Source organism: Aeromicrobium sp. 9AM (genome assembly GCF_902506105.1).
Classification (GTDB): domain Bacteria; phylum Actinomycetota; class Actinomycetes; order Propionibacteriales; family Nocardioidaceae; genus Aeromicrobium.
Genome location: NZ_LR733304.1, coordinates 1,986,414 through 2,040,029 on the forward strand (window position 1 = coordinate 1,986,414; position 53,616 = coordinate 2,040,029).

Genomic DNA, 53,616 nt, shown 5'->3' on the forward strand with positions numbered 1-53,616 from the left:
CTGGATCGTGCGATCGCGGCACCGATTCCGACGAGGACGATCGCCGGCACGCTCAAGGTGTAGAGCGCGACGTACGTCATCTCCTTGCGGCCGATCTTCTTGCCGAGGAGCTCTGGGGTACGCCCGACCATCAGCCCGGCGATGAACACCGTCAGGATCGCCATGACGAGGATGCCGTAGATACCGGCGCCGACCCCGCCCGGCGAGACCTCGCCGAGCATCATGTTGACCAGGACCGTGCCTCCACCGACCGGTGTGAAGGAGTCGTGTGACGCGTTGACCGCGCCGGTCGAGGTGCCGGTGGTGAACACTGCGAACATCGACGAGAGCCAGGTGCCGAACTGGGTCTCCTTGCCCTCCATGGCTCCGCCGGCGAGCCTCGCCGCCTGCGAGTGCGCGCCGACCTCTGCCCATGTCGTCAGGGCGACGGCCGCTCCGATCAGGAACGTCATCGCGCCGAGGATCGACAGGCCCTGCTTCCGGCTGCCGACCATCGTGCCCAGCGTGCGGGTCAGGCTGATGGGGATGACCAGGATGAAGAACATCTCGAGCAGGTTGCTGAACGGTGTGGGGTTCTCGAACGGGTGCGCGGAGTTGGCGTTGAAGAAGCCACCACCATTGGTGCCCAGCTCCTTGATCGACTCCTGACTGGCTGCCGGACCACCGGGGATCACCTGGGTCCCGCCCGAGATCGCGTGCACCGTGTGATCGCCGAAGTTCTGGATCGCCCCTTGCGAGATCAGCAGGATCGCGCCGACGAAGGCGACCGGCAGCAGGATGCGCAGGGTTCCGCGGACGAGGTCGACCCAGAAGTTGCCGAGCTCGCCACTGCGTGAGCGCACGAACCCGCGGATCAGGGCGACCGCAACGGCGATGCCCACCGCCGCAGACAGGAAATTCTGCACCGCGAGCCCACCGGCCTGGGCGGCGAAGCCCAGCGTCGACTCACCGCCGTACGACTGCCAGTTGGTGTTCGTGACGAACGAGATCGAGGTGTTGAGCCCCATCTCCCACGGCATGCCGGGCAATCCGCGATCGAACGGCAGGAGGCTCTGCCCGACGAGGATCAGGTAGAGCGCGATGATGCTGACCAGCGAGAACCCGAGGACGCTGAGCGTGTATGAGCGCGCGGTCTGCTCCGAGTCCGGGTTCACCCCGATCAGGCGATAGAGGCGCTTCTCGATCCGCCAGTGCGACGAGGTCGTGAAGACGCGCGCCATGTAGTCGCCGACCGGGGCGTACACAGCAGCGAGCAGGGCGACGAGGAGGCCGAGCATGAGCAGGCCGGAGACGGTGTCGTTCATGCGCGGCTCAGAACTTGTCGGGCAGGATCAGGGCGGCGACGAGATAGGCCAGCAGGCCGATCACGATCACCAGCAGGACTGCGGAATCGAAGGTCATGACCTCATCGCACACCCGGAATCGGCGTGATCGGCCCGCCTTGACGCGGCGCTAGCGGACCTTGACGGGATCTTGACGCCCGGTGGCACGATGAGGGCATGTACCGCAGTGACCAATGAACCGAGCGAAGCGAGGTCAAAGCGCCCGGGCGAAGCCCGGCAGCGACGAAGTCGCTGAGCGGCGAGGAACGAGCCGCGCGCTGCACCCCAACTCCGACGAGCTGTTCATGGTGCTCGACGGCGAGCTGACGATCGAGCTGCGTGACGGCAATGTCGTGCTCGGTCCTCGCGACGTCTACGTCATACCCAAGGGCATCGAGCACCGTCCGGTCGCGGAGGTCGAGACGTCGATCATGATGGGGCGCACGGCTCGCTGCGCTCGCCGCCCCAGCGACTTCGTCGCTGCCGGGCTACGCCCGGGCGCCTGACCTCGCTCCGCTCGGCTGTACGGGGGTGTGACCCCCGCCCTAGCCGCTGACCTCGGCCGATGGACATACTGAGAGAAGTTTTGTCCTCACCAGGAAAGAAGTGAACCGCGTGCGAAATCCCCGAGCCTTCCTTCGTCCTCTGGCCGTCGGCGCACCCACCCCGGTCGCGGACATCCCGTTCCGCCCGAGCCGGATGATCCACTTCTTCGACCCGAGCAACGCGAAGATGCAGGCCAAGGTCCCGGAGATCGCCACCAAGGTCGACATCATCCTGGGCAACCTCGAGGACGCCATCAAGACCGAGAACAAGGAAGCTGCCAGGCAGGGCCTGGTCGACATCGCCAAGCAGACCGACTTCGGCCAGACACAGCTCTGGACCCGCATCAACAGCCTCGACTCGCCGTGGGCACTGGACGACCTGATCACGCTCGTGACCGAGATCGGCGACAAGCTCGACGTCGTCATGGTGCCCAAGGTCGAGGGCGCCCAGGACATCCACTACGTCGACCGACTGCTCGCGCAGCTGGAGGCACGTGCCGGGCTGACCAAGCCGATCCTGGTGCACGCGATTCTCGAGACCGCCGAGGGCATGACCAACGTCGAGGAGATCGCCGGCGCCAGCCCGCGCATGCAGGGCATCTCCCTCGGCCCGGCCGACCTCGCCGCGAGCCGCCGCATGAAGACGACCCGCGTCGGCGGTGGGCACCCCGGCTACCTCGTGCGCGAGGATCCGACCGGCGACGACCTCTACGCGGGCCGCACGACGTACCAGCAGGACCTCTGGCACTACACGATCGCGCGCATGGTCGACGCCTGCGCGGCCAACGACATCCTGCCGTTCTACGGCCCGTTCGGTGACATCAAGGACGTCGTCGCGTGCGAGGACCAGTTCCGCAACGCATTCCTGCTCGGCTGCGTCGGAGCCTGGAGCCTGCACCCGGTGCAGATCGACATCGCCCGCAAGGTCTTCTCCCCCGACCCGGCCGACGTGGCACACGCCAAGGAGGTCGTCGAGGCGATGGGCGACGGCTCCGGCGCCGTGATGATCAACGGCAAGATGGAGGATGACGCGTCCTGCAAGCAGTGCCAGGTCATGCTCGATCTCGCCAAGGCCCTGGCTGAGCGCGATCCCGAGCTCGCCGCCGCCTACGACCTCTAGGAGCACGTATGTCTGACAGTCTGCTGCGGCCGCGCCGCTCGGTCCTCTACATGCCCGGCGCCAACGAGCGCGCCCTCGAGAAGGCGAAGGGCATCGACGCCGACGCGTTGATCCTCGATCTCGAGGACGCCGTCTCCCCGGATGCCAAGCCCGAGGCACGGGAACGCGTGTGCGCGGCCGTGACGTCCGGCGAGTACGGCCACCGCGAGCTCGCGATCCGCGTCAACGGCCTCGGCACCGAGTGGCATGCCGCCGACATCGCGGCCGCCGCCAAGGCCGGCCCCGATGCCGTGCTCGTCCCCAAGGTCAACTCGGCGGCCGAGGTCCTGCAGCTCGTCGCCGAGCTCGAGGACGCCGGCGCACCTGACACCACCGCGCTGTGGGCGATGGTCGAGACGCCGATTGCCCTCCTCCAGGCGGCCGAGATCGCCGCCGCCCACGACCGGTTGACGGTCATCGTGATGGGCACGAACGACGTGGTCAACGAGACGTACGGCCTGCACGTGCCGGGCCGCAATCCCGTCGTGCTGACGTCGCTCTCGATCGCGCTGCTCGCGGCCCGCGCCGCCGGCAAGGTCATCCTGGACGGCGTCTACAACGACGTGAAGAACCTCGAGGGCTTCGACGCCGAGGCACGTCAGGGTCGCGAGATGGGGTTCGACGGCAAGACGCTGATCCACCCAAGCCAGGTCGAGCCGGCGAACGCGGTCTTCGGTCCGTCGGACGAGGAGATCGAGCACGCCGAGGCCATGATCTCGACGTTCGAGGAGGCCAAGGCCGCAGGTCAGGGGGTCGTGACCTTCAACGGCCGCATGGTGGAGGAGCTGCACGTTCGTGATGCACGCCGCATCCTGGCGCAGCACAAGGCCCTCCTGACGCGGTAGGTTCCGTGTCGATGACCAATTTCACCGGCGACCAGAACTTCGCCATGCAGCAGCGCGAGGCCATCTCGGCCGCCTGCTATGCGCTGGCACTGGCTGAAGGGTTCGACGCCGTGACCTTGGAGGCTGTTGCCGACCGAGCCGGCCTGCCGATGGAGGCCGTCCTGGACCACTTCGACGATGTCGATGAACTCGTCGAGTACGTCATCGTCGACGAGATCGGTCAGGTCATGGCCGAGGCGGCCGTCCTGTTCAGCTCCGGCACGTCGGCGCCGGACGTCATCGTCGAGGTCTTCGCCTACACCTACCGGCGGCTCGCCGACACGCTGACGTTCAGGGAGCTGCTCGGCCCCGCACGGGATCGCCTCATGGCACACCTGCGCGGCGACCGGCCCGAGACCCTGATCCTGGCGCTCAACTTCGCCTCGGAGGAGCTGCGGACACTGGGCGAGCGCACCGGCATGCCGTTGCACGACAACGACGCCGGCGCGGAGTTCTACGTCCGGCTCCTGCTATCGCTCCTCGTGAGCCCGCAGCTCGGCCCGGACCTCTCCGAGGACGGGGTCGTCGAGGCACTCGTACGCCGGTGGCTCCTGCCGGGCATGTTCGACAGCTAGGAAACAGACGAGCGGCGAGCGGGGATCGCTCCCCACTCGCCGCCGGTTCATCTGGTGTCTCGCTCAGCGCAAGCTGCGCAAGCGGATCTCGTTCTGGATCGCGATGTTCTGCTTCTGCACCCTGCGACGCTGTCGCACGGTCTCCAGGAGCACAGCACGGTCGATCTCGGACATCTCGTCCCAGGCGCGCTTGCGACCCTGACGGGGGTTGAGGATTCCCACGGCCTTCACCCCCTCTCCATCAGTTCCTGTCGTCGGACGGGGATCGGTCGGGTTCTGTGCGGGCATGAGTCGTGTATCTGGCTTCGTGGTCATAGCGCGCCTCCTTTCTTGAAGGTTGGATGTGTGGATTAGATGTTCGGACAAAAGAAAAACCGCCTCAGATCGAAGATCCGAAGCGGCAGAAGCGCCAAACACATGTGGGCTACTTCAGGTGCACTGCTCCGGAGGTGTGACCGGCAAAAGACGCGACGGCATCGCGCCACATCGGGGCGAGAGTCGTGCTGCTGAGCTTCTTCATGAGGTCCACCTCCTTCGTCAGTCGGCGCTCCATACGGAGCAGTCAGAGAAACGTATCGTATCTTTGGACAGCTTGTAAACATCCGGCGTGTCGCGGCCGCCGAAGACCCGTGCGTGACGGAGCTCGACGACCGCGACACCTGCGGGAACGGGCTGCTACTTGAGCTTCAGCGCCCGCGAGATGGTGAAGAACATGTCGGTCTGGTCCGTCAGCCCGACGAAGTTCGCCGCCTGGGGTCCATACGCCGCGACGCGCAGCTGCGTACCCGTGTGCTGCTGCGAGCCACCCGCCGGCGAGGTGCCGTAGTTGAGCGTCATCGGGCTGCCCTCGTTGGTCAGCAGGTTCGCCGTGAGGCCCGGCGAGGTGCTGCCGGCTTCGATGATCTGGCTCGTGTGGGCGTGATCGGCCGTGACGATGACCGTCGTGTGCTTGTCCTTCTTGGCGTAGTCGAGCGCAACCTTGACGGCCTCGTCGAGGTCGACCGTCTCACCGATCTGGCCACATGCGTCAGCTGCGTGGTCCTGCTTGTCGATGCTGGCGCCTTCGACCTGGAGGAAGAAGCCCTTCTTGTTGCCCTTGTCGAGCAGCTGGATCGACTTCTTGGTCATCGCCGCGAGCGAGGGCTGGGTGGCCGGACGCGCCGCGTTGTCCTTGCAGCGCTCCGCCGGCTTCTTGCTGCCGTCGATCGTCGCCGCAGGTCCGGTCCAGCGGACCGGGAGGTTGCCCGGCCCGAACAGTCCGAGCACCGGCTTCTTCTGGTTGGCCTTCGTGATCTTGTTGAGCGAGGCCAGGTCCGTCGGCAGTTGGTAGCCGCGACGCTCAGCCTGGTCGAGCAGCGTGAGGTTCTTCCACTTCCCGGCGGTCGCCTTCTCGTTGAACGTCGCCGAGCCGCCGCCGAGTGTCACGTCCGGGCGCGTCTTGAGCAGCTGCTCGCTGATCGAACCCGGTCCGCCGTTCTCGAGTGCGGCCTCGGGGCACGTCGCGGTCGTCTTGACCGGGCCGTAGCAGGAGCGGGCCGAGATGTGCGAGACCTGCACGGCTGGAGTCGCGTCCTGGATCTCCGAGGTCGTCACGTCACCCGTCTTGAGACCGCGCTTCTTGGCCAGCTCGAGGAGGGTCGGCTGCGCCTTGCCGCGGATGTCGACCGACACCGCGTTGTCGTACGTCTTGGTGCCGGTCGCCCAGGCGCTGCCGGTAGCCGCGGAGTCCGGGACGTAGTCGACCTTGCCATCCTTGGTCAGCGAGAACGTCGTGTACTGGCCGGTCAGCGGCAGCGCGTCGATGCCGGGGAACCGGCCGTCGGCGCCGTACTGGTAGTTGCGCGCCGAGGTGATTTCGGAGTCACCCATGCCGTCGCCGATGAGCAGGATGACGTTGTCAGCCCGGCCGCTGTCGATGTTGGCCTTGATGGTCTTGCTCTGGTCGCCCGAGAGGCGGGTCGCTCCGCCGTGGGCCGAGAGGTCGTGCCCTGCCCCGATGGCGCCGGCGGTGGTCGCTCCGACGATGGCGGCAGCCGCCGCGATGCCGACGACCGTGCGCCGGCTTGTCCTGCTGGTGTGTGAGTTCATGGCCGCAGCACATCGGTGCCGGGTGAACCTTGGGAGAACTCAGCGATACGCGAGTCTGAAGATTGCCTGAGGAGCCGGGTCCGGTGGTTGAGGTGCGTAGGCCGCCCGCGGCCGGAGCCTCGAAACCACCCTTCGGTTGCGCTAGGTGGTGGTCTCACGGAGTTTCGTCATCTGACGCCTTCGGCGTGATCGCGCCCCCTACTCGCAGAGCTCGTGGGGGACCCCCAACCTGACTTCGGCGCTCGCTCGCAGAGCTCGCTCGACCTCAGTCAAATTCGAGGCGTTCGTCGATCTCGTCCCTGGTGTAGCCGCTGGCGTACAGCAGGTCGGCGGCCAACGAACGTACCTGCGCCGCGATCGACGCGCTGTTCATCGTCATCGCGTCGGGCAGCGCTGCTGATGCCATACGTGCGGCGTCGACCAGTCCCTGCCGGGCCTCGTCGAAGTCGTCGTGCTCCGACAGGTCGTCCGCGAAGATGCCGATCGCGCGGGCGAGGGCGTCGATCGCGAGGTCCATGTCGGGCGGGACCCGCTCACCGTGGCGGAGCAGGGCCGACGTCTTGCGGGCCAGCACCCGGGCGTCCCTGATGGCGTTGTCGAGGTCGCGCACCGTGGCGACGTACGTCTGGACGTGATCGCGCTGCTTCCACCGCATCGGCGACATGCGGGCGATCTCGCTGACGTTGGCCGCCGTCGAGGTCATCGTCTCGACCTGCGGCTGCATCGCCCGCGCCTCAGCGAGGGCGACATCGGCGAGCGACGCGTCGACCGTGCGCAGCGCTTGGGCCGTGCGGCTCAGGATGCCGGCCAGCCGTTTGAGGAATCCCTGCACCTCACGGTCGATGTCGCGGACCGGGTTGCGCGGGACCAGCAGCACCATGGCGAGGCCCACCGCACCGCCGACCAGTGCGTCGAGAAACCGGGTGACCGCGGGGTTGCCCGAGCCCGCGACCGGGATGACGGCTGCGAGCAGGACCGAGGACGTCGCGGCCTGGGTCAACGCCAAGCCCTTGAGCCCGACGAGCGTTCCGGCGATGACCGTCAGCGTGACGACCAGGGCCATCTGCCACGTCCCTCGACCGATGCCGAGGATCAGCAGCTCGCCGACCAGCACCCCGAGCGAGACCCCGGCGACCAGCTCGTACGACGTGCGGCCGCGCAGGCCGGCGCCTGCGATCAGCACGATGATGCACGCGATGGGGGCGAAGAACGCCTGCCGGTGGTCGAGGACGTGGGTCGCGATGAAGTAGGCGATCGCGGTGCCGAGGCTCAGACGCACGAGCGTGCGCCAGCGCCGCCGCAGGACGTAGAGCCGGTCCTTCACGGTGTCCGCCGGCCGGAGCAGGCGGAGGCGACGCAACGGGATGTCGCGGGCCGGGCTCACGAGTCAGGTCCGACGCATGGACGTGCGCGGCATGGTCAGCGGACGAGCCGGCGGATGACGATGATCCCGGCGACCACCGCGACCGCGCCGCCCAGGAGCGGGACGATCGTCCCGAGCTTGGGCGAGCCGGTCTCGTCGACGAATCGTGAGCGCAGGTTGTAGAGGCTGCGGCGGGCGACGTTGCGCGGGTTGGTGCGGTCGATCAACGCGTCGACGGTGTCCGCCAGCCGCTCCCGGATCTCATCGATCTCGTCGACCATCTCGTCGGGTTTCGCCTTCGCCACGTCGTGCCTCGCTCACCTGGGTCTGCGGAGGGTGCAGGCCACTCACCTGCACACGTACGTCAGGATAGTGCCCATGACGACCCGCCTGCAGCCCGGAGACACCGCACCCGACTTCACGCTGACGAACGACGCCGGCGAGAGCGTCACGCTGTCGGACCTCAAGGACCGCAAGGTCATCGTCTACTTCTACCCCGCGGCGATGACGCCCGGCTGCACCAAGCAGGCCTGCGACTTCAGCGACTCGATCGATCGTCTGCAGGCCGAGGGCTACACCGTGCTCGGCATCTCGCCGGACAAGCCCGAGAAGCTCGCCAAGTTCCGTGAGCGCGACGGTCTGACGATCACGCTGCTGTCGGATCCGTCCAAGGACGTCCTGGAGGCATGGGGCGCGTTCGGCGAGAAGAAGCTCTACGGCAAGGTCGTCGAGGGCGTCATCCGCTCGACGTTCGTCGTCGACGACGGGAAGATCGCCCTCGCCCAGTACAACGTCAAGGCCACGGGTCACGTGGCGAAGCTCAGGAAGGACCTCGGCCTCGGGGCCTGACGTACGTGGTCACGTCCTGCGGAGCCGGCAGGTCATGAGCACCGCCGATGAGCGACGTCTACCCACGTGTCGAACCCGGGCCCACTAGGATCGACCCCGGGCCGGCGTGGTGGAACTGGTAGACACGCAGGATTTAGGATCCTGTGCCTTCGGGCGTGCAGGTTCAAGTCCTGTCGCCGGCACTCACGGATTTGAAGCGTTCGGCAGGTTTCGACCCCCAGGAATCTGCGTAACGCATCAAACATGCGAACAATGAGCCCGGTCTACCGGGCGCCGATGCGGTCGCGGCGCGACGACGTCGACGCAGGCGCCGCAGTCGTACGGGCGCTGGCGATCGGCGTGTGCGGCATCGGCGAGGCCGACGACGTACGCGCTGAGCGCCGGCTCGAGCGATTCGCGTCGGCACCCGTCGGGTCGTTCGTCTGGACCCGGGACGCCACCGGCGCCGTGCATGTCGGACGGCTGACCGGAGAGCTGCGCTACAACGCCGCCGGCGCGGACGTGGACCTCGTGAACGTACGTGACACGGACTGGGTCACCCGGCCCGTCGATGCGGCGCTGGTGCCGCCGGCCGTGGCGCAGACCTTCGCGCGCGGTGGCCGCAACTTCCAGCAGATCCATCCCGGCGACGTCGAGGCCCAGACAGAGGCGCTCTGGGCGCTGCTCCAGACCTGAGCCGCGAGGTCAGGGGGTGAGCTTCGGCAGGCCCTTCTTGATGTTGACCGCGAGCACCTTGCCGACGAGTCCGGCGATGCCGGGGATCGGCATGTCGAACCCGATCGTGTAGTCGAGCTGTGTGCCGCCGTCAGCGGTCGGGGTCAGCTTCTGCACGCCCCAATGACCCTTGAGCGGACCGCCCTTGCTGATCTTGTACTCGATCAGCTGGTGCGGCTCGGCCTTCGTCGTGGTCTCGTGGAAGGCCGGCAGGGGTCCGATCTTGAGCGATCGCGTCGACCCCGGGCCGTTGCGCGACGTGTCGCCGTCGCACACACGCACGATCTTGGCGCCGAACAGTGGACCGAGGTTCTCGTGCTCGGACAGCTTCTCGAACACTGTCGCGGGATCGGACGTATACGTGTGCGTGACGTGGACGCGCTGCGGGGAGGCCATGAGGGGTGAGTCTAGGCTGAATGCCCATGGAACGGCACTGCATCCTCTCGGGTCGCGCATGAGCCGTTCGGAGCTCCAGCAGCCGGTCAGTGCCGGGGTCATCGCGATGGTCGTCGGCTACACCAGCTCGTTCGCCGTCGTCCTCACGGGTCTCGCCGCGGTCGGCGCGGATCGGCACGAGGCCGCATCGGGCCTGCTAGCACTGTGCCTGACCCAGGCGGTCGGAGTCATCTGGCTCAGCCGGCGCCACCGCATCCCGATCGTCCTGGCCTGGTCGACGCCCGGCGCGGCCCTGCTCGCCGGCATGAGCGCGGTGGACGGGGGCTGGCCGGCCGCAGTCGGTGCATTCATGCTCGCCGGTGCGGCGTACGCACTGACGGGGTTCTGGCCGGTGCTCGGACGGCTGGTCGCCCGGATCCCCACGCCGATCGCGCAGGCCATGCTCGCCGGCGTCGTTCTCGACCTCTGCACCAAGCCGGTCAAGAGCCTGGTCGACAACCCCGCCGCGATCGTCCCGATCGTGCTGGTCTGGCTGATCGGCGTACGCCTCGCGCCGCGCTGGGCCGTGCCCGCAGCATTCGTCGCAGCGGGCATCGTGATCGGCATCGACATGATCCGCCGCGGCGAGGGCATCGCCTCGTCCGCCCTGCTCCCCGAGGTCTCACTGACCTGGCCCGCGCTGAGCTGGGAGGCGGTCGTGGGCATCGCCCTGCCGCTCTACATCGTCACGATGGCCTCGCAGAACGTGCCCGGCGTCGCGATCATGAAGTCGCTCGGCTACCAGGTGCCGTGGCGCGACACGATCGTCACCACTGGTGTCGCGACGCTCGCCGGCGCACCCGCCGGCGCCCACTCGGTGAACCTCGCGGCCATCAGCGCTGCCCTCGCCGCCGGACCTGACGCCGGACCGGACAAGAGCCGGCGGTGGATCGCGTCGCAGTCCGCCGGCGTCACGTACGTCGTGCTGGGCGCTTCGTCCGCGGCGCTCGCCGCGCTCGTGGCGGTGGCGCCTGCCGGCGTCATTGCGACCGTCGCCGGCCTGGCCCTCCTCGGCACCCTGGCCGACTCGCTCGAGGGTTCGATGTCACAGCGCAAGGGCCGCGAGGCGGCCGTCGCGACCTTCCTCGTCGCCGCGTCGGGCATCACGGCGTACGGCATCGGGTCGGCGGCGTGGGCCATCGTGGCCGGTCTCGTGGTGCACGCCGTGCTCGACTGGACCCCGAAGAGGCGTGGTTGAGATGTTCCGCATCCTGTTCTTCGAGCCTCGCATCGCGGGCAACACCGGCGCCGCGATCAGGCTGGCCGCCGTGACCGGCGCAGAGCTGCACCTGGTCGAGCCGCTGGGCTTCGACCTCGAGGAGTCCAAGCTGCGGCGCGCCGGCCTGGACTATCACGACCTCGCGGTCATGTCGGTGCATGCCGACCTCGACGCCGCCCTCGAAGCCCTGGCACCCGCCCGCGTCTACGCGTTCACGGCCGGAGGCGACGAGCTCTACACCGACGTGGCGTACGAGCCCGGTGACGTCCTGATGTTCGGCCCCGAGCCGACCGGGCTGCCTGCTGAGGTGCTCGCCGACCCACGGGTCACCGCCCGCGTACGCCTGCCGATGCTGCCGGGCCGGCGCTCGATGAACCTCGCCAACACCGCCTCGGTTGCCGTGTTCGAGGCCTGGCGGCAGCAAGGTTTCAGGCTTCCCGAATAGTCCGCCGAGTCAGGTCTTCATCAGCTGTTCGGATGCCGTTTGATGACTTTTGGGTTGACTTCGGCCATTTGGTCCAGTCGGACAACAAATCCGACCTACAGTTGCGCTCAACAACAGCAGAGAAAGCGCGCGCATGACCATTCCCAGGGTGACCACTCGACGGTCTCTCGTTCTCGCCGTCCTGGCCGCCCTGCTGATCGCCCCGTTCATCGCCTGGCAGGGCGCGACCGGTGACGAGCGAGTCCCGGTCTCTCGCCTTGCGCCCCACGGCATCGTCGTCGTCGGAGACTCCATCACCGCCCGCTACAACAACGAGCCGGGCAGCGCGGAGCAGGGCTGGTGGAGCATCACCGGCGACCACTTCCGCGCGACGGTCACCCGGTATGCCCAGTCGGGCTCCGGCTATCTCCGCCCCGGCCACGTGTGCACCGGCAACACCTTCATCGACCGGCCCGACGCATATGCCGGCGACGCACCCTCGCTCCTGATCGTCGAAGGCGGTCGCAACGACTGGTCCACCTGCCAGGACGGCCGCTACGTCACGGCGCCGGACGACGTCATCGCGCACGCCGTGGACCGCTACCTCGACACCCTGCAGACATTCCTGCCGAAGTCGACCCGCATCGTCGTGCTCGGCCCGCCGTGGGGCCCGCTCGACCCGGAGAACGGCCGCCGGGTGACCGCGATCATCGCCGCCCAGGCCAAGCTGCACGGCATCCAGTTCATCAGCACGCAAGGCGCACTCACGGCCGATCGCGTCGTCGACGGGGTGCACCCCAATCGCCAGGGCAGCCTGGCGATCGCCCGGCGCGTCATCGCCGGGCTCGAGAAGACAGCCTAGGTCAGCGCCTCGACCACAGCCGGAGCGATCGCCGTGAGCGCCTTGCCGCGGTGGCTGATGCGGTCCTTCTCGCCGGCCGGCAGCTCAGCGGTCGACACGTCGTAGCCGTCCGCCGCGAACAACGGGTCGTAGCCGAAGCCGCCCTCGCCGTGCTCGGCCCGGAGGATGCGTCCGGGCATCTCGCCCAGCTCGATCACCTCGGCGCCATCGGGCGTGCAGAGTGCCACGGCGCATCGGAACTGAGCCGTGCGCCGCTCGTCGGGCACGTCCGACAGCTGGCTCAGCAGCAGCGCGTTGTTGGCGGCATCTCCCCCGGCGTCCTTGGCCACGCCGGACCAGCGGGCCGACAGGACCCCCGGCATCCCGTTGAGGGCATCGACGCACAGTCCGGAGTCGTCGGCCAGCGACGGCAGCCCGGTGACGGCGAGACACGCCCGCGCCTTGATCAGGGCATTGCCCTCGAACGTCGGCTCGGTCTCGGCCGGTTCGTCGTACGGCGTGACGTCGGCGAGCCCGAGCACCCGGATGCCGGGCACGAGCGGCTCGAGGATGCGGCGCAGCTCGGCGAGCTTCTTGGCGTTGTTGGACGCCAGGACGATCTCAGCCACGCGCGAGGGCGTCGTTCTGGAGCTTGGTGAGGTCGGCGCAGCCCTTGGCCGCCAGCTCGAGCAGCGCGTCGAGCTCGGGCTTGTCGAACGGCGCACCCTCGGCGGTGCCCTGCACCTCGATGAACTTGCCGCCACCGGTCATCACGACGTTCATGTCGGTCTCGGCGCGGACGTCCTCGACGTAGGGCAGGTCGAGCATCGGAACGCCGTCGATGATGCCGACGCTGATCGCGGAGATCGACTCGACGAGCGGCTCCCCCGTCAGCGCGCCCTTGGAGCGGAGGTGCTCGACGGCGTCGGCCAGGGCGACGTAGGCGCCCGTGATCGCCGCCGTGCGGGTGCCACCGTCGGCCTGCAGCACGTCACAGTCGATCGTGATGGTGTTCTCGCCGAGCGCCTTGTAGTCGATCGCGGCACGCAGCGAGCGCCCGACGAGGCGGGAGATCTCGTGCGTACGTCCGCCGACGCGGCCCTTGACGGACTCGCGCGGCGACCGGTCGTGCGTCGCTTGCGGCAGCATCGCGTACTCAGCAGTGACCCAGCCGAGGCCCGAGCCCTTGCGCCAGCGCGGCACGCCTTCGCCGGCGCTCGCGGCACACAGCACCTTGGTCTTGCCGAACTCGATGAGGCACGAGCCCTGCGCGTGGTCGAGCCAGTTGCGGGTGATGGTCACGGGTCGGAGCTGATCGGCACTGCGGCCATCTTCGCGGGTCATGCCGCGAGCCTATCTAGGGCAGCTGACAGGTCGAGCCGGCGGTCACCAGCTCGTAGGGGCCGTCCCACGTCGTCTTGACGTCCGACTCGACCTCGGCGCGATCCGTCCACGCCGGGATGTGGGTCACGAGCAGCCGGCCGACGCCGGCCCGGGTCGCGTAGGCCCCGGCCTCGGCGCCCGTGAGGTGCAGGTTGGGCGGGTTGTCGCCGGACTCGACGAACGACGCCTCGCACAGGAACAGGTCGGCACCGCCGGCCAGGTCGACGAGCGCTTCCGTCGGACCGGTGTCGCCGGAGTAGACCAGCGAGTGATCCTCGGTCGCGACGCGGATGGCGTACGCCGGGATGGGGTGGTCGACGAGGACCGACGTGACGGTGAACGGGCCGAGCTGCACCGTGCCGCCGTCCTGCCAGTCGCGGAAGTCGAACTGCTCGGTCATGCCGACGGGCTCGTCGATGCCGTACGCAGAGGCGAGATGGTCACCCGTGCCCGCCGGCGCCAGCACCGGGATGCGATCGAGGGCCCCGTCGGGGTGGTACTTGCTGACGACGTAGAAGCCCGAAAGGTCGAAGCAGTGGTCGGCGTGCAGGTGCGAGAGCGCGATCGCGTCGATGTCGCGGAGGTCGCACTCGCGCTGGAGGTTGCCCAGCGCTCCGGACCCGAGGTCGATGACCAACCGGTAGGTACGTCCCTCGAACGGCGCCTCGACGAGGTAGCTGCTCGCGGGCGAGTCGGGTCCGGGGAACGATCCGGCGCAGCCGATCACGGTGAGCTTCATACCGTCGCACCGACCCAGGAGAACTGGCGCGCCGACTCGACCTCGGGGCCGAGGAACCGCCGGGCGAGCGTCGCGAACTCCTCGGGTCGTCCGGTCGTCAGGAACCCGTGCTCCGGCTCGGGCAGCGACAGGTCGCGCTCGAGGCCCTCGCGGACCAGCAGGGCGTACACGTCCTTGGCGGTCTCCTCGGCGCTCGACACGAGCGTGACGCCGTCGCCCATGACGTACGACAGGACGCCCGTCAGCAGCGGGTAGTGCGTGCAGCCGAGGACGAGCGTGTCGATCTCGAGGTCGACGAGGGGGCGCAGGTAGCCCTCGGCGGCGGCGAGCAGCTCGGGGCCGCTCGTCACGCCGGCTTCGACGAGGTCGACGAACGCCGGACATGCCTGCGTGTGCAGCGTGATGCCGGGATTGGCGGCGAATGCGTCGTCGTACGCCCGGGAGGTGGCGGTCGCCGTGGTGCAGATGACGCCGATGTGACCGTTGCGGGTGGCGCTGACGGCACGGCGGGTGGCCGGCACGATGACCTCGACAACGGGTACGTCATAGCGTTCGCGCGCATCGCGCAGGACTGCGGCGCTCGCGGAGTTGCAGGCGATGACGAGGGCCTTGACGCCCTGGGCCACCAGGTGGTCGAGGCACTCGAGGGCGTACTCACGGACCTCGGAGATGGGCTTGGGGCCGTAGGGCTGACGGGCGGTGTCGCCCAGGTAGAGCACCGGTTCGTGCGGCAGCTGGTCGAGAACGGCGCGGGCGACGGTCAGGCCGCCGAAGCCGGAGTCGAAGATGCCGATCGGTGCATTGCTCACAACGGAAAAGCCTACGGGGGTCGAGTGTTACGACAAAGTGAACAGGCCGCAGATCACACGTGACTCTCGCCTCCCCCGCTCAGCGGGCTAGAGCGGGAGCTTCGGCTGCGGTGGCGCGTGCGCGGGGTCGACGCCGTCAAAAAGCGACGAGACCGACTCGCCCGCATGGATGCGGGCGATGGCCTCGGCGAACAGGCCGGCCACCGAACGTACCTGCAGCTCGGGCCAGTCCGCCGGCGGCGGGACGGTGTCAGTGGTGACGACCTCGGTGATCGAGGGGTGGTCGCGAAGCCGCTCGACGGCCTTGCCGGTGAACAGGCCGTGGGTGCAGGCGACCGACGCCTGCGTGCAGCCTTCCTCCTCGAGCTTGTTCATCAGCTCGATGATCGACCCGCCGGTCGCGATCTCGTCGTCGAGCACGATCGCGGTCTTGCCGGCAACGTCACCCACGATGGCGTCGATGACGACCTTGTCGTCGGCCTGCCGCTGCTTGCTGCCGGCGGCGACCGGCACGCCGAGGAGGCGGGCGAACAGTGAGGCGGTCTTGGCGTTGCCGAGGTCGGGCGAGACCACGACAGTGTCGGTGAGGTCGCGGTTGCGGTAGTAGTCGGCGAGCTCGCCGATCGCCGTGAGGTGGTCGACCGGGACGCTGAAGAACCCGTGCACCTGCGGCGCGTGCAGCGTCATCGTGACGACCCGGTCGGCGCCGGCGGTGGTCAGCATGTCGGCGACGAGGCGGCCGCCGATCGAGATGCGCGAGGCGTCCTTCTTGTCCGAGCGGGCGTACGCGTAGTGCGGGATGACCGCGGTGACCGAGTCGGCGCTGGCACCGCGGGCCGCGTCGATCATCAGCAGCAGCTCCATCAGGTGGTCCTGCGTCGGCGGGACCAGCGGCTGGATGATGAAGACGTCCTTCTTGCGGCAGTTGGCGAGCAGCTGCACCTGGAGGCAGTCGTTGCTGAACCTGATCGTGTCGGACGCCGAGAGCGGCTGGCCGAGCTCGGAACAGATCTTCTCGGCGAGGGGTCGATGAGCGCTTCCGGAGAACACCACGATCTGGCTCACGGGACGAGGCTAACCGACGACATGCCGTCGCGGTACGTGTTGGGGCGGTTCAGGCCCAGAGCTGGCCGTCGAGCTTGTCCTCGGCCTCGTCGAGAGTGCCTTCGTACGCCCCGGTGGAGAGGTACTTCCAGCCGCCGTCGGCGACGACGAACGCGATGTCGGCGGTCTCGCCCGCCTTGACGCACTTGGTGGCCTGCGCGAGAGCCGCATGCAGGATCGCGCCGGTGGAGATGCCCGCGAAGATGCCTTCGGTCGCGATCAGCTCGCGCACCCGGCGTACGGCGTCACGCGGGCCGACGCTGAACCGCGAGTCGATCAGCGATGCGTCGTAGAGCTCGGGGACGAAGCCCTCGTCGAGGTTGCGCAGTCCGTAGACGAGCTCGCCGTAGCGCGGCTCGGCGGCGACGATCCGCACCTCCGGCTTGTGCTCGCGGAAGAAGCGCCCGACACCCATCAGAGTGCCGGTCGTGCCGAGGCCGCCGACGAAGTGCGTGATCTCGGGCAGGTCGGCGAGGATCTCCGGCGCCGTGCCTTCGTAGTGCGCATCGGCGTTGGCCGGGTTGCCGTACTGGTAGAGCATGACCCAGTCGGGATGCTCGGCGGCGAGACCCTTGGCGACGCGCACGGCCTCGTTGGAGCCCCCTGCAGCCGGCGACGGGATGATCCGGGCGCCCCACATCGACAGCAGCTGCGTACGCTCGATCGAGGTGTTCTCGGGCATGACGCAGATCAGCTGGTAGCCGCGCTGGCTGGCGACCATCGCCAGCGAGATGCCGGTGTTGCCGCTGGTCGGCTCGAGGATCGTGGCGCCGGGGGTCAGCCGGCCGTCCTTCTCGGCGCGCAGGATCATGCTCAGCGCCGCACGGTCCTTGATCGACCCGGTGGGGTTCTGGTCCTCGAGCTTGGCCCACAGACGTACGTCCGGGGTCGGCGAGAGATTGGGCAGTCCCACCAGCGGCGTGCCGCCGACGGAGTCGATCAGGGAGTCGAAGCGCACTCTGTAGGACCTAGAACCCGGAGACGGCGCCGCCGGCCACAGCCGGCAGGATCACCACGGTGTCGCCGTCGGCGACCGCGGTGTCGAGGCCACCCGTGAACCGGATGTCCTCGTCGTTGACGTAGATGTTGACGAACCGGCGGGCCTCACCGTTCTCGAGCAGGCGCTCCTTGATGCCGGGGTGCTCGACCTCGAGCTTGTCGATCAGCTCGGTGACGGTCGCTCCACTGCCCTCGACGGCACGCTCGCCGCCGGTGTAGGGGCGCAGGATCGTGGGGATGCGGACCTCGATGGCCATCAGTGTTCTGCCTTCTGTTGGGTTGCTGCGTCGGTGATTGCGTCGTCTGCATAACTGTCGACGACGCGAACTTCTTCCTCGGTGACCTCGCCGTCGACGATCCGGTAGGACCGGAAGTCGACGGGTCCGCCCTGATCGGCGCCATCGCGGGTCGACACCAGCACGTAGTGCGCCCCTGGCTCGCCGGCCAGGTTGATGTCGGTGCGCGACGGATAGGCCTCGGTCGACGTGTGCGAGTGGTAGACGACGACGGGCTCCTCGTCGCGGTCGTCCATCTCGCGGTAGAGCTTGAGCAGGTCGCCGGAGTCGAACTCGTAGAACGTCGGCGACATCGCGGCGTTGAGCATCGGGATGAAGCGTGCGGGCACATCGGAGCCGATCGGCCCGGCGACGACGCCACAGGCCTCGTCGGGGTGGTCGCGTCGCGCGTGCGCGATGATCGCGTCATGCGTGGCTCGGTCGATGGTCAGCACCACCCGAGTTTATCGGCCGCCACCCCGGCGTCTCAGCGACGGTCAACCGCTGAGACACCGGGGTCGACGGGGTCAGGCCACGTCGCGGCGGCGGTACGTCCACAGGGCCACGGCGAGGCAGACCACGACGTAGCAGGCCACCGTGATGAGCGCGCGGCCGTCGGCGACGTCGGAGTTGATCCCGGGAGGCGACTCGAGACCCGGCGGACGGGTCGGCATCACCGCAGACGCGAGTGATCCGGCATTGATCCCGGGCATCACGTCCCGCAGCGGACGCAGCGCCGTGAGCACCGAGCTCGCGACACCGGCGATCAGGTTCTCCACGCCGAGCACCCAGACGACACCGAGGCCGATCGGCAACGCGACGCCACGCAGCACGACGCCAAGGGCGCCGCCGAGACCTGCCCACATCAGCATGATCGCGACACCGGCGCCATACCCGCCGAGCAGGTCGAGCACCGACGGGAACGCGGTCGACTCGCCCTGGGACAGCGCGATCGCGGTCGAGCTCGCCGCGCCGAGGACGAACAGGACGAGCACGCCGACCGCGACCGACATCGCCAGGGCGACGGCCTGGCCGGCGAGCACCGCCGTACGCCCGGGGCGCTGCGTCAACACGGTCTTGACCGTGCCCCAGCCGTACTCGCTCCCGAGCACCAGCGCGCCGAACACGAGCGCGAGTGCGCCGGCGAACACCGGGAACCCGCCGAGGGTGCTGGCCACGATCTGGTCGGGCAGCGTGCTGGCGAGGATCGCGTCCTTCGACGCGCCCTCGATCGGCCCGGAGCCGTCGCCGGCGAAGGACAGGTACGGGATCAGGTAGCCGAACACCTGGCTCAGCAGGGCCGCGGCGGCGAGCAGAGTCCAGGCCGCGGGTCGGCGTACGAGCTTGAACAGCTCGGCGCGGGTGACGTTGAGGACATCAGGCATGACTGGATTCCTTGGCGGTGATCTCGAAGAACACGTCCTCGAGCTGACGGTCGATGCGGCGCACCTCGCGGACGTCGACGCCGGCGAGCACGAGGGCGCGGGTGACCTCGCCGGTGTGGCGCTCGTCGACGCGCAGCCGCACCTCGTCGTCGAGCGACCGGATGGACTGGACGTACGCGAGCTGGTCGAGCGTCGACCGGACGACGTCCGCAGGCGTGGCCCGGACGACGAGCTCGCTGTCGCCGCGCAGCTCGTCGACGGTGCTCTCGACGACCATGCGTCCGGCGTTGATGACCCCGACGCGATCGCAGATCTGCTGCACCTCGCCGAGCATGTGGCTCGACAGGATCACGGTGCGCCCCGAGTCGCCGAGGCGGCGGATCAGGGCTCGCATGTCGCGCATCCCGGCAGGGTCGAGGCCGTTCGTCGGCTCGTCGAGCACCACCAGGTCGGGGTCCTTGAGCAGGGCCGCCGCGACGCCGAGACGCTGCTTCATGCCGAGCGAGTACGTCGAGAACTTGTCGTCACCGCGCGAAGCGAGGTCGACGGTCTCGAGGGTCTCGTCGATCTTCGACGAGCCGCTCCCGGCATACCGGGCCATGACCTGGAGGTTCGCCCGGCCGGACAGGAACGGGTAGAACGCCGGTCCCTCGATCATCGAGCCGATCCGGGCGAGCACGCCGGCGTCTCCGGGCTGACGCCCGAGGACCATGAGGTCCCCGCTCGTCGGCCGGATGAGGCCCAGGAGCATACGCAGCGTCGTGGTCTTGCCCGCACCGTTGGGTCCGAGGAATCCGTAGACCTCGCCGCGCCGCACGCTAAGGCTGACCTGGTCCACGGCCGCGACCTCGCCGTACGTCTTGGTGAGCTCGCGGACCTCGACGACCGTCTCGGCGGTCACCGGTCCTTCTCCCTGAGCACGGCGAGGCGCTCGCGGTACTCAGACTCGTCGATCTCACCGGTGGCGTAGCGCTCGGCGAGCCTCGACTCCCCCGCGTACGAGCCGCGGTGCCAGCGGCGGCGACCGAAACGGCCGAACACCCCGAAGACGAGGACGAAGAACGCGATCCAGAACAACGGGAACAGCGGCCACCACGGGCCCGGACCGTCCCAGTTGTCGTTGGCGAGAAGCTGGGTGGACAACATGATGAAACTCCTTGAACGAGACTGAAGTGCTGACTCTTCGAGTCTCGTGAGAACCGGCCGCCGGCGAATCGGCCACGGGGAGTCACTTCGCGTACGCCCACCGGCGTACCTCGCTCCGGCTCAGGACCAGCCGGGGCGTACGAGGCCGGACTCGTACGCGATCACGACGAGCTGCGCGCGGTCGCGGGCGTGCAGCTTGATCATGGCGCGGCTGACGTGCGTCTTGGCCGTCGCAGGACTCATGAACAGGCGGCCGCCGATCTCGTCGTTGTTGAGCCCTTCCCCGACCAGCGCCACGACCTCGCGCTCGCGATCGGTCAGCGGCTCGAGCACCACGGCGCTGGCGGTGCCACGGCTCCGGTCGGCGAACTCGGAGATCAGCCGGCGCGTCACCCTCGGCGACAGCAGCGCGTCGCCGGCGGCCACCGCCCGGATGCCGGCCAGCAGGTCCGCGGGCTCGGTGCCCTTGACCAGGAAGCCGCTCGCACCGATCCGCACCGCCTCGAAGACGTACTCGTCGAGGTCGAACGTCGTCAGGATCACGACCCGTACGCCTTCGAGTGCCAGGTCAGCGGCGATCCTGCGCGTCGCCTCGAGCCCGTCGACGCCGGGCATGCGAATGTCCATCAGCACGACATCGGGCACGTGCCTGGTGATGACCTCCAGCGCCTCGCGGCCGTCGGAGGCCTCCGCAACGACCTCGATGTCGTCCTCGGCGTCGATCAGCGCCCGGAATCCCGCACGCAGCAGCGCCTGGTCGTCGACCAGTACGACACGGATCATGATCGCCCTTTCAGCGGCAGGGACGCGTGCACCCGGGTGCCGCCGGTACTCCCACGGCCGACCTCGAGCGTGCCGCCCAAGGTCTCGGCACGCTCCCGCATGCCGACGATGCCGGTGCCGCCTGCGTCTCCCGGTACGAACCCGTGCCCGTCGTCCTCGACCGTCACGGTCAGCTCCTCCGCGTCATACGCCAAAGCAATGTCGGCGTTCGTCGCTCCTGCATGGCGTACGACGTTGGTGATCGCTTCCTGCACGATGCGCAGGGCGGCCAGCTCGACCGACGACGGCAATGGCCGCACGTCGCCGCGCACGGTCTTGCGCACCTGCAGCCCGGCATGGCCGCTGCGCTCCACCAGGTCGTCAAGGGAGGCCAGCGTGCCGGTCGGCTTGCGGGGCGCCTCGTCGTCGACGTCACGGAGGATGCCGACCAGCGACCGGAGCTCGACGAGCGCCTCCTTGCTCGCGTCCTTGATCGCCTCGAGCGCGGTCTGCGCCTGCTCGGGCTTGCGGTCGACGATGTGCAGCGCGACGCCGGCCTGCACGTTGATGAGCGAGATGTGGTGCGCGACGACGTCATGCAGCTCGCGGGCGATCTGCAGGCGCTCCTCGTTGGCCTGCCGGCGCGACGCCTCGTCGCGCGCCTGCCGGGAGGCGGAGATGCGCTCGCGCCGGACCCGGACCACCTCGGCGACGGCCACCACGAGCAAGGACCAGGCAGCGACGCCGGACAGCCACGACCAGGACCACTCGCGGTCATACATCGGACGCTGGACCGCGATCACCGCGACCACGACGGTGCCGAGGCCGAGCCAGGCAGCGACGCGGTGACCGCGTACGACGGTCCCGATCGTGGCGATCGCGAGGCTCGCGAGCACCGGGCCGTACGCGTAGTCACGCAGGAGGTAGACCACGGTGATCGCGACGACGAACCACAGGACCTGACGCGGCCAGCGCCGCACGAGCAGCAGCGAGGGCGGGCCGAGCGCGGCGATGACGATGGCGAGCGCGTCCAGTGCGCGATGCCCGGTCTGGTTGCGGTTGGCGCCGACCGTGCCCGCGACCTGGAAGATCGTCAACGGCAGCAGCCCGAAGAGCGCGGGCCGGGGCGCGGCTCTCAGGACGACGGACATGCCCTCACGGTAGGCGAACCGGGCGGGCGAAACATCGCACCGGTGGAGCATTCCCGCGTACGCCCGCGGGAGTAGTCGACACGAAAAGAACGATCGTGCTATAACTGACTCATGACCAAGGGCGATGAGACGCGCAACGCGATCCTGACCGAGGCGACCGTTGTCGCCGCCAAGGTCGGGCTGACGGGCATGACGATCGGCCAGCTCGCTGCGCACACTGGCATGTCCAAGAGCGGCCTCTACGCCCACTTCGCCTCCAAGGAAGCCCTGCAGATCGAGATCCTGCGGCACACCCGCGAGCGCTTCGTCGACCAGGTCGTACGTCCTGCGCTGGGGACGCCGCGCGGCGTGGCCCGGCTGCGGGTGCTGTTCGACGCCTGGGTCACCTGGTCCGAGTCGATGGAGGAGGGCGGCTGCCTGTTCGTGGCTGCCAGCTCGGAGCTCGACGACCAGCCCGGCCCGGTCCGCGACGCCCTGGTCCGCGACGAGCGCGACTGGCTGGAGATGATCTCCACCGTCGCCGGCACCGCCGTCAGCGAGGGCGAGTTCCGCCAGGACCTCGACCTGGAGCAGTTCGCGTACGAGCTGCACGCACTGACCCTCGCACACCAGCACGCGTCGCGCCTGCTGCGCGACCCCAAGGCCCTCGATCGCGTGCATCGCGCGTTCGACTCGCTCATCACCCACGCCGGCCAGCCGGCCTGAACCAGCAAGGAATCGTCATGGCATCCTCAGCATCTCAAAAAAGCACGACCGTTCGTCCTTCGCAGCGGCTCATGCAGGCCGCCTTCCCGACGCTCGAGCACACGTTGCCGTCGCTCGGAGCCCGCTGGGCCGACCGGTTGTGGTTCACGCTGCCGGCCTCGCCGGTCACCGACCTCCCGCCCGGCGGCACGGCGTTCGAGGTCGACTCGCAGGGCCACACGGTTCGCGGCCACCGCTGGGGCGCCGGGCCGGTGATCTACCTCGTGCACGGCTGGGGCGGCAACGAGACCCAGCTGGCCAGGTTCGTGCCTCCCCTGGTCGCGGCCGGGTTCTCCGTCGTCACCCACGACGCGCCGAGCCACGGCACGTCCGACCCCGGAGCTGTCGCCGGGCAGGCCCACGCCGTGGAGATGGGCCGCGCCCTCGATGCCGTCGCGGCGGTCCACGGGCCCGCACACGCGGTCGTCGCGCACTCGATGGGCGGCCTCGCGACCGGGCTGACCCTGCGCTACGGCTGGCTCGGCACCGAGCGGCTGGCGCTCGTCGCACCGATGGTGCGCATCGGCGACCACCTTCCCGTGCTCGCGGCACAGCTGGGCTTTGGTCCCCGCATCCGCGCGCGGCTCGAGCGCCGGGCGCACCAGCGCGTCGGCCTGGCGGTCGATGAGGTCGACTTCGTACGCATCGCCGCCGAGATCGAACGGCCCGAGCTCCTCGTGATCCACGACCGCGAGGATCGCCTGGCGAAGCACAGCTCCGCCGTGCACCTCGTGGAGTCCTGGGACGGTGCGCGACTCACCACGACCAGCGGGCTCGGGCACCACCGGATCCTGCGCGACGACGCGGTCGTACGACAGGTCGTGGCGTTCGTGGTGGCCAGCGAGGCCGACGAGCTCGTGCGGAGCGCCTGAGGACCGCGGCTCAGTCGAGCGCGGCGATCAGGGTCTCCTGCACGTAGCCAAGCCAGTCGTAGATCTCGGACATCGCGGCGATCGCCTCGTCCTCGGACTGGGCGACCAGGTAGATGTCCTCGTCCTGCTCGATGCCCAGGCGCACGGCCAGCGACAGGCGTACGTCCGTCAGCGCGCGAAGCCAGGCCTGCACCTCGTCGTCGCCGAGCTCGATCTCGATCGGCTCCTCGGCCTCGGCATCTGGCGCCCCGAACACGAGCCCACCGTCGACCAGGGAACGGATCAGGATCTCGGCGTTCGTCACCTTGACCGACGTCAGCGAGCGCTCGGTGAAGCGCCGGAACTCACCGGCGCCCTCCTCGTCGTCGCGGTAGGCGTCGGGGAGCAGCCGCTTGAGCACCGGGTCCTCCGGGGGCAGCGACGGTCCGCCCATGCCGAGCTGGGCCGCCAGCGGGTCGGCCGTCGACTCGTCGGCGCCGTTGCGGTCACGCAGCAGCTCGATGACCTGGCCCGACAGGCTCGCGAGCAGGTGCGCCTCGCCCGCCTCGAAGGTCGCGGTGATCCCGCCACGACGGCGCTTCTTGAACGGCTTCAAGCGTCCTGCCTCTCGAGCGTGGCCCACAGACCGTACTCGTGCATCGCCTGCACGTGGCGCTCCATCTGCTCGCGGCTGCCACTCGACACCACGGCCTTGCCCTCGTGGTGCACGGCCAGCATCAGCTCGTGCGCCTTCTCCTCGGTGTAGCCGAAGTAGTTGCGGAAGACATACGCGACGTAGGACATGAGGTTGACCGGGTCGTTCCAGACGATCGTGACCCAGGGATCCTCGAGCTCGACGATCTCATCAACGTCGGGCTCCGCGATCTCAACGGGCGACGGTGTGGACATACGGCCATTGTGTCTCAGTCACCTGACGAGGCGAAACCGCGCCGCGTGCCGCCTGTCAGTCATACTCGGGCGATGGCACATGGCGAACGCTTCGACGTCACTCCGGCGCAGGCCGCCGCGGGCCGCCCCGTCGCCGATCGCGACCTGCCCATGCTCGCGGCTCAATGGCTGGCGGAGGGCTGGGACGGACCCGCGCTCCGGGACCTCGCTGGGTTGACGCACTACCAGCTAAACGATGCGGGCGGGCTGCTCGGACGTGCCCTCGTCGAGCTCGGCTTCCCGCAGGCCGAGTCGGACTTCCCGTGGGACGACGCACCCTGGCGTGGCTACTGGGGCACGATCTGGTGGTCCGTCAATCAGATCGACAAGAAACTCTCCCCGTACGCCGCCGCGCAACAGGTCGTCGAGATCGTGGGCGACGTGCCGGATCTCTGGGAGCCCGGGCACGGTGAGGTGCTGGTGCGCCTGCTCGAGCAGTGGCGCGACCATCCCGACGATCGCGTCGAGCTGGCCGATCGAATCCGCGGCGTGCTCGGAAGCCTCTCCGAGGATGACGTCCCACCGTTGATCTGAGCCGCGCCACTGTCTGACATCTACGCTGGACCCGTGAACGCGAATGCCAGCACGGCGCTGCTGACCGACCGCTACGAGCTCACGATGCTGCAGGCGACGCTGCGGGACGGCACGGCGCAACGCCGGTCCGTGTTCGAACTGTTCGCCAGGCGCCTGCCGGACGGCCGCCGCTACGGCGTGGTCGCCGGCGTGGGTCGCCTGCTCGACGCGCTCGAGGACTTCCGCTTTGCCCAGGCCGAGCTCGACTGGCTCCGCGAGGCGGACGTCGTCGACGCCGACACGGTCCAGTGGCTGACCGACTACCGGTTCACCGGCTCGGTGTGGGGATATCCCGACGGAGAGCTCTACTTCCCCCAGTCCCCCGTGCTGGTCGTCGAGGGCACGTTCGCGGAGTGCGTGATCCTCGAGACGGTGTTCCTGTCGATCCTCAACCACGACTCCGCGATCGCCTCGGCTGCGGCCCGGATGATCTCCGCCGCCGGCGACCGGCCCTGTATCGAGATGGGCTCGCGGCGTACGCATGAGGCATCCGCGGTCGCCGCGGCCCGATCGGCGTACATCGCGGGCTTTGCGGCGACGTCGAACCTCGAGGCCGGCCGGACGTACGGGATCCCGACGACCGGCACCAGTGCGCACTCCTTCACGCTCCTGCACGACACGGAGCGCGAGGCCTTCGAGGCGCAGGTCCGGGCGCTGGGACCGGGCACGACGCTGCTCGTCGACACGTACGACGTCCCCGACGCCATCAGGACCGCCGTCGACGTCGCCGGCCCGGGGCTGGGCGGCGTACGCCTCGACTCCGGCGACCTGGTGGCGCTGGCTGCCGAGGTCCGCAAGCAGCTGGACGACCTCGGCGCCACGTCGACCCGCATCACAGTCACGAGCGACCTCGACGAGTACGCCATCGCGGCGCTCGCGGCCGCGCCCGTCGATGGCTACGGCGTCGGAACCGCGCTCGTCACGGGCTCCGGGGCGCCCACGAGCGGATTCGTCTACAAGCTCGTGGCCCGCGCCGGTGACGACGACGAGATGGTGCCGGTGGCCAAGAAGAGCAAGGACAAGATCTCGGTCGGCGGCCGCAAGAACGCGCTGCGCCGCCGCGACGCCGGAGGCACGGCGCAGGCCGAGGTCATCGGCATCGACCTGGTCCCCACCGACGACGGTGACGACCGTACGTTGCTGCTCGAGCTGGTCCGCGACGGCGTACGGGTGCACGACGAGCCGCTCGACGCCGCCCGCGAACGCCTCCGCACCTCGCTGGCAGAGCTGCCCGCGACGGCGATGCAGCTCATGCGCGGCGAACCCGCGATCGACACCGTCTACGAGGAGGCACCATGACAAGCACGGCTTTGATCGTCGTCGACGTGCAGAACGACTTCTGCGAGGGCGGCTCGCTGGCCGTCGCGGGCGGCGCGAAGGTCGCTGCCGACGTCGCGGACCTGCTGGCCACCAAGGCGTACGCCACGGTCGTCGCGACCCGTGACCACCACATCGATCCGGGCTCCCACTTCTCGGACAACCCGGACTTCGTCGACTCGTGGCCGCGGCACTGTGTCGTCGGCACATCCGGCGAGGAGCTCCACCCACCGCTGGAGCCGGCGCTGTTCGACGAGATCTTCTACAAGGGCGAGTACGCCGCCGCCTACTCCGGCTTCGAGGGCGCCTCCGCGGACGGTGTGGGTCTCGCGGACTGGCTCCGTGGTGCCGGCGTCGATGCGGTCGACGTGTGCGGGATCGCGACCGACCACTGCGTACGCGCGACGGCTCTCGACGCGGCGCGCGAAGGATTCGCCGTGCGCGTGCTCGAACGGCTGACCGCGGCCGTGTCGCCGGGCAACCTACCCGACGTACATCGTGAGTGGTCCGCTGCGGGCGTGACCCTCAGCGAGGGCTGAAGGACTACGGGCGGGGCGGCACGACGACGGCCGCGACCGATCCGGCGACCAGGCCGGCAAGCGTCGGGGTCGCCAGAAAGCGCACCAGCAGGGACCACCGCGACGGAAGCGTGATGTCTGACATGCCTTCACGATCGCGGCCGGAATCGACGGGCAACCGACCCTCGGATGAACGCCGCAGGATCAGTCGGTGTCAGCTTGTCCCACGGCCTCGATAGCCTGAGGTGATGGGCCACGATCACCTCGACCTGCCGATCGACGCCGCGGCTCGCGAACAGCTCGCCGCCGACGGCCTCCGGATGGAGCTCGTCGACATCTCCGACAAGCCGGCATTCGCCGCCTGGGCGCGAGCCGAGTCGCGCGGGTTCCACAGCGAGCAGACCGCAGCCGCCATCGAGCAGCGACGCAGCTACTTCAACGACCGCCGCATCACCGGGGTCTACGACGACTCTCTTCCCGTGCCCGACGAGCCGGTCGCGACGACCATGGTCTGGCCGGCCGACCTCACGGTCCCCGGCGGCCGCGCCGTCCAGTCGTGGGCGATCAGCGATGTCACGGTGGCGGCCACCCATCGACGCCGCGGCGTCGCTCGCGCGCTCCTGGAGGCAGAGCTCCGCACGGCTCAGGCGCACGGAGCGCCGATCGCGACCCTGACCGTGTCCGAGTCGACGATCTACGGCCGCTTCGGCTTCGGGCCTGCGGCCCTGGCGCGCGACCTCACGATCGACACGCGGCGCGCACGGTGGACCGGCCCGAAGCCGGCCGGCCGGGTCCATTTCGTCACCGCCGACCAGCTCCTCGAGCCCGGCCTCGCGCTCGTCGAGAGCGTACGCCTGGCAACCCCCGGCCAGATCGCCTACGACGGCATCCTCTGGGACCGGCAGCTCGGCCTCATGGTCGACGACGAGGACGCCAAGAAGCGGCGCGTCGTCCGCTACGACGACGAAACCGGTCAGATGCAGGGGTTCGCGAGCTACAAGCTGACCGAGAACCCCGATGACTTCACCCTGCACCGCCTCGACCTGCTGCACCTTGTGACGGCGACCGACGACGCGTACGCCGCACTGTGGCGCTTCGTGCTGGAGATGGATCTCGTCTCCGAGGTCCGGGCGCACCTCAGGCCGGTCGACGAGCCGGTGCGCTGGATGGTCTCGGACTTCCGCGGCGTCAAGGTCGCCGAGCTCGACCACCTCTGGGTCCGCATCCTCGACCTCCCCGCTGCCCTCGAGGCGCGCACCTACGCAGCACCCGGGCGCCTGGTGCTCGGCGTCACCGATCCGTTCGGGGCAGCCGACGGGACGTGGGCCGTCGAGGTCGACGCCAGCGGCACCGCGGCCGTCACATCGACCGACGAACCCGCCGACGTGTCCCTGACCGTCGAAGAGCTCGCGGCGATCTATCTCGGCGGTGTCTCACCCCTCGTGCTGGCCGCAGCCGGACGCCTGAGCGGCGATGCGGCGACGCTCGACGCCGTGTTCCGCTCCCCCGTCGCGCCGTTCCTGAGCATCTGGTTCTGAGCATGCAGATTCGTGAGTTCGACGAGGCCGACTGGCCGCAGGTGTGGCCGATCGTCCGCGAGGTCATCCGTGCCGCCGACACCTACACGTACGAACCGACGTTGACGGCCGACGAGGCGTACGACGTGTGGGTCGAAGGTCCGCCGGGCCGCACGGTCGTCGCAGTCGATGGCGACACGATTCGCGCGACGGCCCACATGAGCGCCAACCGGCCGGGGCCGGGCTCGCACGTCGCGACGGCGAGCTTCATGGTCGCCGCCGACGGGCGTGGTCAGGGCATCGGCGGCGCACTCGTGCGCGACGCGCTCGACTGGGCACGTGCACAAGGGTTCGCCGGCATGCAGTTCAATGCCGTCGCGGCCTCCAACACCTCAGCGGTCGAGCTCTACGAGCGGCACGGCTTCACGATCGTCGGGACGGTGCCGGGAGCATTCGAGCACCCGACGCTGGGCCGGATCGGCCTCCACGTGATGTACGTCGAGCTCTAGAGCAACTCCTTCGCCAGCAGCTCCAGCGTCTGCTCGCGACCCGGTGCCGTACGTGGGTCGGTGCCGCGGCGGGCCGACGCCACGGGGTTGACCATGACCTCGTCGACGCCGAACGTGAACGCCAGCTCCTGGATCTGGTCCGCCGCCTGCTGGGGCGTGCCCACGACGGCGCGCGCCAGGCCGGAGCTGATCATCGCCTCGACCTGCGGCGGCAGCTCCGCGGCCTGGGCGTCCTCAACCAGGTCCAGCGCGGTCAGCGGCTGCCCGGTCCGCAGACGCGCCATCATCTGGAGGTTGGGCAGCATCAGCGCAGCCGCCTCGCGCTCGGTCTCGGCGACTGACGCGTTGACCGTCAGGAACGTGACCGGCTCAGGCGCCAGGTCGCTGGGCTGGAACTCCGAGCGGTAGACCTGCAGCGCCTCGGCCGTCCCCTGGCCGGAGAAGTGGTGCGCGAAGACGTACGGCAGGCCCTTGGCGGCCGCGAGGTGTGCTGAGTACATCGACGAGCCGAGCAGCCACATCCGCGGCTCGGTGGTCGCCGCCGGGGTGGCCTTGAGGACGTAGTTCTGCCGCGGCACGGCAACACGTACGCCCTCGGCTCCCATCAGTGCGACGACATCGTCGAGGTACTGCGGGAAGTTCTCGATGTCCGTGTCGTCGCGGCCCGCCGCGCCGCGCAGCGCCATCGAGGTGACCGGGTCGGAGCCGGGCGCGCGACCGATGCCCAGGTCGATGCGACCGGGGTTGGCCGCCTCGAGCAGCGCGAACTGCTCCGCCACGGCGAGCGGGGCATGGTTGGGCAGCATGACCCCGCCCGAGCCGAGCCGGATCGACGTGGTCTGCGCGCCGAGCATCGCGATCAGCACCGGCGGCGAGGTCGCGGCGACGGCCGGCATGTTGTGGTGCTCGGCGACCCAGTAGCGGGTGAAGCCGAGGCGATCGGCGACCTGCGCCAGCGACACGGTGGCGGCGAGGGCGTCACCGCTCGACTGGTCGGAACGTACGGGGACGAGATCGAGCACGGAAAGTCTCACGTCAGTGCCAACGCGGGAGCCGCGCCGATGCTTCCCGCCGGTCTCAGACGACAGACTCGTTCATGTCCGGCATCGTCGCGGGAAACGTGCCGAGTCGCTCCACCATGAACCCGCCGGGATAGCTCTTGATGCGCTTGAGGTCCTTGGCGTACCTGGGCTTGCGCCGTGGCGGCATGAACCGCTCGAGCCGGCCCCTCAGCCGCAGGCTGCCGTGCGCCATCGCGACGACGACGCGCGACGGCTTCTCGAACCCGAACGCGGCGAGCAGCGCATCGTCCATCAAGGCGCGACTGAACACCTCGACGGGCCTGGCCAGCAGGCGTGGATAGAACGAGACCAGCAGCTCGAGCGTCGCGTCGGCCACGGCTCGCGTCTTGGGATCGGGCGCGAAGTGCTCCGCCTCGTACGAGTCCATCAGCTCCTCAAAACCGGCGAAGTCACCCGGGACGTCCTTGATGCCCATCAGCGCGCCGAGCCGCTGGTAGTAGCGCACCCCGGCGACGACCTCGGCCTCGGTGGGGTTGCGCCAGCCGTAGTCGCGGATCCATCGGTGCGGCACCACGACGAACGTCGCCAGGACGTAGCGCAGGTCGTCGTTCGAGATGTCGTAGCTGCCGTGCATCTGGTTCATCCGGCGCACCGCAGCACGGCCGTTGTGAGACTCCATGCCGTCGGCGAGCACCGCCTCGAGCACCAACGCGGTGTCGTCGTGCCGCTTCTGGGTGCGCTCGACGAACTCGCCGGTGTCGAAGAGGAGACGCCCGATCGACGGCACGGCGTACGTCCGGAACAGCGCGAAGCTCAGCGCCTGCTGGTAGTCCCACGGAAACTCGTAGTAGGAGGCGATCCGGGCGATCTCCTCGTACTGCGTCTCCGGGTCGAGGCCGGCGATCTCGCGCTGCCAGTGGTCACGTCGCATGGCCTGACGTTACCGTGACACCAACACTGTCACAATGGCCTCACAGCGTGAGGGCGAGGAAGTCAACGATGTCGTCGAGCGCGCGTTTCGCGACCGGCACGACGCCGGGCAGGCTCATGAATCCGTGGATCGCGCCGTCGTACTCGACATAGCGGACCGGTACGCCGTCGGCAACCAGGGCATCGCGATAGCGGGCACCGTTGTCGAGCAGGGGGTCCAGCTCCGCGGTCAGGATGAACGTCTTCGGCAGGCCCGCGTGCGACGCCGCCCGGATCGGCGACGCGCGGAAGTCCTCGTCGCCGTACCGGTCTCCCATGTAGAGCCGCGCGAAGGCGCGCATGTTCCTCGACGTCAGCACCGGCGCGTCGGCGTGACGATCCTCCGAGGGCCATCTGTCATACATCTCGGTGCCGGGATAGATCAGCACCTGCGCGCGCAGCTCGGGACCGCCGGCGTCCCTGGCCAGAAGCGCCAGTACGGCGGCGAGGTTGCCCCCGCCGCTGTCGCCCATCACCGCGATGCGCTGCGGGTCGATGCCCAGCTCGTCGGCGTGGGACACGACCCATTCCAGCGTCGCCCGGCAGTCCTCGACGCCGGCCGGAAACGGCTGCTCGGGCGCCAGGGCGTACGTCGGGGAGATCACGACAGCGCGGTTGCGCACCGCGATCCGGCTGGCCATCCACTGCGACTGCTCGGGATTGCCCTGGACCCAGCCTCCGCCGTGGAAGTTGATGACGCACGGCAGCGGGGCGATCGCGTCGGGTGGCCGGTTGAGGAGCGCCCGCGACCCGTTGCCCACCGTGATCTCCTCGACCACGGCGCTCGCGTCGGCCCGCCCGAAGACGAACCGCCCGCCGAGAGTGCGCTGCAGCTTCGCCCGCTTCGCGCGATGCGCCGGGAGGTCGACCACGTCCTCGATGCCCTTCTCCGAGAGCTTGAGCAGGGCTGCGAACACCCGCGTGCGCAGGGCCATGGTCGAGGTCACGCCCGCGAGCGTAGCCGTACGCCGGTTCTGCAGCCCTCACCGCCGGCCAACCTCTAGGGTCGAGCCATGGATGACTCGTCGCCACTCCTGCCCGCGACCCCCGAGATCGTCTTCAGCGTGCTCCTCACGGCGATCATCCTTGCCGTCGGCGTTGCGAGCTATCGGCGCAGTCGGTGCCTCAGCGGTCACCCGGTCTGGAAGAGCATCATCATCGGTGCGGTCGCCGGGCTGTGCTGGGAGCTGTGGCTGGTCGTCTGGTACGTCAACCGCGAGCGCATCGCCACCCAGTGGCGTGACTACCGCCAGGCGCAGCAGCCCGCCCTCGCCGGCTGACCTAGCCGGAGGCCTTGAGCGCCCAGGCGCGAATCGCGTCGATGCGCTCCTGCAGCTGCGCGGCCGAGGCCTGCGCAGCGGGCGGCCCGCCGCACTGGGACCGGAGCCGGCTGTGCGTCACCCCGTGGGGGGCACCCGTGCGGTGGTGCCACGCGCCGACCAGCGCGTGGAGCTCGCGACGCAGCTCGCTGCGCTTCTCGAACGCCACGTCGGCCTCGGGTGCCGCGGTGTCCTTCGCCTTCGCCTTGGCGCGCTTCGCCCTCGACGTGCGCAGCAGCTCGGCCACCTGGTCGTGGTCGAGCAACCCCGGTATGCCGAGGAAGTCCAGCTCGCCGTCGTCGTCGGACAGGGCGTCGTAGCCGAACTCGCCACCGTCGTAGACGAGCCGGTCGAACGAGGCGTCGCTGCCCAGGGCGCGGTACTCCCCCAGCTGGTCCGATGCGCCTTGGTCCTCGTTGGCCTTGGCCAACAGCTCGGCCTCGGCCTGGAACAGGTCTTCGGCGTCCTTGACGGGGCGTCCGATGACGTGGTCGCGCTGGCTCTCGAGGTCCGAGGCGAGCTGCAGCAGACGCGGCACGCTCGGCACGAAGATCGACGCGGTCTCACCCTTGCGGCGCGCACGGACGAAGCGGCCGACCGCCTGCGCGAAGAACAACGGAGTCGAGGTCGTGGTGGCGTAGACGCCGACCGACAGGCGTGGGACATCGACGCCCTCGCTGACCATGCGGACGGCCACCATCCACGGCGTCATGCCGGCTGAGAACTCGGCGATGCGGGCGCTGGCGCCGGTCTCGTCCGACAGCACGACGGTCGGCGCAGCGCCGGAGATCTCGGTGAGCACGGCGGCATACTGGCGCGCGGTGTCCTGGTCGCTCGCGATGACCATGCCGCCGGCGTCGGGGACGTCGCGGCGCACCTCCATCAGGCGCGTGTGCGCGGCAGTCATCACCTCGGGGATCCACGAGCCGTTGGGGTCGAGCGCCGTGCGCAGGGCCTGGGCGGTGGCGGCGCGGTCGAGCGGCTCGCCGAGCCGGGCCGCGACCTCGTCGCCCGCACGCGTACGCCAGTGCATCTGGCCCGAGTAGGCCATGAACAGCACGGGTCGTACGACGCGGTCCTTGAGTGCCTGGGCATAGCCGTAGGAGTAGTCGGCGAGGCTCGTCATCGTGCCGTCGACCTGCGGGGCGTAGGTGACGAACGGGATCGGGTTGTCGTCGGAACGGAACGGCGTGCCGGTCAGTGCGAGCCGGCGGACCGCGGGCTCGCACGCCTCCTGCACCGCGTCGCCCCATGACAACGCGTCGGCCGCGTGGTGCACCTCGTCGAGGATCACGATCGTCGGTCGGTGCTCGATGCGGGCCCGGTACGCGTTGGGGTTCACGGCGAGCCCCGCGTACGTCACGGCGAAGCCCTGGAAGTCCGAGCCGAGCACGCCCTGCCCGGCAAGTGACGGATCGAGGGTGATGCCGATGCCGGAGGCGGCGAGCGCCCACTGCGTCTTGAGGTGGTCCGTCGGCGTGACGATGACGACGCGCTCGACGACGCCGCGGGCCAGCAGGTCGGCGGCGATCGTCAGGGCAAAGGTCGTCTTGCCGGCGCCCGGCGTGGCGACCGTGAGGAAGTCACGCGGCTGAGCGCGCTGGTAGAGCTCGAATGCCTCACGCTGCCAGACCCGGAGGTGCTGGCTACGCGTCACCCGAGGGGTCCCCCTTGTCGCCGTCTTCCATGCTCTCCCAGATGTCCTTGCACTCGGGGCACACCGGGAAACGCTCGGGATCGCGGCTGGGAACCCACACCTTGCCGCACAGCGCGACCACGGGATGACCCATGATCATCGCCTCGGTCAGCTCGTCCTTGGGCACGTAGTGCGAGAACTTCTCGTGGTCACCGTCTTCGGTGCGCATGTCGGTGCGCTCGTCGACAACCGTCTGAGTACCTCGCCCGAAGAAAGCCACGTCGCCAGTCTAACGAGTCCTCACGACACCTGGGTCAGTTGGCGGAGGGGTCGTCGGGGAATGTCGTCCAGAACCTGACGTCGTTGTCCTGGCGTCGCAGGACCTCACGCCAGAGCGTCTCGGGCTGCGGCGAGATGAGGTCGGAGTCGAACGCCTCGACGACGAGCCAGGCGCCTTCTTCGAGCTCGGCCTCGAGCTGGTCTGCGCCCCATCCGGCATACCCGGCGAACACGCGGATGCCGGCGAACTCGCCGTTGCCGGGCAGCGGTCCCTCGAGGTCGACCAGCCCGACGCGACCGGCCATCTGCCGCCAGCCGAGCGGCGGCGCGACATCGGCGATGACGCCGAGCGCGAGCGCTGAGTCCATCGCGACCGGTCCCCCGTCGAACAGGCACACGGGGGCGTTGACGAGTCCCGCCCAGTCGGGCAGCACGTCGTCGACCTCGGAGTCGAGCGGCCGGTTGAGGATCACGCCGAGTGCGCCGTCGGCGTCGTGATCGAGCACGAACACGACGCTGCGCATGAACGGACCGGACTCGATGGCCGGCGTCGCCACCAGGAGCCTCCCTCGCAACGTGTCCATGCCTCCATGATGCCCCCTGCCACCTCGGCGCGCCGGAAATGCCCGAGGCCTATGATTCGTGCATGCCTGAGGACGCCGTGGACGACGAGGAGTACACGGTCGACGAGCTCGCCTCGCGGGCCCAGATGACAGTGCGCAACGTACGCGCGTACGCCGGGCGAGGGCTGATCGATGCGCCACGGCTCGAAGGGCGTACGGGCTACTACAACCGCGAGCACCTGCAGCGGCTGCAGCTGATCCGTCAGCTGATCGAACGCGGGTTCACCCTCGCGGCGATCGAGAAGGCGATCCTCAACGCCCCGCACGCTGCCGGCCACACCCTCGACCTCATCGCGATCCTCGATCAGCCGGACTCCGCCGAGCCCGAGATCATGTCGCGCGACGATCTCGCGGCCCTGGCCGGAGTGCACCGCGACGACACCCTCATCGAGTCGCTCGTCGGGGTGGGCCTGGTCGAGAAGCTCGACGGCGACAAGGTGCGCCTGATCGAGCCGGCAGTCGTACGTTCGGGAGCCGCGGCGGTCAAGCTCGGGCTCGCCCCGGAGACGATCATCGCGCTGTTCCCCGTGCTGAAGTCGCACCTGCGGACGATCGCGGACACGTTCGTGCACGACGTCGTCGAGGAGCTGGTGCAGCCGTTCATCGACGCCGGCCTCCCGGAGGACGAGTGGCCCCGGGTCCTCAGCGTCGTGGAGAGCCTGCTGCCGATCGCGAGCCAGGTGACGCTGGGGATCTTCCGTTCGGAGTTCCGCGACGCGATCGACGTCGCGGTCGGCGAGCAGATCACCGGCCTGGGCTCGGCACGGTCGGCACAGAAATAACCCCGCCCGGCACCAGAGGGAGGGAGGTGCCAGGCGGGGTGGTCTGCGACCGGATATCTCTCAGGCGGCCTGGACGGCGCCGACCACGGACTCACGTGCGGAGTTCATGATGCGGCGACCGTAGGTCGTCAGGTCCGGGTGGCTCATCGGCACGCCGGCGGACGCGGCCAGGAACGACTGCTCCTTGGCGAACGCCTTGGCGAGCGCGGTCTCGTGGATGTGGTCGTCGAGCAGGGCGCGGGCACCGGGCATCTCTGCGGCGGTGTTGACCCATGCCGTGACGGCCATCAGCTCGGGGGACTCGACGCTCTCGGTGACGAGGCGGTCCAGCTGCCCACTGAGGCGCTGGAACCAGGCCATCTGAAGGTCGAACAGCAGCTCGGTCTCGTTCGCGAAGGCATCTCGGCCCTCGTCGACCGTGTCGAGCAGCTCGGTGAGTGTCAGGTCGCGGCGCCGGTCGGCGATCGCGAGCAGGTCACGGAGTGTTTCCTTGCGACGGTTGTAAGCATCCCAGGTCATGGTGTGCTCCTTTCTGTTCCGTCGGATCGAGAGTTCCATACTCTCGGTACGTACTCTCAGTATGTTTTAGTCTCGGTCGAAAGGCAAACCCTCGGTATGTGATTCGCCCCACGACGCGTTCCGCGCCGTAGACTGGTCGGTATGCCACACCACGCACGCGTGACGAAGAACGTCCTGCGTACCGCCCGCAAGACCACGCGACGCCAGGACTACTCCTCCAGCACCAAGCGCGCACTGCTCGACAGCGCGACGACGCTCTTCACCGACCATGGCTACGCCGGCACGTCGCTCGACGAGGTCGTGGCGGCGGCCCGCGTCACCAAGGGTGCGCTCTACCACCACTTCCCCAGCAAGCTCGCGCTGTTCGAGAGCGTGTTCTTCCGTGTGCAGGAAGCCACGACCAACGACGTCGAGAAGGCCATCAACGCCTCCAAGGATCCGTGGGAACGCGCCCAGATCGGCCTCGAGAAGTTCCTCGAGGTCTGCCGCGAGCCGCAGTTCCGCCGCATCTGCATGCAGGAGGGCCCCGTGGCGCTGGGCCACGAGCGTTGGGCCGAGGCCGAGCGCGCCTCGTCGTTCGGCATTGTGCAGCGCACGGTCGACGACCTGCTGGCCGACCTCGGTGGTGGTGGAGAGCTCAACGAGGCCTTCGGTGCGGTGTTCTACGGAGCAATCCGCTCAGCGTCGGAGTTCGTCGCCGACGCCGAGGACCCCGACGTCGCGAGCGAGCACGTCCAGGCCACGATCGGCACGATCCTCGCGGGCCTTCGCCTGCTGCCGACGATCGACTGACGTTCGTCAGCCCAGGGCGACCTTGCCGTCGCCCTTCGGCACGAGCTCGAAGAAGACCTTGCCCGGGTGGATCGTGTACGGCTCCCCCGCCTTGGTCGCGAACGTGATCGCCTCGTCGAGGCTGGGCTTGTGCCACACGACCTCGGTCACGGTGCTGCCGTGGAACACGAGCGCGCGACCCTTGCCCTCGAACTTGGTCTCCGGCACCGGGTTGCCCGCAGGATCGGTGTAACCGGCATCGCCGACCCGGCAGAACATCACGATCATCGTGTTGGCCTTGAAGTCCTGGCCAGCGGCGGCATGCCCGTTCGTACGCTGCCACGTGCTGCCTGCGAGCTTCCAGCTCGTCGCCGTGGAGTTGGAGAAGCGTACGTTCGCCCGGCGAGCCTTCCTCTGCAGCGGCGGAGCCGGGTTCGTCGCACCCGCTGCCGGCGTCTTGGTCGAGGAGTTGACCGGTGTCCACGGTAGGTAGGGACCGAGGATCTTGGTCGCCTTGGCCTTCTTCGCAACGGTCTTGAGGTCGATCAGCCGGTTGTAGGGCCGCACCTTGAGCGGATCGCTGCTGAAGCCCGGCGAGCCAGCGTCCTCGGAGAAGACCTTGACGCCCGCTCGCTGCACCCGCTTGTAGGTCCCTGCGGCGCCGCCTGACGCCACGACCTGGCCACCGACCGGCGACGCGATGCCGATGTCAGTGTCACGGAGCGACCGCACGTGCCCGATCTTGGACGGCAGGTTGGAGTAGTAGAACGCGGCGAGCCTCGTCAGGCCGCCTTCGACGAGCTCCTCCATGACCATGTCGGCCTTGTTGAGCCCGTACTGCGGGGCGCCGCCCTCGGTGTTCTCGACCTTGACCACGAACACCGGGTTGGCCGGGCGCCCGTTGGGCAGCGCGCGACCTGTCAGCGGCGAGATCTCGACGAGCTTCTTGGCCGTGCCCTTGGACGCATCAGGCTTGGCCGGCTCCTTGGTGCCGCCGTCGGATGATGATGAGCAGGCGGTCAGGGTGAGGGCCGCCGCGGATACCGCGACGAGCAGGCGCAACTTCATGCCGCCCAGCATGCCCCATCGAGGAGTGCTCACGGCGCACCACGTCGGGCCTGTCGTTCAGGTGTCGTCGGCGTCCCTGGGCGGCGCTGCCTTCTTCGCCGGCGCCTTCTTGGCTGCGGCCTTCTTGGCCGGCACCTTCTTCGCCGGCACCTTCTTCGCTGCCGCCTTCTTGGCCGGCGCCTTCTTGGCCGGCGCCTTCTTCGCTGCGGCCTTCTTCGCCGGAGCCTTCTTCGCTGCGGCCTCCTTCGCCGGAGCCTTCTTGGCAGGAGCCTTCTTGGCCGCGGTCTTCGTCGCCGGCTCCTGCTCGAAGGGTTCGCCGGGTTCGACGGGTTTCGGCTCGACGACCGGCGTCACGGCCGGGGTGCTTGCCTGCGGTTTCGCGCGCAGGACGAGCTCCCGGGCGATCCAGCCGAGCGCGAAGCCCAGGGTTGCCGCGAGCAGCAGCCAGATGACGATCTCGCCGATCGTGTAGCCCGACACCGCTCAGTCCGCCTTCACGACGAAGTCGACGCGGCGGAACTGCTGGTCCGACGACAAGGCCGTCCGGCTCTGCGAAGCGAGCGCCCGGGTGCTGACGCGTACGCCGTCGACACCGGCCTTGACGAGGTAGGCCTTGACGGCCGCGACCCGGGCCAGCGTCAGCCGCTCGGTGGCGCCCGGGTGCTTGGGTCCGGCATACCCGAACGCCTCGATCGCGAGCTCGGGGTTGTCGCGCAGCACGTCCGCCACCTCGTCGAGCCTGCGCTGGTCAGGGCCCGAAAGGGTGGATCGATCCGCCGGGAACTGGAGTGCCGACGTGTTGAGCACCGCGGCAGCGGCCTCCGAGAGGCCGTTCGGCTGGACGTCCAGTCGACTCACGATCTTCAGACCGGGAACAGCCGAGGCGAGGCGGCGACGTACGTCGTCGGCACCGGCTCGGCTCTCGATCGACCCGCCGAGATCCAACGTGCCCTGCCCGTCGATCGCGAGCGTGAGCCGCTTGACGCCCACGAGGTCGTTCAGGACGTCGGGGAGCTGGTCGATCCAGTCGGCCGACCCGACCGACGCGTCGATCACGACGTCGCCCGTGACCGCCTCGCCGAATGCCTCGGCGACGCTCGCCTTGACGCTCGCCGCCGCATCGGGGTCCGGCACGGTCCCGCTGATGGAGATGCCGGAGCCCGTACGTCCCAGGTGCAGCGTCGGGGTCGTGTCCCGCGGCGCAGGCGTGGGCCCGACCGCCGCGGACACGACGTTGGCCCATCGGACGCCTTCGATGCCTTCGACGATCAGCTCGGCCTTGCTGAGGTCGTCGGGCGTGCCGCCGCTCAGCTCGGCCTCGCGACCGTGGAACGCGACCCGCACGTCCTCGAGGTGGGCGGCGCTCAGAGCGCGCTCGGACTTGTCCTGCAGGTCGTCGGCGGCCGACCGTGAGCCGAGCAGTGCGCCGACGGTGACCACCGTGAGCAATGTGGTCCCGACGAGCACAGCGACGCGTTTGAGTCGCTTGTCCGACACTCCGCACCCCTAGCCTGGCCGTCTCGACGAATGCACAGAATATCGGTCCTGACCGCCGTGGCCCGGTAGTCCCGAGCGCATGTCGGTGGTGGCTGCGACGATGGATCAATGACCGGTACGCTCGACCGTTTCGCCCCCGCCACCCGGCAGTGGTTCGACGAGTCCTTCGACGCGCCGACCCCGGCGCAGCTCGGCGCGTGGGACGCAGTCGCCGGCGACGAGCACGTCCTGGTGGTCGCGCCGACCGGATCGGGCAAGACACTGGCGGCGTTCCTGTCGTCGATCGACCGGCTCATGCATGCCGGTGAGTCCGAGGGCACGCGCGTGCTCTACATCTCGCCGCTCAAGGCGCTGGCCGTCGACGTCGAGCGCAACCTCCGCTCCCCGCTCGTCGGCATCACGCAGGCCGCAGCCCGGCGCGGCGACGAGTTCCGCGAGGTCTCCGTCGGCGTACGTTCGGGCGACACCACCCAGCGTGATCGACGGGCGCTGGTCACGCACCCGCCGGACATCCTCATCACGACGCCCGAGTCGCTGTTCCTCATGCTCACCTCGGCGGCGCGCGAGACGTTGCGCACGGTCGAGACCGTCATCGTCGACGAGATCCACGCCGTCGCCGGCACCAAGCGGGGTGCGCACCTCGCGCTGTCGCTCGAACGGCTCGACGCCCTGCTGACCGAGCCGGCTCGCCGCATCGGCCTCAGCGCGACCGTCAGGCCGCACGACGAGGTCGCCCGCTTCCTCGGCGGTTCTGCGCGCGTCACCGTGGTGGCTCCGGAGTCCGCGACCCGCCTGGCGCTCGAGGTCGAGGTGCCGGTCGACGACATGACCAGCATCCCGGCACCTCCGCGTGACGAGGGCAGCGGCGGCCGGGCGTTCGACGACGAAGACCAACCGCGCGGCAGCATCTGGCCGCACGTCGAGGATGCCGTGATGCGACGCGTCCTCGACCACCGCTCGACGATCATCTTCGTCAACTCTCGCGGTGTCGCCGAGCGCCTCACTGCCCGGCTCAACGAGGCATACGCCGTCCACCTCGGCGGCGAACCGGTTCCTGCGGGCTCGAGCCGGCCGCCGGCGCAGCTCATGGGCGGCAGCGCGCAGACGCGGCCCGGCCAGGGCGACGCCGAGGCGACCCTGGCGCGCGCGCACCACGGCTCGGTCAGCAAGGAGCAACGCGCTCTGATCGAGGACGACCTCAAGACCGGTCAGCTGCGCTGCGTGGTCGCGACGTCGAGCCTCGAGCTGGGCATCGACATGGGCGCCGTCGACCTGGTCATCCAGGTCTCCTCGCCGCCGTCGGTCGGCAGCGGTCTGCAGCGGGTCGGCCGCGCCGGCCACCAGGTCGGCGAGATCTCCCAGGGCGTCACCTACCCGACCTCGCGGCAGGACCTTCTCGGCGCGGCGGTCACCACGTCCCGCATGCAGCAGGGGCTGATCGAGCGCCTCGACATACCCGCCAATCCGCTCGACATCCTGGCCCAGCAGACCGTCGCGGTGACGGCGCTCGAGCCCATCGACGTCGAGGAGTGGTTCGACACCGTGCGCCGCAGTGCTCCGTTCGCGACGCTGCCCCGCTCGGCCTACGACGCCACGCTCGACCTGCTCGCCGGTCGCTATCCCTCCGACGAGTTCGCCGAGCTGCGGCCGCGACTCGTCTGGGACCGCGACGCCGGCACGCTCACGGGGCGGCCCGGTGCCCAGCGCCTCGCGGTGACGAGCGGCGGCACGATCCCCGACCGGGGCATGTTCTCGGTCAACCTGGCCGCCGGCACCGACGACTCCGGCGGCAGCCGCAAGGTCGGCGAGCTCGACGAGGAGATGGTCTACGAGTCGCGCATCAACGACGTCTTCGCGCTCGGCGCCACGAGTTGGCGGATCCAGGAGATCACGCACGACCGGGTCATCGTCACGCCGGCGTTCGGCCAGCCCGCGCGACTGCCGTTCTGGAAGGGCGATGCCATCGGCCGACCCTACGAGCTCGGCGAGGCGATCGGCGGGTTCGTCCGCGAAGCGGCAAACCTGTCGCCGGCCAAGCTGGCAGAGCGTACGTCCGCGCTCGGCCTCGGCGGCCAGGCCTCCGACAACCTCGCCGCCTACCTCAGCGACCAGAAGCAGGCGACGGGCCAGGTGCCGTCGGACCGCACCCTGCTCGTCGAGCGGTTCCGCGATGAGCTGGGCGACTGGCGCGTCGTCCTGCACTCACCGTTCGGCCGCCGGGTCCACGCGCCGTGGGCCCTCGCGGTCGGCGCTCGCATCGTCGAGCGGTACGGCATGGACGGCTCGGTCGTGGCCAGCGACGACGGCATCGTGGCGCGCATCCCCGACACCGAGGCCGAGCCACCCGGCGCCGACCTGTTCGTGTTCGACACCGACGACCTCGACAAGATCGTCACCGAAGAGGTCGGCAGCTCGGCGCTGTTCGCCTCTCGATTCCGCGAGTGCGCCGCGCGGGCGTTGCTCCTGCCGCGTCGCAATCCGGGCTCCCGGGCACCCCTGTGGCAGCAGCGCCAACGGTCGGCCCAGCTGCTCGACGTGGCGCGCAACCACCCGACCTTCCCGATCCTGCTCGAGACGGCCCGCGAGTGCCTGCAGGACGTCTACGACCTGCCGGCCCTGATGGCGCTCACCAAGCGCCTGGCCTCGCGTGAGGTGCAGATCGCCGAGGTCACCACCGAGCGGGCATCGCCGTTCGCCCAGAACCTGTTGTTCGGCTACGTCGCGGCGTTCCTCTACGAAGGCGACACTCCCTTGGCCGAGCGGCGCGCCTCGGCGTTGACCCTCGATCCCACGCTGCTGGCCGAGCTGCTCGGCCGGGCAGAGCTCCGCGAGCTGCTCGACCCGCAGGTCATCGAGCACACCGAGCTCGAGCTGCAACGTCTGACCGATGACCGGCGCGCCAAGGACATCGAAGGCGTGGCCGACCTGCTGCGCATGCTCGGGCCACTCACGACGACCGAGGTGACAGCGCGCGTCCAACCCGATGTCGCGTCGCACACCGAGACGTGGCTCGGCGAGCTGCAGGAGTCCCGGCGGGTCATCGAGGTGGCCATCGCCGGCGAGGTGCGCTGGGCCGTCGTCGAGGATGCCGGTCGCCTGCGCGACGCACTGGGTGTCGTGGTGCCGATGGGCATCTCCGACGCGTTCCTCGAAGTCACCGCGGACCCGCTGACCGACCTGATCTCGCGCTACGCGCGCACCCACGGGCCGTTCACCACGGAGGAGGCCGCGGCCCGGTTCGGCCTCGGCAGCTCCGTGGCGCTCCAGGTGCTTCGCCGACTCTCCCGCGACGGTCGCCTGACCGAGGGGGAGTTCCGGCCGCAGGCCACCGGCAGCGAGTGGGTCGAGCCCGGTGTCCTGCGCCGGCTCCGCTCCCGCTCGCTCGCGGCTGCCCGCCACCAGGTCGAGCCCGTCGATCCATTGGCCTACGCACGTTTCCTGCCCTCGTGGCAGGGCGTGGGTGGCAGCCTGCGCGGCGCCGACGGCGTGCTGACGGCGATCGACCAGCTGGCCGGTCTGGCGCTGCCGGCATCGGCGTGGGAGTCGCTGGTGCTTCCTGCACGCGTACGCGACTACTCCCCCGCCATGCTCGACGAGCTGACGACCGCCGGCGAGGTCATGTGGTCCGGCGCGGGCACGCTGCCGGGCAACGACGGCTGGGTCCAGCTCCACCCGGCCGATCTCGTGCTGCGGGCCGCCGGCACGACTCCACCGGAGCCCGACTCCCTGCAGGCCACGATCATCGAGGCGCTCGACGGTGGCGGGGCATTCCTGTTCCGCCAGCTCGCCGACGCGGTCGACACCGACGACCATGGCGCGCTGGCCGAGGCGCTCTGGGACCTGGTGTGGTCCGGCCGGGTCAGCAACGACACGTTCGCGCCGTTGCGCACCCTCGTCGGCCGAGGCGGCGCGCATCGCACCACCCGGCCTGCCCCCCGAGCGCGCATCCACGGCCGGCGCACGCGATCCCCGCGCGTCGCGTTGCAGGGCCCTCCGACGGTCGGCGGCCGGTGGTTCGCACTCAACGAGACGACCGGCGATCCGACCAGCCTGCAGCTGGCCCGCACCGAGTCGCTCGTGGGGCGCTATGGCGTCGTGACCCGCGGATCGGTCATGGCCGAACAGACCCCCGGCGGGTTTGCGGGTGTCTATCGGGTGCTGCGCGAGCTCGAGCAGACCGGAGCCGTCCTGCGTGGCTACTACATCGAGACTCTGGGAGCGGCCCAGTTCGCCGCCCCTTCCACGGTCGACCGGATGCGCGGACACGTGAGCGACGACGACCGGCCGACCGACGCTGCGGCGTTGACGCTCGCCGCGACCGACCCGGCCAATCCCTACGGCGCGGCGCTGCCCTGGCCCGAGCGCACCGAGGAGTCCGCCGGTCATCGGCCGGCTCGCAAGGCCGGGTCGCTGGTCGTGATGCACGACGGCCGCCTGGTGGCCTACCTCGAGCGCGGTGGCCGCAAGGTGCTGGTCTTCGACGACGATCCCGCCCGGCTGGCGGCGGCCGCCACCTCACTCGTCGCCACGGTCCGGGCCAAGCGCATCAGCCGGCTCTCGATCGAGACGGCCGACGGCCAGTCGGTCGCGTCGACACCGCTGGGCGAGGCCCTGCTCGAGGCCGGCTTCGAGCGCACGATCAAGGGCCTGCGACTCGATGCCTGAGGGCGACACCGTCTGGCGCACGGCCCGGCACCTCCACGAGGCGCTCGCGGACCGCGAGCTGACCCGCACCGACTTCCGGGTCCCGGCCTTCGCGACGGTCGACCTGCGCGGGGAGGTCGTCGACGAGGTCATCAGCCATGGCAAGCACCTCCTGATCCGCACGCCGGTGCACTCGATCCACTCGCACCTCAAGATGGAGGGCGCCTGGCACGTCTACCGCCTTGGCTCGCCCTGGCGCCGGCCCGGTCACTCGGCCCGAGCCGTCCTCGAGAACGACGAGTGGCAGACCGTGGGCTATTCGCTCGGCATCCTCGAGGTGCTGCGACGTGACGACGAGCAGTCGGTGGTCGGCCACCTCGGGCCCGACCTGCTCGGACCCGGCTTCGACCTCGACGAGGCCACGCGCCGCGTGTCTGCCGACCCCACCCGCGAGGTCTTCCTCGCACTGCTCGACCAGCGCAACGTCGCAGGGTTCGGCAACGAGTACGTCAACGAGCTCCTGTTCATCATGGGCCTGCTGCCGACCCGTCCGGTCGGGGAGGTCTCGGACATCCGGCGGGTCATCTCCCGCGGTCAGAAGATGCTCGACCTCAACAAGTCACGCGTCGACCGCTCGTTCACCGGCAGCGCCCGCCAGGGCGAGGAGCGCTGGGTCTACGGCCGCGAGCGGGCGCGCTGTCGGCGATGTGGCACCCCGCTCCGGCACGGCACGCTCGGCGATCGACCGACCACCGAGCGCAACACCTTCTGGTGCCCGCACTGCCAGACCTAGAGCTTTGCGATCGCCGCGCGCTCGTCCTTGAGGTCCGCCAGCACCATCGCGCCCATGCGGGCGAGGAAGTGGTCGGTCCACCACGGATAGTTGCGGACATCCTTGTCCTTGCGCAGCGCCGGGTCGAGCGCGAGCACGGCCTTCCTGATCTTCGGACCGTTGCTCTTCACCAGCTTGTCGTACGTGTTGTTGTTCTTGTTGAGCTTGGGATTGTTGACCGAGGACTTCATGGTGCGGACGTACCGGTAGTTCTTGGCCTGCAGCCGGTTCTGTCCGACGTACGCCTGGCGGAAGACCTTGCAGGCTGCGCCGTAGGACGTGCGCCCGCACGTGTCCGCCGAGAAGTACTTCAGGTTGCGGGCCGTGTACTGCTTGATGGCCTTGAGCCGCAGGTCCGCGTACGTGTTCTTCTTCTTGGCGATCGAGGAGACGCACCCCTCCCTGCCCTTCCCGCAGAAGATTCCGCCCGGCTCGGTGTCCCCCGGCTCCAGCGCGTACTTGTCGGAGGAGTCCCACAGCTTGTCCGGAGCGACACCTGAGGCGTTGTAGCCGATGTTCCACCGGCAGTCGCGCTCGACCTGTGCCAACGCGCTGGTCGCTGCCTTGACGTACGCACGCACGGTCTTCTCCCGGCGGGCCGACTTGTCGCCGGCCTCGCTGTAGTCGGAGCTGACCTTGCTCAGGAAGCCGCCGGTCGCCATCTTCGGCAAGCCATCGGCCGCATCGGCGAGCTTCTTGCGTGAGTCGGCCACGGCGTCGCAGCCCTCCTTCTGGGTGGCGAGCGCCTTGGGCGTGGATGCGTTCTTGCGCACGTACGTCCCGTGCGGCACGCTCGCCGTCGCGGCCAGCAGGATCGGCTTCTCCTTGGCCTTCCACGCCGCATAGTCGTCGTCGTAGTCCGAGGCCTTGCTGCCGGCGGCCGACGAGGCGTACAGGTACGAGCCCGCGATCAGGGCGATCACGACGACAGCGATGATCGCCAGGATGATGAAGAGCCGCCGACGACTCTTCGGAGCCGGCGTGAGCTCGGGCGTTGCGGCGTCGGTCATTCAATCCCCCTGGGGCACCTGGTCATCACGCCACGCCAGAGCAGGTGCGATCCCCCGACGCGCAGGTCCATCATGGACTGCGGCCGGACAGGCTGGCACCGCGCCCCCGCGCTGCGCTTGGAGGGTATGTCCGGCTCAACTTGCCGGTTGACTCTAGGATCACGGTTATGACCGATCTGATCGACGATGTCGACACCACTGGCGACGACACCCTCGCGAGCCGCGGCCTCGGCCTCCTGCTGACGATCGGCGGCGCGATCGGGCTGCTCTCGGCTGCGATCCTCATCATCGACAAGATCGAGTTCCTCAAGCACCCGGACAAGCTGCTGAGCTGCGACCTCAATGCCTTCGTCAGCTGTGGTGGCGTCATCAACACCGACCAGGCGTCGGCATTCGGGTTCCCCAACCCCATCATCGGAGTCGCCGGCTTCGCGATCGTCGTGACGCTCGGCGTGCTGATGATCGCTCGCGTCGAGCTGCCCACCTTCGTCTGGCTGGGTCTGCAGGCCGGGGTCCTGTTCGGGATCGGCTTCGTCACATGGCTGCAGAGCCAGAGCATCTACGAGATCCAGAAGCTGTGCCCCTGGTGCATGGTCGTGTGGGCCGTCACGATCCCGATCTTCGTGTGGGTGACCGCGCGCAACCTGCGGGCGTACGCACCGAACAACCCGGTGTCGCGCTTCGTGGGCGACTGGACGCTGCTGATCAACATCCTCTGGTACGTCGCCGTGATCGCCGCGATCTGGTTCAAGTTCGGCGAGAACCTCTGGGCCTGAGCGGTGCTCGCAGAGGTTCATTCCTAGCGTCATCCGCTCATGGACTTCTTCTGAGGTGTAACGCCAGCGCCTTTCGCGGCACTGATGGTGAACACCACCCGAGGAGAACCCATGACAGAAGTCGCCACCGCGCCCTCGGCAACGAGCTTTGCCGACCTCAAGGCCCTGTTCATCAACTGCACCCTGAAGAGATCGCCGGAACCCAGCAACACCGACGGCCTGGTCGACATCAGTCGCCACATCATGGAGGCGCACGGCGTGCAGGTCGAGGTCGTGCGCGCCATCGACCACGACATCGCCACCGGCGTGTGGCCCGACATGACCGAGCACGGGTGGGAGACCGACGACTGGCCGGCGATCTTCGAGAAGGTCAAGGCTGCCGACATCCTGGTGCTCGCCGGGCCGATCTGGCTCGGCGACAACAGCTCGATCATGAAGCAGGTGCATGAGCGTCTCTACGGTGGCTCGCACCTGCTCAATGACCGCGGCCAGTACCTCTACTACGGACGGGTCGGCGGCTGCCTGATCACCGGGAACGAGGACGGTATCAAGCACTGCGCGCACAACGTCCTCTACACGCTGCAACACATCGGCTACACGATCCCGCCGCAGGCCGACGCCGGCTGGATCGGAGAGGCCGGACCCGGCCCGTCGTACCTCGATCCCGGCTCGGGCGGCCCCGAGAACGACTTCACCAACCGCAACACGACGTTCATGACGTGGAACCTGATGCACCTCGCCCGTCTGCTCAAGGACGCCGGAGGCGTCCCGGCATACGGCAACCAGCGCTCCGAATGGGACGCGGGCTGCCGGTTCGACTTCGAGAACCCGGAGTACCGATGACAGGCGATACGCTCTGGCGGTGGTCAGTTCGAGCACCGACGACGCGATCGTGGCCGGTGTTCGCGCCGGTGACGAAGCCGTCTTCGCTCTCCTGCTGAGTGACTGGTCACGATCCATGCTCATGGTCGCGCGCACGTTCGTCTCGACGGAGGCCTCTGCCGAGGAAGTCGTTCAGGACACGTGGCTTGCCGTGATCCGCGGCATCGACGGCTTCGAGGGCCGTTCCTCGCTGCGCACGTGGGTCTACAGGATCCTTGTGCACACCGCGAAACGGCGCGGCACGCGCGAGAGCCGCATCGTGCCGTGGGGCAACCTGACCGCGGAGGATCGCGGTTCGACGGTCGATCCGGCGCTCTTTCGCGCCGACGATGACCAATATCCGGGAGGTTGGCTCTCGTTCCCCCAGGAATGGCACTCGGCCGAGGGCAGCGTCCTCGCCGGTGAGGTGCGTGCCCACCTTCGCGCCGCGATCGACGCGCTGCCAGATCGCAAGCGAGTGGTCATCACCTTGCGCGACGTGATGGGACACAGCTCCGACGAGGTGTGCGACATGCTCGAGATCTCGGCCGCGAACCAGCGGGTTCTTTTGCACCGAGCGAGGGCAGCCGTTCGCGCCCAGCTGGCGGACTTTCTCGTGGGCGATGACGGTCCGCGTGACGGTGGGGGTGAGCTGGGATGAGCCATCTCACCTGCCAGGAGTTCGTCGAGCTGGTCACGGATTACTTCGAAGGCACCCTCGACGAGAACGTGCGAATCCGGTTCGACGAGCACCGTGCACTGTGCCCCGGCTGCGAGACCTACCTGGAGCAGATGCAGGAAACTGTGGCGAAGCTCGGTGAGATCCCCGTCGAGACCCTGTCGGACGAGATGCAGTCCGTCCTCCTCTCCGCCTTCCGCGACATCCACCGCGGACCGCCGACCGATCGCACCACCTGAATCGAGAAGCCCATGCCCGACGTCGAGTTCACCAACCTGCTGATCGTCGTCGTCATCGCGCTGCTCGCCCCGTTGACACTCGGGCTGGCACCACGGCTCAGGCTCCCGGCCGTCGTGCTGGAGATCGTCACCGGCATCGTGGTCGGGCCGCAGGCCCTGGGCTGGGTCGAGGTGGACCTGCCAGTCTCCATCGTGTCGCTGCTCGGCTTGGCGTTCCTGCTCTTCCTCGCCGGTCTGGAGATCGACGTCCACCAGCTGCGAGGGCAGATGCTGCATCTCGCCCTCCTCGGGTATGCCGCGACGCTTGTCCTCGGGATCGCCGTCGGGACGGTCTTGGAGGCCGTCGGCTGGGTCAAGAGCCCGGGGCTGGTGGCCGTCACGCTCTCAGCCACCTCCCTGGGCCTGGTCGTGCCCGTGCTCAAGGACGCCGGCCGGGTGGACAGCCGTCTCGGTCAGATCGTCGTGGCGGCCGCCTCTGTTGCGGACTTCGCCGCAATCGTCCTGCTGTCGCTGTTGTTCTCCACCTCGGACGCGAGTACCGGGAGCCGGCTGGTCCTGCTTGTCTCGTTCGCCGCACTCATCGCAGCCACGGCCGTTGCCGCCACCGTGGTTGCCCGCTCCAAGCGCCTCACGACGACGTTGACCACGTTGCAGGACACGACGGCGCAGATTCGCGTACGGGCCGCTGTGGTCCTCCTGGTGGCATTCGTGACACTGGCCGAGCAGTTCGGACTCGAGAGCATCCTCGGCGCGTTCATGGCCGGCGCAGTCGTGGGTCTGGTCGATCGGGACTCCGCATCTCATCCCCACTTCCGCACCAAGCTCGAGGCCATCGGATACGGATTCCTGATCCCGGTGTTCTTCGTCAGCAGCGGAATGAGGCTCGACCTCAGCGGACTGATGGAGAATCCAGCGGCCCTTGCCCGAGTCCCGCTGTTCCTCGCGGCGCTGCTCGCGGTTCGGGGCCTTCCGGCACTGTTGTTCAGCCGCCTGCTCGATCGTCGGACGGTGATCGCCGCTGGACTGCTCCAGGCGACCTCACTGCCGTTCGTGGTGACCGCTACGCAGATCGGGGTCCTGACAGGGCTGATGAGCGGGGTCACCGCGGCCGGCCTCGTGTGCGCGGGCCTCCTGTCGGTGATGGTCTTCCCAGCGGTTGCGCTCCTGCTTCTCCGCTCGCCGCAAGGGGACCGTCCGGTCTCCGGGTCTAGCTGACAGCGCCGGCGACCCTCTCGAGCACGCGCGCGAGCTGGATGTCGCGCCCCGTCACCCCGCCGACGTCGTGGCTGGTCAGCCGGACGTCGACGCGGTTGTAGACGTTGGTCCACTCCGGATGGTGGTCCTGCTCCTCGATCGGCCCGGCGGCACGATTCATGAAGTCGAGCGCGGCGCGGAAGTCGGCGAACTCGTACGTCCTCACGATCGCCTCGCCCTCCTGTGACCAGCCGGGCAGCGAGTCGAGGGCTTCTTCGATCTGGGCATCAGTGAAGGTCGACATGTCTTCGACGATACGTCGCGCTCCCAGGCGTCAGTAACCCCCGCCGCCACCAGTCTCGGCGGCTGCCTGAATCTTCTTGCCGGCCGGCGAGACGACCCACCAGATGTCACCGACGCCCTGGCCGTTGGTGTCGCCCGCCTTGCCGTCGTCGGCGTACGTGTAGAGCGGCATGCCCTCGAGCGTGACCTGCTTCGACCCGTCGGCCCCCGTGATCGTGCCGACCTCGCCCTTGACCCCGTCGACCTTGGGCTTCGCGGACGACGTCGTGATGGCCGGCCACTCCTCGGCGCACGCGCCGGTGCAGGAGCTCTTCCCAGAGCCGGGGGTGTCCTTGTCGAAGGCGTACGCGGTCATCCCCTTGCCGTCGACGACGATCCTGCCCAGCGAGCTCGTTGAGGTGCCGATGTCGGAACCCTTGGCGGGGACATCCCCCGATGAGTCCGAGCCTCCGCACCCGGTCAGGGCCAGGACGGCCAGCGAGCTGCCGGCCAGCGCCAGCGTGAGCCTGCGATTCATGGCGATCAACTTCCTTCGATCTCGAGGTCGGGGCGGACATGCCCCCGAAGTGAGGACGAGATCGCGGCACGGCGCGTTCAATGGTGGGAAGGATTGAACGATTCGGCTCTGCTTCCCGTTGTAGTGCCTGGAGGACTGATGCCCGAGGACCAGGACGAGCTGCTGCGTGCGCTGCACGACGCGCATGCGCCTGCCCTGCTCCGCTACGTCACCCGTTTGACGTACGACCCGGCGCTCGCGCAGGACGTCGTGCAGGAAGCCCTGTTCCGGGCCTGGAAACGGCCGGCGATCCTCGAACAGGGTGACGCGGCTTCGCGGGCCTGGCTGTTCACGGTGGCGCGCAACCTCGTCATCGACGACCGCCGGAGCGCCCGGCACCTCCATGAGGTGCCGACCGAGCGGATGCCCGAGACCTCGCGAACGGACGGCACCGACGCAACCCTCGACCGGTGGCTGGTGTCCGACGCGCTGCGTTCACTGTCGACCGAGCACCGCCACGCGGTCGTCAGCGCCTACTACCTCGGCAAGTCGGCCGCCGAGATCGGCCGCGAGGAAGGGATTCCCGAGGGCACCGTGCGTTCACGGATGCACTACGCGCTCCGCGCCCTACGACTCGCGATGCAGGAAAGAGGTGTCACGCGATGAACGACGACCCGTTCCACGACTGGGACGCCGCCTATGTCCTCGGCCAGCTCGGCCCGGACGACCGGCGGGCGTACGAGCAGCACCTGAAGACCTGCGCCTCCTGCTCGGCGGCTGTCGCCGAGCTCGCCGGCATGCCCGGCATCCTGGCGACCCTGACCAAGGACGAAGCACTCGCACTCCTCGATCCCGAGCCGGTCGAGCCCGCCTCTGACGGACTCGTGACCCGGCTCGCCGTGGCTGCCGGGCGACGTCGCCGCCGCGTGCGGCTTGCCATCGCGGGTGCGGGTGTCGCGGCCGCCCTCGGGCTCGGCGTAGGCGGATACGTCGTGGGGTCGGCCGACGACCCACCCTCAGGGCACTTCGTCGCAATGAGTGAGGTGCAGCCCGGCATCATGACCGCCAACGTGCGGGTCGAGAAGAAGGCCTGGGGCACCCGGATCGACTGGAACTGCCACTACGTCGCCACCGGTGGATACAGCGCCAGCCGCGTGTACGAGCTCGTCGTCACCGACACGTCGGGGCACGAGACGGTCGCGGCGACCTGGACCGCGTCGAGCCCCAAGGCGGCTTCCCTCTCGGCCTCCAGCAGCGTGCCGAAGGCGCAGATCCGACGCGTCGACATCCGCGTCGCCGGCTCGGACGAGCCGCTGACCGAGACGGAGCTAAACGGCTGACGGTCTGGGGTCTCGTGCACACGTGATGGCCGCAGCCAGCGCGATCGCCAGGGCAGCGACGGTCGTGGTTCCCAGCCAACCGATCCACGCGACCGCAGCCGTGCCAAAAGCCGTACCCAAGCTGCCGCCAACAAAGTAGACGACCATGTACGCGCTGTTGAAGCGGGCCGGCGCCTCGGGTTCTATCGCCAGAACGGTGCTCTGATTCGCGACTTGGGCGGAGAACAATCCGGCATCGAACGCCGCGAGACAGGCCACGACCAGACCTGGACTGTCGAGCACGAAGCCCAGCGCGGCGGCGGCAACCCCGGCAAACGACAACCCCGCCAGGATCACGACCCGGTGTCCGTGCCGATCAGTGAGCAAGCCGGCTACCCGGGTCGCCATGATCCCGCTCAGCCCAGCAAGGGCGTACAGGCCGATCCGCTCCGCCGAATAGCTGTACGGCGGCTCGGACAACGCGACCGCGAGACCGCCCCAGATCGCGCAGAACGCGAAGAACCATGCGGTGCCCCTCGCTGCGGCCAGGCGCAGAGGCGCGAACCGGGCGAACAAGCGCGGCATCGATCGAAGGGTCGCCAAGTATCCGTTCTGCCCATTGGCACGCACCTCGGGCAGCGCCTTGAGTGCGAGGCCTGCGATGACCAGGCACACAGCGGCGAAGATCACGAGCATCTCTCGCCAGCCCGCCGCGTCCGCGAGCCAGCCACCCACCATGCGGCCGACCAAGATGCCCGCTGAGATCCCCGCCGTGACGATGCCGAGCACGGTCGCTCGGCGCGCCGGGCTCGTCAGACGCCCGGCGACCGAGCTGAGGCCGGCGCCCACGGCGGAGCACATCCCACTCAGGAGTACACACAGACCCAGCAGCCAAGTGTTGGGCACCGCCGCTGTCGCCGCGATCGAGATGCTCAGCACCGTGAGCTGTGTGGCCAGCACGTATCGAGGCGGAAACCTGTCGACCAACGGCACCAGCAGGCCCAACCCGAGCAGATAGCCCGCAGGTCCACATGCCAGGGCAATCCCGACCACTGACGTCGACGATCCGAGTGCGGTCGCCACATCACCAATTGCGGGTTGCAAGACGTATATCGCCGCTGTCCCGAGGGCTGCCGCCATGGTCATGAACAGGATGACCGGACGGCGAAGGTCGACGGTGGGTGCGGACTCATCCGCGGGCTGGGTTCTCACTCCTCGACGGTATGAACCGCCAGACCTACGTGCTGGCGGAAACCGGACGGCAACGCGGCGTCCTGTCCCGGCACGGACAGGAGTGACAGACTTTGCAGGTGGAGATCAGGCAGGTCGAGTGCTTCCTCGCGGTGTCGGAGTCGCTGAGCTTCCGGGTGGCCGCGGAGACCTTGGGCATCGGCCAACCGGCCGTGAGCGGACAGGTCGCCCGCCTCGAACGAGAGCTCGGCCAGAGACTGTTCGAACGGACGTCCAGGGTCGTGAAGCTGACTGCGGCGGGCCAGCGGTTCCTGCCGGAGGCGAGATCGATCCTGGCCGCGGTCGAGCGCGCCCGCACGGTGGTCACCCAACAGGGCGAGGCGCAGGTCCCGCTGAGGCTCGGAAGCAGCACCGGCCTGGGTCAACGGCTCGACCTGCT

General features: G+C 69.1%; 65 protein-coding genes and 1 tRNA gene (2 of these 66 running past the window's edge). 30 read left to right on the forward strand and 36 right to left on the reverse strand.

The genetic code is table 11. The features are described from left to right. Together kdpA and kdpF are read right to left on the reverse strand one after the other, a co-directional pair. Positions 1 to 1,304 carry the 5' portion of a potassium-transporting ATPase subunit KdpA gene (kdpA, locus tag BOSE46_RS16175; protein WP_159541209.1) on the reverse strand. 355 nt of this gene lie to the left of the window's left edge, so only the first 1,304 of its 1,659 coding nucleotides appear in the window; its start codon is at positions 1,302 to 1,304; its stop codon lies off the left edge, out of view. Positions 1,305 to 1,311: 7 nt separating this feature from the next. Next, positions 1,312 to 1,401 carry a K(+)-transporting ATPase subunit F gene (gene kdpF / locus BOSE46_RS16180; protein ID WP_082582392.1) on the reverse strand — a complete coding sequence of 30 codons (90 nt, stop codon included), beginning with the start codon at positions 1,399 to 1,401 and terminating at the stop codon, positions 1,312 to 1,314. Positions 1,402 to 1,516: 115 nt separating this feature from the next. Between kdpF and BOSE46_RS16185 the strand changes: the two genes are divergently transcribed. The 4 genes from BOSE46_RS16185 (at position 1,517) to BOSE46_RS16200 (ending at position 4,485) form a co-directional block, all read left to right on the forward strand. Next, positions 1,517 to 1,828 (forward strand): cupin domain-containing protein, encoded by a 312-nt coding sequence (locus BOSE46_RS16185; RefSeq protein ID WP_159541210.1) that lies wholly within the window; start codon positions 1,517 to 1,519, stop codon positions 1,826 to 1,828. 109 nt (positions 1,829 to 1,937) lie between these two features. Further along, a complete protein-coding gene (locus BOSE46_RS16190) occupies positions 1,938 to 2,987 on the forward strand; it encodes a CoA ester lyase (RefSeq protein WP_159541211.1) in 1,050 nt (349 codons plus the stop codon). Positions 2,988 to 2,995: 8 nt separating this feature from the next. Next, positions 2,996 to 3,871: a CoA ester lyase gene (locus BOSE46_RS16195; RefSeq protein ID WP_159541212.1), complete on the forward strand. Its 876-nt coding sequence runs from the start codon at positions 2,996 to 2,998 to the stop codon at positions 3,869 to 3,871. A gap of 11 nt (positions 3,872 to 3,882) precedes the next feature. Next, on the forward strand, positions 3,883 to 4,485 hold the full coding sequence (locus BOSE46_RS16200) for a TetR/AcrR family transcriptional regulator (RefSeq protein WP_159541213.1): 603 nt from the start codon (positions 3,883 to 3,885) through the stop codon (positions 4,483 to 4,485). A gap of 63 nt (positions 4,486 to 4,548) precedes the next feature. Here BOSE46_RS16200 and BOSE46_RS16205 read toward each other — a convergent pair whose 3' ends face one another. From BOSE46_RS16205 to BOSE46_RS16220, 4 genes are all read right to left on the reverse strand, one after another. Continuing rightward, complete coding sequence (locus tag BOSE46_RS16205) at positions 4,549 to 4,716, reverse strand: hypothetical protein (RefSeq protein ID WP_159541214.1); 168 nt, start codon at positions 4,714 to 4,716, stop codon at positions 4,549 to 4,551. 444 nt (positions 4,717 to 5,160) lie between these two features. Continuing rightward, positions 5,161 to 6,573: an alkaline phosphatase gene (gene phoA / locus BOSE46_RS16210; RefSeq protein ID WP_159541215.1), complete on the reverse strand. Its 1,413-nt coding sequence runs from the start codon at positions 6,571 to 6,573 to the stop codon at positions 5,161 to 5,163. 265 nt (positions 6,574 to 6,838) lie between these two features. After that, positions 6,839 to 7,957, reverse strand: coding sequence for an FUSC family protein (locus BOSE46_RS16215; protein ID WP_159541216.1), 1,119 nt, complete (start codon positions 7,955 to 7,957; stop codon positions 6,839 to 6,841). A 35-nt stretch (positions 7,958 to 7,992) separates the two neighbouring features. Beyond that, positions 7,993 to 8,241: a DUF3618 domain-containing protein gene (locus BOSE46_RS16220; RefSeq protein ID WP_159541217.1), complete on the reverse strand. Its 249-nt coding sequence runs from the start codon at positions 8,239 to 8,241 to the stop codon at positions 7,993 to 7,995. A gap of 73 nt (positions 8,242 to 8,314) precedes the next feature. On the opposite strand from BOSE46_RS16220, the gene bcp reads away from it, so the two are divergent. From bcp to BOSE46_RS16235, 3 genes are all read left to right on the forward strand, one after another. Then, the gene (gene bcp, locus BOSE46_RS16225; protein ID WP_159541218.1) at positions 8,315 to 8,785 is read left to right on the forward strand and encodes a thioredoxin-dependent thiol peroxidase; all 471 of its coding nucleotides are present in this window, start codon (positions 8,315 to 8,317) and stop codon (positions 8,783 to 8,785) included. A gap of 100 nt (positions 8,786 to 8,885) precedes the next feature. Beyond that, positions 8,886 to 8,967, forward strand: a tRNA-Leu gene (locus tag BOSE46_RS16230). A gap of 61 nt (positions 8,968 to 9,028) precedes the next feature. Then, a complete protein-coding gene (locus BOSE46_RS16235; RefSeq protein ID WP_159541219.1) occupies positions 9,029 to 9,460 on the forward strand; it encodes a GAF domain-containing protein in 432 nt (143 codons plus the stop codon). A 9-nt stretch (positions 9,461 to 9,469) separates the two neighbouring features. Here the strand turns inward: BOSE46_RS16235 and BOSE46_RS16240 are convergent, their stop codons facing one another. Next, entirely contained in the window at positions 9,470 to 9,895 is a 426-nt protein-coding gene (locus BOSE46_RS16240) for an SRPBCC family protein (protein WP_159541220.1), read from the reverse strand. Positions 9,896 to 9,953: 58 nt separating this feature from the next. On the opposite strand from BOSE46_RS16240, the gene BOSE46_RS16245 reads away from it, so the two are divergent. The 3 genes from BOSE46_RS16245 to BOSE46_RS16255 all read left to right on the forward strand — a co-directional run bounded on the left by BOSE46_RS16245 (position 9,954) and on the right by BOSE46_RS16255 (position 12,439). Next, a complete protein-coding gene (locus tag BOSE46_RS16245) occupies positions 9,954 to 11,132 on the forward strand; it encodes a benzoate/H(+) symporter BenE family transporter (RefSeq protein ID WP_159541221.1) in 1,179 nt (392 codons plus the stop codon). A 1-nt stretch (position 11,133) separates the two neighbouring features. Then, positions 11,134 to 11,598, forward strand: coding sequence for a tRNA (cytidine(34)-2'-O)-methyltransferase (locus BOSE46_RS16250; RefSeq protein ID WP_159541222.1), 465 nt, complete (start codon positions 11,134 to 11,136; stop codon positions 11,596 to 11,598). Positions 11,599 to 11,746: 148 nt separating this feature from the next. After that, on the forward strand, positions 11,747 to 12,439 hold the full coding sequence (locus BOSE46_RS16255; protein WP_159541223.1) for an SGNH/GDSL hydrolase family protein: 693 nt from the start codon (positions 11,747 to 11,749) through the stop codon (positions 12,437 to 12,439). On the opposite strand, the gene rdgB is transcribed toward BOSE46_RS16255, so the two are convergent. The 13 genes from rdgB to BOSE46_RS16320 form a co-directional block, all read right to left on the reverse strand. Beyond that, a complete protein-coding gene (gene rdgB, locus BOSE46_RS16260) occupies positions 12,436 to 13,047 on the reverse strand; it encodes an RdgB/HAM1 family non-canonical purine NTP pyrophosphatase (protein WP_159541224.1) in 612 nt (203 codons plus the stop codon). The genes BOSE46_RS16255 and rdgB overlap by 4 nt on opposite strands. After that, positions 13,040 to 13,762 carry a ribonuclease PH gene (gene rph, locus BOSE46_RS16265; protein ID WP_159541225.1) on the reverse strand — a complete coding sequence of 241 codons (723 nt, stop codon included), beginning with the start codon at positions 13,760 to 13,762 and terminating at the stop codon, positions 13,040 to 13,042. The genes rdgB and rph overlap by 8 nt, the downstream gene beginning before the upstream one ends. Before the next feature lie 13 nt (positions 13,763 to 13,775). Continuing rightward, positions 13,776 to 14,540 (reverse strand): MBL fold metallo-hydrolase, encoded by a 765-nt coding sequence (locus tag BOSE46_RS16270; RefSeq protein WP_159541226.1) that lies wholly within the window; start codon positions 14,538 to 14,540, stop codon positions 13,776 to 13,778. Beyond that, a complete protein-coding gene (murI, locus tag BOSE46_RS16275) occupies positions 14,537 to 15,349 on the reverse strand; it encodes a glutamate racemase (RefSeq protein ID WP_159541227.1) in 813 nt (270 codons plus the stop codon). Before murI ends, BOSE46_RS16270 begins: the two co-directional genes overlap by 4 nt. Positions 15,350 to 15,436: 87 nt before the next feature. Beyond that, complete coding sequence (locus BOSE46_RS16280) at positions 15,437 to 16,414, reverse strand: ribose-phosphate pyrophosphokinase (RefSeq protein ID WP_159541228.1); 978 nt, start codon at positions 16,412 to 16,414, stop codon at positions 15,437 to 15,439. A gap of 49 nt (positions 16,415 to 16,463) precedes the next feature. Further along, entirely contained in the window at positions 16,464 to 17,411 is a 948-nt protein-coding gene (locus BOSE46_RS16285; RefSeq protein WP_159541229.1) for a PLP-dependent cysteine synthase family protein, read from the reverse strand. Between the two features lie 10 nt (positions 17,412 to 17,421). Then, positions 17,422 to 17,709 (reverse strand): MoaD/ThiS family protein, encoded by a 288-nt coding sequence (locus BOSE46_RS16290; RefSeq protein ID WP_159541230.1) that lies wholly within the window; start codon positions 17,707 to 17,709, stop codon positions 17,422 to 17,424. Next, entirely contained in the window at positions 17,709 to 18,182 is a 474-nt protein-coding gene (locus BOSE46_RS16295) for a Mov34/MPN/PAD-1 family protein (RefSeq protein ID WP_159541231.1), read from the reverse strand. Before BOSE46_RS16295 ends, BOSE46_RS16290 begins: the two co-directional genes overlap by 1 nt. Before the next feature lie 72 nt (positions 18,183 to 18,254). Continuing rightward, on the reverse strand, positions 18,255 to 19,112 hold the full coding sequence (locus BOSE46_RS16300) for an ABC transporter permease subunit (protein WP_159541232.1): 858 nt from the start codon (positions 19,110 to 19,112) through the stop codon (positions 18,255 to 18,257). Then, a complete protein-coding gene (locus BOSE46_RS16305) occupies positions 19,105 to 20,013 on the reverse strand; it encodes an ABC transporter ATP-binding protein (RefSeq protein ID WP_159541233.1) in 909 nt (302 codons plus the stop codon). Before BOSE46_RS16305 ends, BOSE46_RS16300 begins: the two co-directional genes overlap by 8 nt. Then, on the reverse strand, positions 20,010 to 20,258 hold the full coding sequence (locus BOSE46_RS16310; RefSeq protein WP_159541234.1) for an SHOCT domain-containing protein: 249 nt from the start codon (positions 20,256 to 20,258) through the stop codon (positions 20,010 to 20,012). Before BOSE46_RS16310 ends, BOSE46_RS16305 begins: the two co-directional genes overlap by 4 nt. A 120-nt stretch (positions 20,259 to 20,378) precedes the next feature. Further along, on the reverse strand, positions 20,379 to 21,041 hold the full coding sequence (locus BOSE46_RS16315; protein ID WP_159541235.1) for a response regulator transcription factor: 663 nt from the start codon (positions 21,039 to 21,041) through the stop codon (positions 20,379 to 20,381). Beyond that, complete coding sequence (locus tag BOSE46_RS16320; RefSeq protein ID WP_159541236.1) at positions 21,038 to 22,171, reverse strand: sensor histidine kinase; 1,134 nt, start codon at positions 22,169 to 22,171, stop codon at positions 21,038 to 21,040. The genes BOSE46_RS16315 and BOSE46_RS16320 overlap by 4 nt, the downstream gene beginning before the upstream one ends. Before the next feature lie 111 nt (positions 22,172 to 22,282). Between BOSE46_RS16320 and BOSE46_RS16325 the strand changes: the two genes are divergently transcribed. Further along, positions 22,283 to 22,876 carry a TetR/AcrR family transcriptional regulator gene (locus BOSE46_RS16325; protein ID WP_159541237.1) on the forward strand — a complete coding sequence of 198 codons (594 nt, stop codon included), beginning with the start codon at positions 22,283 to 22,285 and terminating at the stop codon, positions 22,874 to 22,876. Between the two features lie 17 nt (positions 22,877 to 22,893). Continuing rightward, positions 22,894 to 23,787, forward strand: coding sequence for an alpha/beta hydrolase (locus tag BOSE46_RS16330; RefSeq protein WP_159541238.1), 894 nt, complete (start codon positions 22,894 to 22,896; stop codon positions 23,785 to 23,787). Between the two features lie 10 nt (positions 23,788 to 23,797). Here BOSE46_RS16330 and BOSE46_RS16335 read toward each other — a convergent pair whose 3' ends face one another. Continuing rightward, entirely contained in the window at positions 23,798 to 24,382 is a 585-nt protein-coding gene (locus BOSE46_RS16335) for a DUF2017 domain-containing protein (protein WP_159541239.1), read from the reverse strand. Beyond that, on the reverse strand, positions 24,379 to 24,675 hold the full coding sequence (clpS, locus tag BOSE46_RS16340; protein WP_159541240.1) for an ATP-dependent Clp protease adapter ClpS: 297 nt from the start codon (positions 24,673 to 24,675) through the stop codon (positions 24,379 to 24,381). The genes BOSE46_RS16335 and clpS overlap by 4 nt, the downstream gene beginning before the upstream one ends. Positions 24,676 to 24,747: 72 nt before the next feature. Here clpS and BOSE46_RS16345 point away from each other — a divergent pair, with 72 nt between their 5' ends. From BOSE46_RS16345 to BOSE46_RS16365, 5 genes are all read left to right on the forward strand, one after another. Next, a complete protein-coding gene (locus BOSE46_RS16345) occupies positions 24,748 to 25,248 on the forward strand; it encodes a hypothetical protein (RefSeq protein WP_159541241.1) in 501 nt (166 codons plus the stop codon). Positions 25,249 to 25,281: 33 nt separating this feature from the next. After that, positions 25,282 to 26,586 (forward strand): nicotinate phosphoribosyltransferase, encoded by a 1,305-nt coding sequence (locus BOSE46_RS16350; RefSeq protein ID WP_159541242.1) that lies wholly within the window; start codon positions 25,282 to 25,284, stop codon positions 26,584 to 26,586. After that, positions 26,583 to 27,143 carry an isochorismatase family protein gene (locus tag BOSE46_RS16355; RefSeq protein WP_159541243.1) on the forward strand — a complete coding sequence of 187 codons (561 nt, stop codon included), beginning with the start codon at positions 26,583 to 26,585 and terminating at the stop codon, positions 27,141 to 27,143. The genes BOSE46_RS16350 and BOSE46_RS16355 overlap by 4 nt, the downstream gene beginning before the upstream one ends. Positions 27,144 to 27,370: 227 nt before the next feature. After that, positions 27,371 to 28,660: a GNAT family N-acetyltransferase gene (locus BOSE46_RS16360; RefSeq protein ID WP_159541244.1), complete on the forward strand. Its 1,290-nt coding sequence runs from the start codon at positions 27,371 to 27,373 to the stop codon at positions 28,658 to 28,660. 2 nt (positions 28,661 to 28,662) lie between these two features. After that, on the forward strand, positions 28,663 to 29,148 hold the full coding sequence (locus BOSE46_RS16365; protein WP_159541245.1) for a GNAT family N-acetyltransferase: 486 nt from the start codon (positions 28,663 to 28,665) through the stop codon (positions 29,146 to 29,148). Here the strand turns inward: BOSE46_RS16365 and BOSE46_RS16370 are convergent. Genes BOSE46_RS16370 through BOSE46_RS16380 form a run of 3 tightly spaced genes read right to left on the reverse strand, consistent with a single transcriptional unit; the run spans position 29,145 to position 32,086 of the window. Next, complete coding sequence (locus tag BOSE46_RS16370; RefSeq protein WP_236551777.1) at positions 29,145 to 30,170, reverse strand: LLM class flavin-dependent oxidoreductase; 1,026 nt, start codon at positions 30,168 to 30,170, stop codon at positions 29,145 to 29,147. The genes BOSE46_RS16365 and BOSE46_RS16370 overlap by 4 nt on opposite strands. 55 nt (positions 30,171 to 30,225) lie before the next feature. Then, positions 30,226 to 31,101, reverse strand: coding sequence for an oxygenase MpaB family protein (locus tag BOSE46_RS16375; RefSeq protein ID WP_159541247.1), 876 nt, complete (start codon positions 31,099 to 31,101; stop codon positions 30,226 to 30,228). A 40-nt stretch (positions 31,102 to 31,141) separates the two neighbouring features. Continuing rightward, positions 31,142 to 32,086 carry an alpha/beta hydrolase gene (locus BOSE46_RS16380; RefSeq protein ID WP_159541248.1) on the reverse strand — a complete coding sequence of 315 codons (945 nt, stop codon included), beginning with the start codon at positions 32,084 to 32,086 and terminating at the stop codon, positions 31,142 to 31,144. A gap of 66 nt (positions 32,087 to 32,152) precedes the next feature. Between BOSE46_RS16380 and BOSE46_RS16385 the strand changes: the two genes are divergently transcribed. Then, positions 32,153 to 32,419, forward strand: coding sequence for a hypothetical protein (locus tag BOSE46_RS16385; RefSeq protein ID WP_159541249.1), 267 nt, complete (start codon positions 32,153 to 32,155; stop codon positions 32,417 to 32,419). Position 32,420: 1 nt separating this feature from the next. Here BOSE46_RS16385 and BOSE46_RS16390 read toward each other — a convergent pair whose 3' ends face one another. The 3 genes from BOSE46_RS16390 to BOSE46_RS16400 all read right to left on the reverse strand — a co-directional run bounded on the left by BOSE46_RS16390 (position 32,421) and on the right by BOSE46_RS16400 (position 34,957). Then, positions 32,421 to 34,115 carry a DEAD/DEAH box helicase gene (locus tag BOSE46_RS16390; protein ID WP_159541250.1) on the reverse strand — a complete coding sequence of 565 codons (1,695 nt, stop codon included), beginning with the start codon at positions 34,113 to 34,115 and terminating at the stop codon, positions 32,421 to 32,423. Next, positions 34,105 to 34,323 (reverse strand): DUF3039 domain-containing protein, encoded by a 219-nt coding sequence (locus tag BOSE46_RS16395; protein ID WP_159541251.1) that lies wholly within the window; start codon positions 34,321 to 34,323, stop codon positions 34,105 to 34,107. Before BOSE46_RS16395 ends, BOSE46_RS16390 begins: the two co-directional genes overlap by 11 nt. An 85-nt stretch (positions 34,324 to 34,408) precedes the next feature. After that, a complete protein-coding gene (locus BOSE46_RS16400; protein WP_159541252.1) occupies positions 34,409 to 34,957 on the reverse strand; it encodes a YqgE/AlgH family protein in 549 nt (182 codons plus the stop codon). A gap of 62 nt (positions 34,958 to 35,019) precedes the next feature. Here BOSE46_RS16400 and BOSE46_RS16405 point away from each other — a divergent pair, with 62 nt between their 5' ends. Beyond that, the gene (locus tag BOSE46_RS16405; protein WP_159541253.1) at positions 35,020 to 35,778 is read left to right on the forward strand and encodes a MerR family transcriptional regulator; all 759 of its coding nucleotides are present in this window, start codon (positions 35,020 to 35,022) and stop codon (positions 35,776 to 35,778) included. 60 nt (positions 35,779 to 35,838) lie between these two features. On the opposite strand, the gene BOSE46_RS16410 is transcribed toward BOSE46_RS16405, so the two are convergent. Further along, positions 35,839 to 36,297, reverse strand: a complete 459-nt coding sequence (locus BOSE46_RS16410; protein ID WP_159541254.1) for a hypothetical protein — start codon at positions 36,295 to 36,297, stop codon at positions 35,839 to 35,841. Between the two features lie 141 nt (positions 36,298 to 36,438). Here BOSE46_RS16410 and BOSE46_RS16415 point away from each other — a divergent pair, with 141 nt between their 5' ends. Then, positions 36,439 to 37,089: a TetR/AcrR family transcriptional regulator gene (locus tag BOSE46_RS16415; protein ID WP_159541255.1), complete on the forward strand. Its 651-nt coding sequence runs from the start codon at positions 36,439 to 36,441 to the stop codon at positions 37,087 to 37,089. Between the two features lie 6 nt (positions 37,090 to 37,095). Here the strand turns inward: BOSE46_RS16415 and BOSE46_RS16420 are convergent, their stop codons facing one another. From BOSE46_RS16420 to BOSE46_RS16430, 3 genes are read right to left on the reverse strand one after another with little or no spacing between them, the layout of a single operon-like run. Continuing rightward, complete coding sequence (locus BOSE46_RS16420) at positions 37,096 to 38,169, reverse strand: DUF3048 domain-containing protein (protein WP_159541256.1); 1,074 nt, start codon at positions 38,167 to 38,169, stop codon at positions 37,096 to 37,098. A 24-nt stretch (positions 38,170 to 38,193) separates the two neighbouring features. After that, positions 38,194 to 38,616 (reverse strand): histone H1-like repetitive region-containing protein, encoded by a 423-nt coding sequence (locus BOSE46_RS16425; RefSeq protein ID WP_201299654.1) that lies wholly within the window; start codon positions 38,614 to 38,616, stop codon positions 38,194 to 38,196. A gap of 3 nt (positions 38,617 to 38,619) precedes the next feature. After that, complete coding sequence (locus tag BOSE46_RS16430) at positions 38,620 to 39,633, reverse strand: OmpA family protein (RefSeq protein ID WP_159541257.1); 1,014 nt, start codon at positions 39,631 to 39,633, stop codon at positions 38,620 to 38,622. 108 nt (positions 39,634 to 39,741) lie between these two features. On the opposite strand from BOSE46_RS16430, the gene BOSE46_RS16435 reads away from it, so the two are divergent. Together BOSE46_RS16435 and BOSE46_RS16440 are read left to right on the forward strand one after the other, a co-directional pair. Then, positions 39,742 to 44,298, forward strand: coding sequence for an ATP-dependent helicase (locus BOSE46_RS16435; RefSeq protein ID WP_159541258.1), 4,557 nt, complete (start codon positions 39,742 to 39,744; stop codon positions 44,296 to 44,298). Continuing rightward, the gene (locus BOSE46_RS16440; RefSeq protein ID WP_159541259.1) at positions 44,291 to 45,070 is read left to right on the forward strand and encodes a DNA-formamidopyrimidine glycosylase family protein; all 780 of its coding nucleotides are present in this window, start codon (positions 44,291 to 44,293) and stop codon (positions 45,068 to 45,070) included. The genes BOSE46_RS16435 and BOSE46_RS16440 overlap by 8 nt, the downstream gene beginning before the upstream one ends. On the opposite strand, the gene BOSE46_RS16445 is transcribed toward BOSE46_RS16440, so the two are convergent. Continuing rightward, entirely contained in the window at positions 45,067 to 46,119 is a 1,053-nt protein-coding gene (locus BOSE46_RS16445) for a hypothetical protein (RefSeq protein WP_159541260.1), read from the reverse strand. The genes BOSE46_RS16440 and BOSE46_RS16445 overlap by 4 nt on opposite strands. Before the next feature lie 167 nt (positions 46,120 to 46,286). Between BOSE46_RS16445 and BOSE46_RS16450 the strand changes: the two genes are divergently transcribed. The 5 genes from BOSE46_RS16450 (at position 46,287) to BOSE46_RS16470 (ending at position 49,889) form a co-directional block, all read left to right on the forward strand. Next, positions 46,287 to 46,895, forward strand: a complete 609-nt coding sequence (locus tag BOSE46_RS16450; protein WP_159541261.1) for a vitamin K epoxide reductase family protein — start codon at positions 46,287 to 46,289, stop codon at positions 46,893 to 46,895. Positions 46,896 to 47,006: 111 nt separating this feature from the next. Continuing rightward, positions 47,007 to 47,738: a flavodoxin family protein gene (locus BOSE46_RS16455; RefSeq protein WP_159541262.1), complete on the forward strand. Its 732-nt coding sequence runs from the start codon at positions 47,007 to 47,009 to the stop codon at positions 47,736 to 47,738. Between the two features lie 19 nt (positions 47,739 to 47,757). Continuing rightward, a complete protein-coding gene (locus tag BOSE46_RS16460) occupies positions 47,758 to 48,417 on the forward strand; it encodes an RNA polymerase sigma factor (protein WP_236551778.1) in 660 nt (219 codons plus the stop codon). Further along, complete coding sequence (locus BOSE46_RS16465; protein WP_159541263.1) at positions 48,414 to 48,674, forward strand: anti-sigma factor; 261 nt, start codon at positions 48,414 to 48,416, stop codon at positions 48,672 to 48,674. The genes BOSE46_RS16460 and BOSE46_RS16465 overlap by 4 nt, the downstream gene beginning before the upstream one ends. Positions 48,675 to 48,686: 12 nt before the next feature. After that, entirely contained in the window at positions 48,687 to 49,889 is a 1,203-nt protein-coding gene (locus tag BOSE46_RS16470) for a cation:proton antiporter (protein WP_159541264.1), read from the forward strand. Here the strand turns inward: BOSE46_RS16470 and BOSE46_RS16475 are convergent. Then, entirely contained in the window at positions 49,882 to 50,172 is a 291-nt protein-coding gene (locus BOSE46_RS16475; RefSeq protein WP_159541265.1) for a 4a-hydroxytetrahydrobiopterin dehydratase, read from the reverse strand. The two genes, BOSE46_RS16470 and BOSE46_RS16475, sit on opposite strands and share 8 nt — an antisense overlap. 30 nt (positions 50,173 to 50,202) lie before the next feature. Next, positions 50,203 to 50,688 carry a hypothetical protein gene (locus BOSE46_RS16480; RefSeq protein WP_159541266.1) on the reverse strand — a complete coding sequence of 162 codons (486 nt, stop codon included), beginning with the start codon at positions 50,686 to 50,688 and terminating at the stop codon, positions 50,203 to 50,205. Between the two features lie 138 nt (positions 50,689 to 50,826). On the opposite strand from BOSE46_RS16480, the gene BOSE46_RS16485 reads away from it, so the two are divergent. Then, positions 50,827 to 51,333: a sigma-70 family RNA polymerase sigma factor gene (locus BOSE46_RS16485; RefSeq protein WP_159541267.1), complete on the forward strand. Its 507-nt coding sequence runs from the start codon at positions 50,827 to 50,829 to the stop codon at positions 51,331 to 51,333. Next, complete coding sequence (locus BOSE46_RS16490) at positions 51,330 to 52,007, forward strand: anti-sigma factor (protein ID WP_159541268.1); 678 nt, start codon at positions 51,330 to 51,332, stop codon at positions 52,005 to 52,007. Before BOSE46_RS16485 ends, BOSE46_RS16490 begins: the two co-directional genes overlap by 4 nt. Here BOSE46_RS16490 and BOSE46_RS16495 read toward each other — a convergent pair. Then, positions 51,996 to 53,198, reverse strand: coding sequence for an MFS transporter (locus BOSE46_RS16495; RefSeq protein ID WP_236551779.1), 1,203 nt, complete (start codon positions 53,196 to 53,198; stop codon positions 51,996 to 51,998). The genes BOSE46_RS16490 and BOSE46_RS16495 overlap by 12 nt on opposite strands. A 98-nt stretch (positions 53,199 to 53,296) precedes the next feature. Here BOSE46_RS16495 and BOSE46_RS16500 point away from each other — a divergent pair, with 98 nt between their 5' ends. Further along, a protein-coding gene (locus BOSE46_RS16500; protein ID WP_159541269.1) for a LysR family transcriptional regulator crosses the window boundary here: on the forward strand, positions 53,297 to 53,616 show its beginning. 577 nt of this gene lie beyond the right edge of the window; the window shows 320 of its 897 coding nt (coding positions 1–320); it begins with the start codon at positions 53,297 to 53,299; the stop codon falls past the right edge of the window.

Coding starts and splice junctions, on each gene's coding strand:
- BOSE46_RS16235 (WP_159541219.1), top strand. CDS start 9,029: ATGCGAACAATGAGCCCGGTCTACCGGGCGCCGATGCGGTCGCGGCGC.
- BOSE46_RS16490 (WP_159541268.1), top strand. CDS start 51,330: ATGAACGACGACCCGTTCCACGACTGGGACGCCGCCTATGTCCTCGGC.
- BOSE46_RS16315 (WP_159541235.1), bottom strand. CDS start 21,041: ATGATCCGTGTCGTACTGGTCGACGACCAGGCGCTGCTGCGTGCGGGA.
- BOSE46_RS16375 (WP_159541247.1), bottom strand. CDS start 31,101: ATGCGACGTGACCACTGGCAGCGCGAGATCGCCGGCCTCGACCCGGAG.
- BOSE46_RS16455 (WP_159541262.1), top strand. CDS start 47,007: ATGACAGAAGTCGCCACCGCGCCCTCGGCAACGAGCTTTGCCGACCTC.
- BOSE46_RS16185 (WP_159541210.1), top strand. CDS start 1,517: ATGAACCGAGCGAAGCGAGGTCAAAGCGCCCGGGCGAAGCCCGGCAGC.
- BOSE46_RS16400 (WP_159541252.1), bottom strand. CDS start 34,957: ATGGACACGTTGCGAGGGAGGCTCCTGGTGGCGACGCCGGCCATCGAG.
- clpS (WP_159541240.1), bottom strand. CDS start 24,675: ATGTCCACACCGTCGCCCGTTGAGATCGCGGAGCCCGACGTTGATGAG.
- BOSE46_RS16365 (WP_159541245.1), top strand. CDS start 28,663: ATGCAGATTCGTGAGTTCGACGAGGCCGACTGGCCGCAGGTGTGGCCG.
- BOSE46_RS16300 (WP_159541232.1), bottom strand. CDS start 19,112: ATGCCTGATGTCCTCAACGTCACCCGCGCCGAGCTGTTCAAGCTCGTA.
- BOSE46_RS16410 (WP_159541254.1), bottom strand. CDS start 36,297: ATGACCTGGGATGCTTACAACCGTCGCAAGGAAACACTCCGTGACCTG.
- BOSE46_RS16270 (WP_159541226.1), bottom strand. CDS start 14,540: ATGAAGCTCACCGTGATCGGCTGCGCCGGATCGTTCCCCGGACCCGAC.
- BOSE46_RS16435 (WP_159541258.1), top strand. CDS start 39,742: ATGACCGGTACGCTCGACCGTTTCGCCCCCGCCACCCGGCAGTGGTTC.
- BOSE46_RS16325 (WP_159541237.1), top strand. CDS start 22,283: ATGACCAAGGGCGATGAGACGCGCAACGCGATCCTGACCGAGGCGACC.
- BOSE46_RS16245 (WP_159541221.1), top strand. CDS start 9,954: ATGAGCCGTTCGGAGCTCCAGCAGCCGGTCAGTGCCGGGGTCATCGCG.
- BOSE46_RS16480 (WP_159541266.1), bottom strand. CDS start 50,688: ATGAATCGCAGGCTCACGCTGGCGCTGGCCGGCAGCTCGCTGGCCGTC.
- BOSE46_RS16465 (WP_159541263.1), top strand. CDS start 48,414: ATGAGCCATCTCACCTGCCAGGAGTTCGTCGAGCTGGTCACGGATTAC.
- BOSE46_RS16310 (WP_159541234.1), bottom strand. CDS start 20,258: ATGTTGTCCACCCAGCTTCTCGCCAACGACAACTGGGACGGTCCGGGC.
- kdpF (WP_082582392.1), bottom strand. CDS start 1,401: ATGACCTTCGATTCCGCAGTCCTGCTGGTGATCGTGATCGGCCTGCTG.
- BOSE46_RS16395 (WP_159541251.1), bottom strand. CDS start 34,323: ATGCGCACCGAAGACGGTGACCACGAGAAGTTCTCGCACTACGTGCCC.
- BOSE46_RS16405 (WP_159541253.1), top strand. CDS start 35,020: ATGCCTGAGGACGCCGTGGACGACGAGGAGTACACGGTCGACGAGCTC.
- BOSE46_RS16385 (WP_159541249.1), top strand. CDS start 32,153: ATGGATGACTCGTCGCCACTCCTGCCCGCGACCCCCGAGATCGTCTTC.
- BOSE46_RS16445 (WP_159541260.1), bottom strand. CDS start 46,119: ATGACCGACGCCGCAACGCCCGAGCTCACGCCGGCTCCGAAGAGTCGT.
- BOSE46_RS16195 (WP_159541212.1), top strand. CDS start 2,996: ATGTCTGACAGTCTGCTGCGGCCGCGCCGCTCGGTCCTCTACATGCCC.
- BOSE46_RS16200 (WP_159541213.1), top strand. CDS start 3,883: ATGACCAATTTCACCGGCGACCAGAACTTCGCCATGCAGCAGCGCGAG.
- BOSE46_RS16250 (WP_159541222.1), top strand. CDS start 11,134: ATGTTCCGCATCCTGTTCTTCGAGCCTCGCATCGCGGGCAACACCGGC.
- BOSE46_RS16290 (WP_159541230.1), bottom strand. CDS start 17,709: ATGGCCATCGAGGTCCGCATCCCCACGATCCTGCGCCCCTACACCGGC.
- BOSE46_RS16485 (WP_159541267.1), top strand. CDS start 50,827: ATGCCCGAGGACCAGGACGAGCTGCTGCGTGCGCTGCACGACGCGCAT.
- BOSE46_RS16320 (WP_159541236.1), bottom strand. CDS start 22,171: ATGTCCGTCGTCCTGAGAGCCGCGCCCCGGCCCGCGCTCTTCGGGCTG.
- BOSE46_RS16450 (WP_159541261.1), top strand. CDS start 46,287: ATGACCGATCTGATCGACGATGTCGACACCACTGGCGACGACACCCTC.
- BOSE46_RS16475 (WP_159541265.1), bottom strand. CDS start 50,172: ATGTCGACCTTCACTGATGCCCAGATCGAAGAAGCCCTCGACTCGCTG.
- BOSE46_RS16360 (WP_159541244.1), top strand. CDS start 27,371: ATGGGCCACGATCACCTCGACCTGCCGATCGACGCCGCGGCTCGCGAA.
- BOSE46_RS16470 (WP_159541264.1), top strand. CDS start 48,687: ATGCCCGACGTCGAGTTCACCAACCTGCTGATCGTCGTCGTCATCGCG.
- BOSE46_RS16345 (WP_159541241.1), top strand. CDS start 24,748: ATGGCACATGGCGAACGCTTCGACGTCACTCCGGCGCAGGCCGCCGCG.
- BOSE46_RS16330 (WP_159541238.1), top strand. CDS start 22,894: ATGGCATCCTCAGCATCTCAAAAAAGCACGACCGTTCGTCCTTCGCAG.
- phoA (WP_159541215.1), bottom strand. CDS start 6,573: ATGAACTCACACACCAGCAGGACAAGCCGGCGCACGGTCGTCGGCATC.
- bcp (WP_159541218.1), top strand. CDS start 8,315: ATGACGACCCGCCTGCAGCCCGGAGACACCGCACCCGACTTCACGCTG.
- BOSE46_RS16355 (WP_159541243.1), top strand. CDS start 26,583: ATGACAAGCACGGCTTTGATCGTCGTCGACGTGCAGAACGACTTCTGC.
- rph (WP_159541225.1), bottom strand. CDS start 13,762: ATGACCCGCGAAGATGGCCGCAGTGCCGATCAGCTCCGACCCGTGACC.
- BOSE46_RS16240 (WP_159541220.1), bottom strand. CDS start 9,895: ATGGCCTCCCCGCAGCGCGTCCACGTCACGCACACGTATACGTCCGAT.
- BOSE46_RS16440 (WP_159541259.1), top strand. CDS start 44,291: ATGCCTGAGGGCGACACCGTCTGGCGCACGGCCCGGCACCTCCACGAG.
- BOSE46_RS16415 (WP_159541255.1), top strand. CDS start 36,439: ATGCCACACCACGCACGCGTGACGAAGAACGTCCTGCGTACCGCCCGC.